The following is a 44869-nucleotide window of genomic DNA, read 5'->3' as shown; positions in this document are numbered from 1 at the left end:
CGGTGGCCGGTCGGAACCGGTCGGGTGCCCTCAGCGTCCAACAATTCGAGACAGAACTGTTCGATTCGGGGGGACGTGCGATGAGTGAGCTCGCCGCCGCAACCGCGAGTATCGCGGCCTACGGCGCCACCGCGGCCGAGATGGCCGCCGGATTGACCGGCGCCGCCGCGACGGCGGCCGTGGCCGGTCCGGAACTGCTCGGCCCGGTGTTCGGTCTCATCGGCGGTGACTTCCTCGCAGCATTCGCCACCGCGCACGCGGCACATCTCGGCGCGATCGCCGATACCTCCGCGACTCTCGCCGGAATCGGCGAAACGGCTCTCACCACCGCGGCCGAATACGCCGCGACGGACGCCGCCCATGCCGCCGGACTGGGCGCACTGAGCGCGGGGATCGGCTCGTGATCGACGCCGCCGCACTCGCCGCACCCATCACTGAACTGCTCGGCAGTTTGGGCAGCGGAGTGCTGCCCTCGGGCGGACCTGCCCATGCCTTGCGGCTCTCATCGGCCGCCGTCGACGCGGTGCATGTCATCGGACGCGACGCAATCGCCGAACTCGACGCATCGTGGCGGGGCAGGGCCGCGACCGTCGCGGTGGCCAAGGCGCAGGAGACCCAGGACTCCTCGGTGCAGATCTCCGATCGCGGCAATGCGATCGCAGAGGTGGTCAATGCTGCGAGCGCGGACGTCACCGCCGGCCTGGCCGAATTGCAGGGCATTCTGCAGTCGTTCATCTCGATCGCGGTTGCCGCGGCGCCCACCCTCGGCACTCCTGCCGGACTGGCGATGATCATCGCCGCAGCGGTCGAACACCTCGATCGTGCGCTTGTGGTCGTCGCGAAGGTGCGCGCCGAGCTGAGTGCGCACACCGCCCGGATGACCGAGCTGACCGCGCCCACGGTGCCAACCGCGCCGTCCTCGGCGACGAGCACACACGCGGCATCGGCGTCGCCGGTACAGGCCTCCGAGATCGTCGCGAAGGTGACCGGCGCGATGTCCAGCGGTTCGGGCGGGCAGGGCATCTCGAGCCTGTTCACCTCGCCCGCCTACAGCCGCGGCCGCTCCGTCGGGAGCCGGTCCGGCGGCTCCGGTGATGGGGTGGTCGCACCCAACGCCGGTCCCGGTGAGCACCGCCTCGCCGGGAAGGGTGTCGAGATCACCCTGCCCGACGGCAGCACCGCGATCGCGCCCAACGAGCAGGCCGCGACCGCGGTGCGGGCCGCGCTGAGCCAACAGGGCGTGCCCTACGTGTGGGGTGGAACCTCCCCGGGCGAGGGACTCGACTGCAGCGGGCTAACCAAGTACGCCTATGGCGAAGCCGGAGTCGAACTCCCCCGCCTCGCGCAGGAGCAGAATGTCGGCCACATCGAGGTCGGCGAGGAGGCCGTGATGCCCGGTGATCTCGTCGTCTGGGACGGCCACGTAGCCATGGTCATCGGGAACGGCCAGCTCGTCGAGGCGGGTGACCCGGTGAGCACCGGACCGATACGAACGGAGAATTGCGGCATGGCGTTCTACGGCTTTTACCGGCCGACCGCATGAGCGAGGAGAGCCCGCCCGACGCGAGCGCGCAAATTTCGCCTGCGGTCCCCGATGTCACCTGCGCGACCAGCACGAACCGCGCCGGCACGTTGTCCGTCCGCGCCACCGATCAGGGATTGCCTGTCGTAATTCACCTCGACCGGCGCGAACTGCGCTACGGCGCCGAAGCGCTGGCTGCGGAGATCCTGCGGCTGTCCCGCACCGCCGCCGTCAAGGCGCGGGCCAAGCGCCGTGTCGAGCTTGCCGAGGCCGGCATTTCCGACGAGATCCTCGACCGGCTCGGCCTGCCCACCCGCGCGGACGCGGTCCTCGCGACCAACGGCGACACAGAAGACCCGGAACTTGCCCCGGTGAGCTGGATGCGGCACATATGAGCGGCAACGAGATGGACGCACTGGTCGCTCGCGCGACCGCGCGCCTGGAAGACCTCGAGAGCGCGATGCACGGCATCGGGCAGGTTCGCGGGACCGCGACGTCCATCGACGGCCTCGTGACGGCGGAGGTTGATGGTAGCGGTGCCCTGATCGACCTTCGCATCGCGGAGGCGATCACGTCGCACCCCGTTGGCGAGATCGGCCCGCTGATCACGCGGACCTGCGCGGAAGCCGCTGCGGCCGCCGCGATCGCGCGCGCCCGGGTCGTTGAAACGTTGAACGTTCAATTCGGCGGGCAGGTCGGATGAGCGTGACGGCACAGAGTCGTTAGGCTCAGCGCCATGGCTTCTGGAGACATCGTCCCAATCGAGCTGGGTCTGACCGATGGCGACCTGGTCACCCTATGGGCACCAGCGTGGCGGGAAGGCGACGACGAGTGGGAGGCGTTCCTCGGCCACGGTGACGATCTCTACGGATTCGACTCGATCGCCGAGCTGGCCGCGTTCGTACGCACCAACTCCGATAACGACCTCGTCGACCACCCCGCATGGCGCACCGTCACCGCGCTGGCCGCTACCGAATTCGAGCCGGCCGAGAGCCACGCGTTCGACCTGATCGCCGTCCCCGAGCTCGCCGCGAGCAACCCGGACGACGATGTGCTCGACGAGCTCGATCAGACGCTCACGATGGTGCGCACCATCGGTGAGGTCTGCGAACTCGACGACGTCACCAAGTTCTTCAACGCCAACCCCGCGCTGAGCGCGGTGGGGTCCGGTTACCGCTTCTTCGAGGACCGCGAGGGCCTCGAGATCTGGGAGCGCATCGGCTCCGCCATCGCGAAGCACTGGGATGACGTGCTCGACGCGATCGACGACGTGATCGCCGTGCCCGACGTCGATGCCGCCGCTGTCGCTGTCGCGGAGTCCGAATTGGTTGCTGCCGCAGAGAACGTCGTCGAGGCCGACGACGTTTCCGACGACGAGGATGCGGAGTTCGAGACCGTGGATCTCGCCGCAGCGGCCGGTGCGGAATCGGACGAAGACGACGACGACGACGACGACGAAGACGAGGACGGCTTCTGGTCCGAGGTCGGCATCGACCCGGTGAAGATCATCACCAGCGACGGGATCTGGTTCACGCTGCGCTGCTACCTCGACGACGAACCGGTGTTCCTCGGCAGCAAGGACGCGATCACCGTCTTCTCCTCCGAGCGCGCTCTCGCCCGGTACCTCGCCGACGATCACGAGCACGACCTCGCCCGGATCAGCACCTTCGCCGACGTGCAGTCGCTCGCGGTCGACGGGTCGCTGGAGATCGAGGTCACCGACGAGAACGTCTACGTCCTCCCGGGTCTCGCCGACGACCTCGCCGACGGCCCCGAGTCCGTCGATCTTTCACAGCTCGATCTCGCGGTCGAATTGTTTACCGACGCAGCCGATTACACGGGCGACGAGGAGACCGGAGCCGCACTCGCCCCGTCGACTCCGCTCGGCTGGTACGTGTCCTACCTGCTCAACCCGGACCCGAACCGGATGGCACCCAGCCCGCCGTTCGCCGCGGAGGGACAGTCCTGGCGCGAACTCGAGCGCGAGTTCGAGGGCCGGTTGCGCAAGGCCTGACCGGGCCGCGCTTGTCTTCCAAAGGCCAAGCGCCGCAATCAGGTTCGCCTGATCAGCCGATGAGCACGGCGTAACCGGGCTTGATCACCTCGTCGATGATCCGCAGGCGATCGGGGAACGGGATGAACGCCGACTTCATCGCGTTGATGGTGAACCGTTCCAGGTCGCTCCAGCCGAATCCGAACGTCTCGACGAGCCGCAGCATCTCCTGGCTCATCGTCGTGTCGCTCATCAGCCGGTTGTCGGTGTTGACCGTCACGCGGAATCGCAACCGCGCCAGCTGCCCGAACGGGTGGTCCTCCATGCTCTTGACCGCGCCGGTCTGCACGTTCGAACTCGGACACAGCTCGAGCGGAATCCGCTTGTCCCGCACGTAGGCGGCGAGCAGTCCGAGTCGGGCGTCACCGTCGGACTCGATGATGTCGTCGGTGATGCGCACGCCGTGCCCGAGCCTGTCCGCGCCGCAAAAGGCGATCGCCTCGTGAATCGACGGCAACCCGAACGCCTCGCCCGCGTGAATGGTGAAGTGCGCGTTGCTCGCTCGCATGTACTCGAACGCATCGAGGTGGCGGCTCGGCGGGAAACCAGCTTCCGCACCGGCGATGTCGAAGCCCACCACACCCTTGTCCCGGAATCGCACCGCGAGTTCGGCGATCTCACGTGAGCGCGCCGCGTGCCGCATTGCGGTGAGCAGGCAGCCGATCCGGATCTTGCGCCCGAACGTCCCGGCCGCGGACACGCCCTGTTCGAAACCCTCGAGCACGTGCTCGACCACCTCGTCGAGCGTGAGCCCACGCTCGAGGTGCTGTTCGGGAGCGAAGCGGACTTCGGCGTACACCACGCCATCGGCAGCGAGGTCCTCGGCGCACTCACGCGCCACCCGCTGCAGTCCCTCCGGGGTCTGCATGACTGCCACCGTGTGGTCGAAGGTCTCCAAATAGCGCACCAGCGACCCGCTATCGGCGGCGTCCCGGAACCAGACCGCCAGGTCGTCCGCGGTGTCCGAAGGGAGTTCGTCGTAGCCGCAGTTCCGGGCCAATTCGAGTACGGTCGCGGGCCGCAATCCGCCGTCGAGATGGTCGTGCAACAACGCTTTGGGGGCCTGCCGGATGGAGGCCAGATCCAGTGGAGCGGGGCCGATCGACATCTGCGGAGCCGTCATGTGCCGACATTAGCCCCGATCACGGCCCGAGGCGGGGCGTGCGAAAACACGTCACACCCCGTTCACTCACCTCAGCAGATGCGGTCGAGGATGAGCGGTCGCAGCACGACAGCGTCGGTGTCCTCTACCTGCCAGGCCGATGCGAGTTCGGCACCCGCGCGCGCGAGTCGGGCCTCGTCGTCGCTGTGCAGCGTGAGCAGCGGATCACCGGCCCGCACCCGGTCCCCGGGTTTGGCGTGCATCTCGATACCGGCGCCGGCCGAGACCGGTTCGCCCGGTCGGCTTCGGCCCGCTCCGAGATGCCACGAACCCCGCCCGACCATTCCGGCGTCGAGCCTGGTCAGGACTCCACTCGCCGGCGCACGCACGATATCGCTGTGGCGCGCGGTGGGCAGCGTCGCATCCGGATCCCCACCCTGAGCGACGATCATCGCGCGCCAGCGGTCCATCGCGGTCCCGTCGGCGAGCCGGTCCGCCGGATCGATTCCGTCGATGCCCGCGGCGAGCAGCATTTCCCGCGCGAGTGCGAGCGTCAGCTCCACCACGTCGGCGGGGCCACCACCCGCGAGCACCTCGACCGATTCCGCGACCTCGAGCGCGTTTCCGGCGGTCCGCCCGAGCGGGGTCTCCATATCGGTGACGAGGGCAACGGTGCGCAGGCCCGCGTCGAGTCCGATCTGCACCATCCGGGCGGCGAGTTCGTCGGCGTCCGCACGCTCGGTCATGAAAGCACCGCTGCCCACCTTCACGTCCAGCACGAGCGCACCGGTGCCCTCGGCGATCTTCTTGCTCATGATCGAGCTAGCGATCAGGGGGATCGACTCGACTGTTCCGGTGATGTCGCGCAACGCGTAGAGCCTCTTGTCGGCAGGCGCGAGATCGGCTCCCGCCGCACAGATGACCGCGCCGATCGCCGGGTCGGTGAGGATCGTGCGCATCCGTTCGGTGGACAGGTCCGCCTGCCAGCCGGGGATCGCCTCCAATTTGTCGAGCGTGCCGCCGGTGTAGCCGAGCCCACGGCCGGCGAGCTGCGGCACTGCCGCGCCGCACGCGGCGACCAGCGGCGCGACCGGAAGGGTGATCTTGTCCCCAACCCCGCCGGTGGAGTGCTTGTCGACCGTGGGCAGCGGCAGATCGGTGAAGTCCATGCGACTGCCGGAGTCCATCATCGCCGTGGTCCACCGGGCGGTCTCGGTGCGGTTCATGCCCCGCCACATGATCGCCATCGCAAGCGCGGACATCTGCTCGTCGGCAACCGTGCCCCGGGTGAACCCGTCGATCACCCAGTCGATCTGCGCATCGGTGAGCGCATTCCCGTCGCGCTTGGCCCGGATGATCGAAACGGCGTCATGGTCATGCACGAGACGCGAACCTACCCGCCGATCGGGCATCCGGCGCCCCGGCTTGCCGCGCGCTCGTTGTGCGGAGTGAACGGAAGCGTTCACTCCGTCTAACGCAACAAATCTTCCGTTCGCGGGCGGTTCGGAGCGCGCACTCGTTGCGGGGTGAATGGAAGCATTCGTCCCGTCCAACGCAACGAATCTTCCATTCACGAGTCACCAAACTTCGCGGGCGGACGGTATCTACAGTCCCGAAAACTCGGCGGCAGTCGTATGCGCGCAGGAAAATGGAACACGATGTTCCGGCGAAACCGTCCCCTTCCCCACGAAGCAGCGACCCGTGGTTTCTACCGCGACACGGGTCGGGACTTCGAGGTCCGCATCATGCTCGGGCGCTCGAACGCCGGCGGCACCGACCCAGGCGAGGTGCTCGCGGCGATCGCCGCGGTCGGTGAGCACGACAACGTCCGCTGGTACACCACATGGCACGACCTCGGTCTGCGGATGCTCCGCGTCGCGGACGAGTGCGCCGCCGCCGGACACCGGGTAAGTGCGGCCTCGGCCTACCTCCGCGCGTCGTCCTACCTCACTTCCGCAGTCAACGCAGTCGACGGCCTGGATTCCGACGACGCGCTACTCCCCACGTTCCGGGAACACCGCCGGGCCTGGGAGCGGTTCATCGATTTGTCACCGCACCCCGCCGAGCGTGTGACGATCCCCTACGAGAACACGACGCTCCCCGGTTGGTTCTTCGGTCCCGCGCACGCCGAGGGAACCCGCCCAACGTTCGTCATGGTCAATGGCAGCGACGGCGACGTCGGCACGCTGTGGTCTTGGGGCGGCGCGGGTGCTGTGGCGCGCGGCTACAACGTCCTGATATTCGATGGCCCGGGACAGCAGTCGATGCTTTTCGAACGGGGTGTGCCTTTCCGGCCGGACTGGGAGAACGTGCTCACGCCCGTGCTGGACTTCGTGCTCACACTGCCGGGTGTCGACCCGGACCAAGTGGTCGTGTACGGCGTCAGCCAGGCCGGCTACTGGTTGCCGCGGGCACTCGCCTTCGAACATCGCTTCGCCGCGGCGGTGGCGGACCCGGGCGTGGTGAGCGTCATCGATTCCTGGCTGGCCAATTTCCCCGAATTCCTGCGCAAACTGTTCGAGACGGGCGAGAAGAAGAAGTTCGACCGCTTGATGCGGGTTCTCATGCGCCTGTCCAAGCAGACTGGGCACCTCTACCGATTCCGCGCCCGTCCGTACGGCATCGACGGTTATTACGACACGCTCGCCGAGGTGAAGAAATACGACCTCACCGAGGTCGCAGCATCGATCGACACTCCACTGCTGATCACGGACCCGGACGATGAGCAGTTCTGGCCCGCGCAGTCACCGCGCCTGGCCGAGTTGGTCGGCGCCAATGCCACCCTCGTCCGGTTCACCACCGAGGAGGGTGCGAATTGGCATTGCCAGCCGATGGCTCGGGCGCTGACCGACCAGCGGATGTTCGATTGGCTCGACGATCGGCTTGCTGAGCGCAGCCGGTAGCGCCGAATCTCCTACTCACACACCGCAACCGGCGTGTGTGAGCCAAACCCAACGAAATGTGAGCTGCGTTACGTCGGGAGCTCGCCAGCCGCAATATCGTCCGGCCCGAAAGCATCGGGCAGCAACGCATTCAACTCGACGGGCCCGCCACGATGGTCGACGAGCAACTCTCGCCCGCCGTGCTCGAGCAAAAGCTGCCGGCACCGCCCGCACGGCATAAGAATCTCGCCCCGGCTGTTGCTACAGGTGAACGCGATTAGGCGCCCGCCGCCCGAGGAATGGAGGTTACCGATGAGTACACATTCTGCGCAGAGCCCTAGTCCGTATGAGACATTTTCCACATTGCATCCGACGATGATCCGGCCATCGGACACGAGCGCCGCGGCCCCGACGGGAAACCTGGAGTACGGCGCGTACGCCCGCCGCATCACATCGGATGCGTTGGCACGCAATGCCTTCCAGTCGACATCTGGCAATGGAGCCGCCTTTCCGGCACCGCGTAGCGGGCTTTCGACCCGCCATTGCCGCGCCCTTTCATATTTGGACAGGCAAACCTAATAAACGCTCCGAGCGCAGAACGTACGGCCGACCGCGCTAGTTCCCGGGTTTCGCAGGGGATTAAAGTTCACCACAGCCGGTTCAGGTTCGCGTCGAGCCGGAGCGCGCGGTTCTCGCCCGCCCCAGTGCTGATACCCACACTCGACGTCACATGGCCTTGCCGCGCACATCGACGACGTTGGAGGCACTGCATTCGATGACTAGCACGACGGAAGCGGCTCCGGCGCAGGAGTCCAAGCGGACCTTGTACCGGGGCGACCCGGGCATGTGGTCCTGGGTTTTGCACCGCATCACAGGCGTGGCGGTGTTCTTCTTCCTGTTCGTTCACGTTCTCGACACCGCTCTGGTCCGGGTCAATCCGGACACCTATGACAGCGTCATCGAGACCTACAAGAACCCGCTCGTCGGCCTGATGGAGCTCGGCCTCGTTGCCGCGGTGCTCTACCACGCGCTGAACGGTGTGCGCGTGATGCTGGTCGACTTCTGGTCGAAGGGGCCCAAGTACCAGCGCGTCATGCTCTGGGTGATCCTCGCCGTCTGGTTCGTCGTGATGGTGCCCGGCGCGGCGCGCATCTTCTACAACATGTTTGCGGGGCACTGATGGCTGAAGCAAAGGTTCTCGCGCGGTCCTACGACCGCCCCGCCAGCCTGGACAACCCGCGTTCGCCGCGCCGCAAGGCGAAGGGCAACTTCGAGCTCTACGCGTGGCTGTTCATGCGGTTCTCCGGCCTCGCCCTGATGGTGCTGGTCTTCGGCCACCTCTTCATCATGCTGATGCTCGACGAGGGTGTGCACCGGATCAACTTCGCGTTCGTCGCCGGTCGCTGGTCCTCGCCGTTCTGGCAGTTCTGGGATCTGACGATGCTCTGGCTCGCGCAGCTGCACGGCGGTAACGGACTGCGCACGATCATTGCGGACTACTCGCGCAAGGACTCGACGCGGTTCTGGCTGAACACGCTGCTGGTGCTGTCGATGATTCTCATCATGGGCCTCGGCACCTACGTGATCTTCACCTTCGATCCCAACATCCCGGCCAACTAGGGGAGCACAGCTCAAATGCAGCAACATCGGTATGACGTCGTCATCGTCGGCGCCGGCGGCGCGGGCATGCGGGCGGCGATCGAAGCCGGCCCACGCGCCCGGACGGCGGTGCTGACCAAGCTCTACCCGACCCGCAGCCACACCGGCGCGGCCCAGGGCGGCATGTGCGCCGCGCTGGCGAACGTCGAGGAAGACAACTGGGAGTGGCACACCTTCGACACCGTCAAGGGCGGCGACTACCTCGCCGACCAGGACGCCGTCGAAATCATGGCCAAGGAGGCCATCGACGCGGTCCTCGACCTCGAGAAGATGGGTCTGCCGTTCAACCGGACCCCCGAGGGCAAGATCGACCAGCGTCGTTTCGGTGGCCACACCCGTGACCACGGCAAGGCGCCCGTCCGCCGTGCGTGTTACGCCGCGGACCGCACCGGCCACATGATCCTGCAGACGCTGTACCAAAACTGCGTCAAGCACGACGTGGAGTTCTACAACGAGTTCTACGCGCTCGACATCGTGATGACCGAGACCGAACGCGGCCTGACCGCGACCGGCGTCATCGCCTACGAGCTCGCGACCGGCGAACTGCACATCTTCGAGGCCAAGAGCATCGTCTTCGCGACCGGTGGTTCCGGACGCATGTACAAGACAACCTCGAACGCGCACACCCTGACCGGCGACGGCATGGGCATCATCTTCCGCAAGGGCCTGCCGCTCGAGGACATGGAATTCCACCAGTTCCATCCGACAGGTCTTGCCGGTCTGGGCATCCTCATCTCCGAGGCGGTCCGCGGCGAGGGCGGCATCCTGCGCAACGCCGATGGCGAGCGCTTCATGGAGCGCTACGCCCCCACTATCAAGGACCTCGCGCCGCGTGACATCGTCGCCCGCTCCATGGTGCTCGAGGTGCTCGAAGGCCGCGGCGCCGGTCCGAACAAGGACTACGTCTACATCGACGTCACGCACCTCGGTGAGGACGTCCTCGAGGAGAAGCTCCCAGACATCACCGAGTTCGCCCGCACCTACCTCGGTGTGGACCCGGTGACCGAGCTCGTCCCGGTGTTCCCGACCTGCCACTACGTGATGGGCGGCATCCCGACCCGGATCAACGGCGAGGTGCTGCGCAACAACGACGAGATCGTGCACGGCCTGTACGCCGCCGGCGAGTGCGCCTGCGTGTCGGTGCACGGCGCGAACCGCCTCGGCACCAACTCGCTGCTGGACATCAACGTCTTCGGCCGTCGTGCGGGCATCGCCGCCGCCGAGTACGCGCTCCGCCACGACCACGTCGAGGTGCCCGAGGAGTCGACCTCGACCGTCGAGGGCTGGCTGGACAAGATCCTCGACGGCAACGGCCACGAGCGCGTCGCGGACATCCGCACCGAACTGCAGCGTTCGATGGACAACAACGCTTCGGTGTTCCGCACCGAGGACACGCTCAAGCAGGCGCTCGCCGACATTCAGGCGCTCAAGGAGCGTTACGACCGAATCACGGTGCAGGACAAGGGCAAGCGCTACAACAGCGACCTGCTCGAGGCCGTAGAGCTTGCGTTCCTGCTCGAGCTCGCCGAGGTCACCGTGGTCGGCGCGCTCAACCGCAAGGAATCGCGTGGCGGCCACGCGCGCGAGGACTACCCGGACCGCGACGACGTCAACTACATGCGACACACCATGGCGTACAAGGAGAGTGACGCGCTGATCGCGGACATTCGCCTCGACTACAAGCCGGTGGTGCAGACCCGCTACGAGCCGATGGAGCGCAAGTACTGATGACGACCTCTATCGAAAAGCCGCAGAGCACGGGTACCACGCCGCCACCGGTGCCCGAGGGCTCGGTCATGATCACGATGAAGATCGCGCGGTTCAACCCGGAGGACGAACTCGGCGCGCACTGGGACAGCTTCCAGGTCCCCTGCCTGCCGACCGACCGGCTGCTGAACCTGCTGATCTACGTGAAGTCCTACCTCGACGGCACGCTCACTTTCCGTCGTTCCTGCGCGCACGGCGTGTGCGGGTCCGACGCGATGCGGATCAACGGCGTCAACCGGCTCGCGTGCAAGGTGCTGATGCGCGACATGCTGTCCAAGGACGGCAAGTCGCTCACCATCACGGTTGAGCCGATCCGTGGCCTCCCGGTCGAAAAGGACCTGGTCGTCAACATGGAGCCGTTCTTCGACGCGTTCCGTGCGGTGAAGCCTTACCTGATCACCACGGGTAACACGCCGACCCGCGAGCGGATCCAGTCGCAGGCCGACCGCGCCCGTTTCGACGACACCACCAAGTGCATCCTGTGCGCCTGCTGCACCACCTCGTGCCCGGTGTACTGGAACGACGGCAGCTACTTCGGTCCTGCCGCCATCGTCAACGCGCACCGCTTCATCTTCGACAGCCGTGACGAGGCCGCCTCCGAGCGTCTCGACATCCTCAACGACGTCGAGGGTGTGTGGCGCTGCCGCACCACCTTCAACTGCACCGATGCCTGCCCGCGTGGCATCGAGGTGACCAAGGCGATCCAAGAGGTCAAGCGCGCGCTGTTGTTCGCGCGCTAGGGTTTTCACGCCTGAGCTCTGATCGGGGCGCAGTCGGCTGTCGAGCCGGCTGCGCCCCGTTTCTCGTTTGCGCGGAACCGATCGCATTCGCGATGAGTCCTATTTATGGGGGACATCGCGAGGCGATCGGGGGGAACGATGAGCGAGCAGGTTCGGGTCGAGCCGGACGCGCTGCGCGCTGTCGCGCCCCGGTTCGCGGAGCTATCCGACGCTGTCGAATCCGCCCGGCAGACACTGGCTTCCGCGCTCTCCGCCGAGGGGGAATGCTGGGGCGCGGATGAGTCCGGCGAATCGTTCGCGAAGGGTTATGCGGACGATGTCTCGCCAACAGTGGACGCCATCGCCTCACTGGTGACCGTGCTGGACTCGATCCGTCAGCGCCTGGTCACGACCGCCGACAACTACGACGCAACCGACTCCCGTACCGCCGTCAATCTCGACGGAATCGGCTGATGGGCATAGAGATTCCCGGATGGCTCCGGTCCGTCTCCTCGATCGCCGTCGACTCCGACTGGCCGGACGGCGACGAGACTGCGATGCGACGGCTCGCCGACAGCTGGACGACCACGGCCGCCACGCTCAACCAGCTCGACACCGAGGGCACCGAGGCCATGGCGAAGGCGCTCGCCGCGATCGACGGCGACACGCACGACGCCATGGATGCGTTATGGGACATGATCGGTGGCGACGGCGCACTCGGCGATCTCGTCGAGTTCTGCGAGCATCTCGCCGACACACTCGACGAGGGCGCCACCGACATCGAGCACGCCAAGCTCATGATCATTGCCGCGCTTGTCATCCTGGCCGCGGAACTCGCTGCGGCAGCGGCGACCCTCGTGGTGACGCTTGGCGCAAGCTCGGGCGCGGCGGTCGCGGCTCAGGCGGCCACCCAGGTCACAGTGCGGATGATCATTCGCCAGCTCGTGCAGAAACTGCTGTCGCAGCTCACCGTCGCGGCTGCGAAGCAGTTGGCGTTCGCTGCAGCGAAGCACGCACTGATCGGCGCGGCCACGCAGGGTGGGCTCGACGCCGCCATCCAGGGTGGACAATGGCTGACCGGCAGGCGCAACGACATCAACGTCGGTTCGATCGGAAGATCGGCGTTGTCCGGCGCGGTCGACGAGGTCGTTTCCAGCGGAGTGAGCAGCGGGCTCGGCGGCGCGCTGCCCGATGCCGCCACTCCCCTGGGCAAACTCGCGACCACTACCGGGGTCGAGGCAGCGGCCGGTGCTGCCGGGTCCGTTGCCTCCACTGCGGCGTCCGGAGACGAGGTCACCTGGGAGACCGTGACATCCGGGGCGATCGGTGGCGGCATCAGTGGGATGAAGGACGGCGGTACGCACGCTGCGCCGCATATCGACACGGATTCGACAGCCGCGTCGACCACGCCGTCAGCTCCGGACGTGCCGCCCGAGCACGCGAATAATGCTGCACCCGATCCCGATTCGGCTCGGGCATCGACGCAACCAGGATCGGAGCCGCCTGGCTCGGTGGCGTCCGAGCCGGCCGGCAGTGAACCGCACTCGCAACCGGGAACCCAGGACACGGCATCGGCGGCATCACCCGAGCCCGTAACGGCCGCACCGCATTCGGAACCGGTGCACACCAATCCCACCGAGGTGGTGACACAGCCTGGCACGCAGGTCACGTCCAGTGCGGATCCCGCTTCGACACACGCGAGTTCGGTATCCACCGCGCCCTCCCCCGTCGCTGCGACCACGCCAACCACTCCGGAGGCAGGGACAATCGGACCGGCGACATCGGCACCAGCCGCATCGCCCGCCGCCACCACACCGGCAGCGCCTTCGCCGAGCGCCCCAATCAGCCTGAGCGCCACACAGTCTCCTGCTGCACCGAGCGCGGTTGTGAATAGTCCCGCGACAAGCGCGCCCACCGCTGCGCCGAGCGTCGGTTCCGCCGCACAGTCGATTGCCACACCACACGGGCCGGCATCCCCGCACACATCGGCGGCACCCCACACTTCGGTGGCACCACAGCCGCCCGCGACTCCGACCGCCCGGCCCGAGATCGTCCGGGCACCGGAGGCCCCGGCGGATCAGCGCCCTACACCGGCCCGCGCGCCCGAGACACCGGTTATTCGCAACCTGCACACCGCACCGGACGCCGCGGTTGTCTCGGTTGCGGACACGCTTCGGCACACGAACGGGAACGGCGCGCCACCGGATGGACCGGCAGGGCCGGGCGTCCTGCCGGATGATTCGGCGCCAGAAGCACAGTTCGTCACACTCGAGGACGGCACCGAGCACGAAATCTCGTTTTCACGAGAACAGTTGGAAGCCGAGCCGTCTCGGTTCGAAGCGGCCGACGCCTGGCTCGCCGAGCGCGGCCTCACGCGGGACGACGTTCAGCCGCTGCCCGTCCAGGAGCCCTTTGCTCCCGAGAAACCTGCCTTTGCGATGCGCTTCACACTCGACAGCCACGACGACTTGGACGCTCCGGACGGCCACCTGTCAACGATGTCCGGTCACGGCCCAAGTTTCGATCCCGAATACGGCTATCCGTTCACCGATACCGGATTCACCGCGAGCGAGCGGCACGCAGTTCCCGAATACTTCCTCAGTGAAGCGGCTGCGATGAACAAGGGTCCCGAGATGTACCAGATCAACCCCGATGGAACCGAAAGAATGATCGCAGTCCTTTCCAACGGGATGAGATGGACCAAGGTGACAAGTTGACTGAGCGACTCCCGCGGATGAGCGGAATCTATGACACTTGCCAACTCACCGACTTCGAGGAAGTTGAGACCGAAATGCCGCTACCCGGACAGGACTCGCAATGACCACCGACGGAACGAGCATCGAGGGCGACGCACCGGACGCGAGGCGGCCGCGCATCAGCGGACTGTACGCAACGTGGCGCGGCACTGAGTACTACGCGCGGTTCGTGCGCGACAACCTGTACATCTACACGCGCGAGACGCCATTGCCGGCTGGATTCAAGACTTCGGTTTTGAGCTTCTTCGCGGGCCAACTCAGGGTGCCCGGCAACGAGATCGACAAGCTGATTCGGCTGGAATCCATCTGCAAGTACCGCGCCGAATCGTTCGAGATCACGAACATCGTCGGCGACATCGCGTACCTCAACTACCGAGGGGAGAGCCTCGTCCGCGTCGCACTCTGGCCCAATATGGAGCAGACCGACAAGTACGAGGTCCAGGGCGAAGCGCCCCTGGCGGAACTCACCGACCTCGAAGAAGTCAAGACCGAACTCCCGCTCCCCGACCAGGACTCGCGTTGACGACGGAAGACCGCCGGATCGACCACGGCGAATCGCCTAGGTCGAGACCGATCGCCCCCTTCCCGGCCGGGAATGACTCGACCTGAAATGTTCACCAACTGCCGCTAGGCTCCGCTCGCCCAGACACCGATTACGAGGAGAACGAGACCGACGTGGCCCTCCGAGAACAGGACCAACGATGACCGCCCCACCCGGGAAACCCGTTTGGCAGCAGGTGCTTTGCATCGCCGAGGGCGACCAACTTCGCGCCAACGCCGTCTCGCCCTACTACGGCGGGCTGCCCGATGTAGTGCAGGGTTTCGTGACGATGGCCAAGCACACCGCGCACCTGCGCGGGTCGGAAGCGTTGCTTCGGGTGCTGCGCATGGATTACCCGGGATCGCCTTTCGGTCCGAGCGATCCGGTCTACGCGGTGCGCTTCACCACCGATTCGGTCGCGAGCGTGTTCTCCACGGACAAGCCGATGGCGCGCAGCATGGGCCGGGATGGCGGCGCCGACCTCGGCTACGGGCCGCCCTACACCGGCAACGGCTTCACCGGCACGGCCGAGTTCACCATTCCCGAGTTCTGGATGGTCGACGGTGTGCTCGATCCCCTCGCCGAACTCTGGTACGTCCCGCCCACCGATGGTGAACGACTCGCTGCGGTCCTGACCGCGAGCAAGGAATGGGTGGGGGTGGCCGGCTTTGACCATTGAGCGCCCCCGCGCGTCCGGGTTCTACGCCACCTTCGAAGGCCGCCAGTTCCACGCCACAACGTCCGGGCTCAGTGTCGTCCTCCGCGCGTACGGGGGCGAGAGCCTCCCGCCGGGATTCGGGCCGTCCGCCATTCCCACGGTCGCGGGCACGCGCGTCGTTTCGCGTAGCGCGCTCGACGAGCTGGTCTACGTCAAGTCGATGTGCACCTGGCAGAACGAGCCGTTCAGCATCGTCCATGTCGACCGCAACCTGCTGTACGTCTTCTACATCGGCGAGAAGGGCGACTGGGCATGCAACCAGCCCGGGATGTTCCGCACGGGAAAGCTCGAGACCAGCGGATACATCGATCAATCGGCATGCACCGAGATCGTCGAGTTCGTCAACCCGATCCCGGTGAAGTAGGACCGGTGCGGAACGGAACGCCACCCCACACCGGGACGGCACAGTGACGCAGCATGCGTTCGTGGCAACCGGTGAGGTTCGGCGCGGCTTTTGGTGACGCCCGAGCGCGTGACCTACGCTCCACACGCAATGAGTGTGCGTGTATTCGGTTCGGTGATGCTGGCCGCAGCCCTGATCGGGCTGGGGTGCGCTCCCGCGGCGGCACAGCCGGAATCACCGAGTACGACGCCGCCGTTCACCACGCCGAACACCGATACCTGCCCGTTCAAGCAGGCGCCGGCCCCCGCGATCGACCTCTCCGAGGTCCCCGCGCCCGGAGACCCGATTCCGGGTCCGCTCGCCGTTCCGACCGATGTTGTCGGCGGCGACACCCTCGCGGGATGCGGTGTGCTCACCCCGGCGGGCTCGCCGCCCGTGCCGGCCGACATCTCGGCGACGTCGTGGGTGGTGTCCGATCTCGACACCGGGCAGGTTCTCGCGGCCAAGGATCCGCACGGCCGTTACCGGCCCGCGAGCACGATCAAGATCCTGCTGTCGATCGTCGCGTTGCGCGAACTCGATCTCGACAAGACCGTGGTTGGCACGACCGCCGACTCCGATGTGGAGGGCACGCGGGTCGGGATCGGACCGGGTGGCCGGTACACCAACAGTCAGCTGATGCATGCGCTGGTGATGGCGTCGGGCAATGACGCCGCACATGCGATCGCCGCCCAGCTCGGCGGCGACGCCGCGACGGTCGCGAAGATGAACGAGGTCGCCGCGTCTCTCGGCGCGCGCGACACCAGAGCCGCGACTCCCTCGGGTCTCGACGGCCCCGGCATGTCCAGCTCGGCCTACGACCTCGCGCTGCTGTACCGCGAGGCCATGCGGATCCCGACGTTCGCCGAACTCGTACACACCGAGCAGTTCGACTTCCCCGGCTTCCCGCCGGACCCGCGCATCCCCGACGACAAGGACCACCCAGGGTTCCCGATCGCGAACGACAATCAGCTGCTCTACAACTACGACGGCGCGCTCGGTGGGAAAACCGGTTTCACCGATGACGCCCGGCACACGTTCGTCGCCGGTGCCGAACGCGACGGCCGCCGCCTCGGCGTGACGCTGATGGCCGCCGAAGTGCTGCCCGTCCGGCCGTGGCAGCAGGGCGCCCGGTTGCTCGACTATGGGTTCGCGCTCCCCCGAGCTGCGTCGATCGGCACCCTGAGCGCCACCCAGACCGGCGACGGTGCAGCGAAGAAGAAGTCCGACTCCTGGCCGACGAACGGGTCGGCCGCGGCGACCCTTGCCGCACCGCCCGCGGACTCGATCGAAGACCACGCCACGACCGGCTCGTCCAGTGACGCCGACGCCGCCCGCCTTGCCGTCATTTTCGTCGGCTCGCTGCTCGTCCTGGTACTCGTGTTGATCGCGGCGGCGCTCTCACGCAAACGGCGCTGACAGAGCACGTAGGCGCTCCGCGGGCTCCGCGCCAGGGCTACTTCTTTCGGCGTAGTCCCGAGAGCCCGAGTGCGGCAAGCGCACCTGCTCCCACCAGCGCAACCCCTCCGGCCACCGAAGGTCCACCCCGGACCGCGAGCCGCGGCGAAATCACCGCGCCCGACGGTGGCGGCACCGGGGCCATGGCCAGATTCTCCTGAGCCGTCGCCGCCCACGCTGTCGCGAACAGGATGATCCGCGAGGTGAAGTAGGCGAAGACCATGATGCCGATGATCGGTCCGAAGGCGATACCGGCCGGACCGCGCAGCACGATGTTCAGATAGATCACGCCGAACTGTTTGAACACCTCGAATCCGACCGCAGCGATCAGCGCGGCCCGCGCGGCACTCCGGAAGGTCACCGGTTCGCGCGGCAGCCGGGCAATCACCCAGACCATCACCGCCCATGACGCCATGATGCCGACGACAATGCTGAGCACTCGGAAGGTGACGCCAACCCCCGGCGCATCCTCGAGATTCAGCCATTCGAGCACCTGCCGCAGCAGGCTTCCGGAACCGACCGCGGCGACGCCGAACGACACGATCAGCGCGATACCGAGTCCGATGAGCGCCCCGAGATCGGAGATCTTCGTCCTGATCCAGTTGCCTTGTTCGTGCTGCTGATCCCACTGCTCGGTCAGCGCGGCGCGCAAGTTGTTCACCCAGCCCAGCCCGGCGTAGAGCGCGACCAGCAGGCCGAGCACACCGACGGTCGCGCGCGCTGCGATCGCTTGATCGATGATGTCGTTGAGCTGGTCGCCCATGTTGCCCGGCGCGTTCTCGACGATCTTGTCCTGCGCCTCGGTGAGCAATTCCGGGTTGCCGGCGAGGACGAATCCCGCGACGGCAAAGCCGACCATCAGCAGCGGAAACAGCGCGAGAACGGTGAAGTAGGTGATGCCGGCCGCGTAATGGTCACCGCGCTGGTTCTGGTACCGCTCCCACGCCCGCAGCACATGATCGATCCATGGCCGTTGCCGCACCCGCTGCAGCGTCGCCTTGATGTCGGGAATGGCGCATCACCCTTCCGGGTTCCGCGCCCGACTTTCGGGGTGAGTCCTCGTCGCCCTTTCGGGGCTGAGTCCTCGCTACCCCTTCGGAGCCAGGAACCCCACTCGTTCGTATACCGTGTCGAGCGTGCGGGACGCGATTTCCCGGGCACGGTCGGCGCCGTGCGCGAGGATTCGATCGAGTTCCGCCTCGTCCGATAGGTACTGTTCCACCTTCTGTTGCAAGGGAAACACGAACTCGGCGAGCGCGTCGGCAACATCGGCCTTGAGATCGCCGTAGCCCTTGCCGGTGTAGTCGTTCTCGAGGGTGATGATCGGCGTGCCGGTGAGCGCGCTGAGGATGACGAGCAGGTTGCTCACACCCGCCTTCTTCTCGGGATCGAACCGGATCTCACGCTCGGTGTCGGTCACCGCCGAGCGGATCCGCTTCGCCGAGATCTTCGGGTCGTCGAGCAGGTTGATCAATCCCGCGTCCGAGGACGCGGACTTGCTCATCTTCGACGTCGGATCCTGCAGGTCGTAGATCTTGGCGGTGTCCTTGATGATGTACGGCTCGGGCACCACGAACGTCTTCTTGTAGCGGGAGTTGAAGCGCTGCGCGAGGTCACGGGTGAGTTCGAGGTGCTGGCGCTGGTCCTCACCCACCGGCACCAGGTGCGGGCGGTAAAGCAGGATGTCCGCTGCCTGCAGGATCGGGTAGGTGAACAGGCCGACGCTGGCGTTCTCGTTGCCCTGCTTGGCGGACTTGTCCTTGAACTGCGTCATCCGGCTCGCCTCTCCGAACCCGGTGATGCAATTCAGCACCCAGGCCAGCTGAGCATGCTCGGGCACCTGGCTCTGCACGAACAGCGTCGAACGCTTCGGGTCGATACCGAGCGCGAGCAGCTGTGCCGCGGCGATCCGGGTGCGCTTGCGCAGCTCCTTCGGGTCCTGCGGCACGGTGATCGCGTGCAGGTCCGGAATGAAGTAGAACGCCTCGTAGTCGTCCTGCAGGTCCACCCAGTACCGCACTGCGCCGAGAAGATTGCCCAGGTGGAACGAGTCCGCCGTGGGCTGAATTCCGGAAAGGACGCGCTGCTTGGCAGGTGCAGGGGTGGACATGGCTACCGATCTTTCCACGCCGCCGCCGACGTCCGGATCAGCGGTACTGGACGGTCACCGGCGCGTGATCCGACCAGCGCTGGTCGTAGGCAGCCGCCCGCTCGACTCCCGCCTGCTTCGCGCGCTCGGCCAGTGCGGGGGTGGCCACCTGCAGATCGATGCGCCAGCCCGCGTCGTTGTCGAACGCACGGCCGCGATAGGACCACCACGAGTACGGCCCGGCGACCCCAGGGTGCAGCCGGCGCACCACGTCGACCATCAGGCCACCTTCACCGACCAGTGCGTCGAGCCAGGCCCGTTCCTCGGGCAGGAAGCCAGACTTCTTGAGGTTCGCCTTCCACGCTGCGATGTCGGCCTCGGTGTGCCCGATGTTCCAGTCGCCACACACGAGCAGATCGCGTCCCTCGGCGGCCAATGCTTCGATGCGCGCGGAAAGGTGAGCAGCGAACGCGTCCATGAACCGGTACTTGTCGTCCTGCTTGGGCGTGCCGGCTTCACCGGTCGGAACGTAGACACTCGCGACGGTCACCGCGTCGAAGTCTGCCTCGATGTAGCGGCACGACGAGGAGAACTCGTCGCCGCCGAAGCCGACGCGCACCGCATCGGGCCGCTGCCGGGACAGGATTCCGACGCCGCTACGTCCCTTGGCCTCCGGTTCGACGCACACCAGGTGCCAACCGGCGTCGACCGCCGGGGCGAGGGCCGCGGTGGTCTCCGCGACGCTGGCCCGAGTCTCTTGCAGCGCAACGACATCAGCGGTGGTGGACTGCAGCCAGGGCAGCATTCCCTTGCGGGCGGCGGCACGGATTCCGTTCACGTTCACGGTGGAAACGATCAAAGGCACGGTCGCAAACCCTATCGGGCGGCACCGACGCTCGGTCGCTCCGCAGGCTCCGCTCCTACTTCCCGGCGCGAGCCACGCGTCGCAATGGCGAGGACCACTAGTCCCGCGACCGCGAGCAGCGCGCCGACCGCTGCCGGTGCGGTGTAGCCGAGACCGGCGGCGATGACCAGACCGCCCAGCCACGCGCCGCCGGCGTTGGCGATATTGAGCGCGGCGTGGTTCAGCGAAGCGGCAAGCGTCTGCGCATCCGCGGCGACGTCCATCAGCCGCGTCTGCAATCCGGGTACGAGCGCGGTGCCGGTAACCGCGATGGCGAAGAGGACCACAATCGCGGCGATCGGGTTGTGTGCCGCAACGACGAAGACGCCGAGTACGACGATGAGCGCCGCGAGCACGGCGTACAGGCCGGGGATCAGCGCGCGGTCGGCGATCCATCCGCCGAGCAGGTTGCCGACCACCATGCCGACGCCGTAGATCATCAGGACCAGCGGCACCACACTCGCCGACAGCCCGGAGACGTCGGTGAGCGTCGTAGCCACGTAGGTGTAGACCGCGAACATGCCGCCGAAGCCGACCGTGCCGATGGCGAGGGTGAACCACACCTGGCTGCGGCGCAGTGCCCCGAGCTCGGTGGCGGGGTTGGTCACACGGAAGCCGTGCAATTGCGGCACGAAGCGCCACAGAGCGGCCACCGTGACGACGCCGATCACCGTGACAATCCCGAACGCGGCACGCCAGCCGAAGTGCTGACCGGCCCACGCGGCAGTGGGAACGCCGATCACGTTGGCGACGCTGAGGCCGAGCATCACGAGCGCGATCGACTTGGCTCGTTTGCCTGCCGGAGCAAGTGACGCTGCGGCGAGCCCGGCCACACCGAAGTAGGCGCCGTGCGGCAGACCGGCGATGAACCGCGACGCGACGAGCGCACCGTAGCTGGGCGCGAACACCGTCGCGGCATTGCCGATCGTGAACGCGACCATCAACGCCACGAGCAGCACCTTGCGCGGGACGCGGGCCGTCAGTGCGGCGATGAGCGGAGCACCGACGACGACACCGAGCGCGTAGGCGGAGATGACGTAGCCGGCGGTCGGCTCGGAAATGCTCAGATCACCGGCGATATCGGGCAGCAGGCCCATCGCGACGAACTCGGTCGTACCGATACCGAAACCACCGAGCGCCAGGGCGACCATCGCGCGTTTGTGCCAGCCGGACCCGGCGGACTGCGCGTGCTGCTGCTCCTGCGTCGACTCCTGCTGCACGGTTTCGGTCACGCCTTGGGCTAACAACATGTCCCCGCGCGTGCTTCCCTGATCGGTTCGTGAACTCTGTCACCGCACCGGCGCACCGAAGACAAAAGCGAGTGCGCACCGCCGCAATGACGGTGCGCACTCGCTTTTGGTTCGAACTTTTTAGGCGAGCGCCTTCGCGAGGTTCTCGTCGAGCGCGCCGAGGAACTCCTCGGTGGTCAGGTAGCCCTGGTCTCCGCCGACGAGCAGCGCGAGGTCCTTGGTCATCTGGCCGCCCTCGACGGTCTTGATGACGACATCCTCGAGTGCCTGCGAGAAGCCGATCAGCTCGGGGTTGTTGTCCAGCTTGCCGCGGTGCTCGAGTCCACGCGTCCACGCGAAGATCGACGCGATCGGGTTCGTCGAGGTCGGCTTGCCCTGCTGGTGCTGCCGGTAGTGCCGGGTCACCGTGCCGTGCGCAGCCTCGGCCTCACAGGTCTTGCCGTCCGGGGTCAGCAGCACCGAGGTCATCAGGCCCAGCGAGCCGAAGCCCTGCGCCACGGTGTCGGACTGCACGTCGCCGTCGTAGTTCTTGCACGCCCAGACGTAGCCGCCCTCCCACTTCATGGAGGAAGCGACCATGTCGTCGATGAGCCGGTGCTCGTAGGTCAGGCCCGCGGCGTCGAACTCGGCCTTGAACTCGGTCTCGTAGATTTCCTGGAAGGTGTCCTTGAACATGCCGTCGTAGGCCTTCAGGATGGTGTTCTTCGTCGACATGTACACCGGGTAGTTCTGCTGCAGGCCGTAGTTGAGCGAGGCCCGTGCGAAGTCGATGATCGACGACTTGAAGTTGTACATGCCCATCAGCACGCCGCCGTCTTCCGGCATCTTCACGACCTCGTGAACGATCGGCTCGCCGCCGTCTTCCGGGGTGAAGGTGAGCGTGACGGTGCCGGCCTCGTAGACCTTCATGTCCGTGGCGCGGTACTGGTCACCGAAGGCGTGACGGCCGATGATGATCGGCTTCGTCCAACCCGGAACCAGACGCGGCACGTTGGAGATGATGATCGGGGCGCGGAAGATGGTGCCGCCGAGAATGTTGCGGATGGTCCCGTTCGGGGACCGGTACATCTTCTTCAGGCCGAACTCTTCGACGCGCGCCTCGTCCGGCGTGATCGTCGCGCACTTGACCCCGACGCCGTGGCGCTTGATGGCCTCAGCGGCGTCGATCGTGACCTGGTCGTCGGTGGCGTCGCGGTGCTCGATGCCCAGGTCGTAGTACTCGAGGTTTACGTCGAGGTACGGGTGGATCAGCTTGTCCTTGATGAACTGCCAGATGATCCGAGTCATCTCGTCGCCATCGAGCTCAACGACCGTGCCTTCGACCTTGATCTTGGTCATGGGTGCTTCGCGTCCTCCTGGATTCGTTGCAGAGGAAGGTTCCCTCGCATCCGGCCGCGCGGGACCCCCTTGTAAGAGGTCGCAGCCGTCAACAGACAACGTAGTACTACAGCTTTTCGCGCGGTGTAGCAGGCGTCACCCGAAGACATTGGAGCGACCCGCTCGGGCGCATTGCAGCATCCCTGCTCACTAATCGCAATTAGGGAACTCGAGCCTACTTCGGTATCGCTCGAGGTGCAGTGTTACCAATCCTCGGCCCCGCCTCGATGGTTATTACGTTGGGAACGACAGATGGTTAGACTGCGCGGAGGTCATGAGCATCAGCGCCAAGCCCCGGCTCGCTGGTCGGCAACCCTCCATCCGCGGTGGGGTGCTCCGGGTGATGACCTGGTTGTTCGGTGGGTAAGAGCACTTCCCATCAGATAGCAAGCGCGGTCCGTGTCGGGACGGACCAAACCCCGACGGAGGTAGTCCAATGAGTTGTTGTCGCCGCTGATCGAGCCCAGCCTTCCTTTCACCTCACTCTCACAGCAGCGGAGATTGTCATGCCCGAAAACGCCGACCTGAACCTGCCCGAAGACCTCATCGCTCCGGCCGCAAGCTGGTCGTTCGAGACCAAGCAGATTCACGTGGGTCAAATCCCAGACGGCGCCACCAATGCTCGTGCGTTGCCGATCTACCAGACGACGTCCTACACCTTCAACAGCACCGATCACGCCGCGGCGCTGTTCGGACTCGCCGAGCCCGGCAACATCTACACGCGCATCATGAACCCCACCCAGGACGCCGTTGAGCAGCGCGTCGCCGCACTCGAAGGGGGCGTGGCTGCCCTGCTGCTGTCCTCGGGACAGGCCGCGGAGACCTTCGCGATCCTCAACATCGCCAACGCCGGTGACCACCTCGTTTCCAGCCCGCGCCTGTATGGCGGTACGTACAACCTGTTCCACTACACGCTGCCCAAGCTCGGTATCGAGGTGTCGTTCGTCGAGGACCCGGACGATCTCGAGAGCTGGAAGGCCGCGGTCCGGCCGAACACGAAGTTGTTCTTCGCGGAGACCATTTCCAATCCGAAGAACGACATCCTCGATATCCCCGGTGTCAGCGCGGTCGCGCACGCGGCCGGTGTGCCGCTCATCGTGGACAACACGGTGGCGACGCCGTACCTGATCCAGCCATTCGCCCATGGCGCCGACATCGTCGTGCACTCGGCCACGAAGTATCTCGGTGGCCACGGCTCCGCGATCGCCGGTGTGCTGGTGGACGGCGGCACGTTCGACTGGACGGTGACCGACGCGGAGGGCAACTCCCGCTTCCCCGGTTTCACCACGCCGGACCCGAGCTACCACGGTGTTGTGTTCGCGGACCTCGGCGCGCCGGCCTACGCGTTGAAGGCGCGGGTGCAGCTGCTCCGCGACCTTGGATCGGCGATCTCGCCGTTCAACGCGTTCCTGATCAGCCAGGGCCTCGAGACCCTGAGCCTGCGCATCGAACGGCACGTCAGCAATGCCAAGGCGGTCGCGGAGTACCTGGAGGCGCACCCGGCGGTCACGTCGGTCGCGTACGCCGGGCTTCCGTCCTCGCAGTGGTACGAGCTCGGGAGAACCATCGCCCCGCGCGGAGCAGGTGCGATCGTCGCGTTCGAGCTGGCAGGTGGTATCGATGCGGGCAAACGTTTCGTGGACGCCCTCAGCCTCCACAGCCATGTCGCTAACATCGGTGACGTGCGCTCGCTTGTCATCCACCCCGCGTCCACAACCCACTCGCAGTTGACACCCGACGAACAGCTAGCCTCCGGAGTCACGCCGGGGCTCGTCCGCCTGGCTGTTGGAATCGAGGGAATCGATGACATCATCGCCGACCTCGAGGCTGGATTCGCCGCGGCGACTTCCTGAGAGTGACAAACATGCTTAATTCCATCCTCCCGGCGGGGGCGGCACTGCCCGCCCCAGACGGAACCCTCGGCCACATTTCGATCGGCGACCTTGCCGTCGAGACCGGAGAGGTGATTCCAAACGTCACGCTGGCGGTGCAGCGCTGGGGTGAGTTGTCGCCGAACGGCGACAACGTCGTCCTGGTCGAACACGCGTTGACGGGTGATTCGCATGTGATCGGCGCAGCCGGTCCGGATCACCCGTCGCCGGGTTGGTGGGAAGGCATGGTCGGTCCAGGACTGCCAATCGACACCGACGAGTGGTGTGTCCTGGCCGCGAATGTGCTCGGTGGATGCCGCGGCACCACCGGTCCGGGTTCGCCGGCTCCCGACGGCAAGCCGTGGGGGTCGCGGTTCCCGCATATCTCCATTCGTGACCAGGTCGCAGCCGAGGTCGCCCTGATGGATGTGCTCGGAATCGAGCGGCTCGCCTCCCTCGTCGGCGGCTCGATGGGCGGCATGCGGGTGCTCGAGTGGATCATCACCGAGCCCGAGCGCGTCGGCTCGGCGCTGATCCTCGCGGTCGGCCCGCGAGCCACTGCGGATCAGATCGGCACTCAGACCACCCAGATCGCGGCCATCAAGGCCGATCCGGACTGGCAGGGCGGGGATTACCACGGCAGCGGTCGTGCACCCGAAACCGGTTTGGGCATTGCCCGCCGCTTCGCGCACCTGACCTACCGCACCGAGTTCGAACTCGACCACCGCTTCGAAAACTCGGCGCAGGACGGCGAAGACCCGAAGGTGGGTGGTCGCTACGCGGTGCAGAGTTACCTGGACCACCAGGCGAAGAAGCTGATCTCCCGATTCGACCCGCATACCTACGTACTGCTCACCGAGGCGCTGAATCGTCACGACGTGGGCCGCGGCCGCGGCGGCGTTCCCGCCGCGCTCGCATCGACGCCTGTGCCGACCATCGTCGCCGGCATCGATTCCGATCGCTTGTACCCGTTGTCCACGGTGCAGGAAATCGCCGACTGCCTGCCGAACTGCAAGAAGTTCGAGGTCATTACCTCGAACGACGGGCACGACGGGTTCCTCACCGAGGAGAAGCCGGTTGCGAAATTGATCGAGCAGACGATGGAGCTTGCCCGCCTTGGGATCAGCGGGCGCTGAGCTTTCGTTAAAGCAGTCCGCTAGCCGCTGCCGAGCGGGTCGATAGAGGCCGCGAGCACCACGATGACCGCGCCGACAGTGAGTAGCGCCGCGGTGTCGAAGGAACGGCTGCGTACCGCGAGCAGTCCGACCTGGTCATCGGTCAGGACGAGCCGGCACGCCCCGGCAAGCAGGGTGGCAACGCCGAACACGGTTGCGCCGCGCCGCCAGCGATCCCACATCACCAGCACCGCCGCGACCGCGATGACGACCAGTACGGCCACCATCGGCAGGTTCGCCCGCAGCCGTGCGGTCAACTCGCGGTTCCGGCCAGGTCGCGCTCGGCGCGCTCGACGACGTTCGTGAGCAGGAAGGCCCGGGTGAGGGGGCCGATGCCGCCCGGGTTGGGCGAAACGAATCCGGCGACGTCGTAGACATCGGCGGCCACGTCGCCACGCAGCTGTCCGTCCGCGTCACGGCTGACACCGACATCGAGGACGGCCGCGCCAGGGCGAACCATGTCCGCGGTGATCAGACCGGCGACGCCGGCCGCGGCAACGACGATGTCGGCACGACGGATCTCGGCGGCGAGGTCACGCGTGCCGGTGTGGCACAGCGTGACGGTCGCGTTCTCGCTGCGCCGGGTGAGCAGCAGCCCGAGCGGGCGGCCCACGGTGACGCCGCGGCCGACGATCACGACGTGAGCGCCGTTGATCGGGATCTCGTAGCGACGCAGCAGGTGCACGATGCCGCGCGGGGTGCAGGGCAGCGGTGCCGCCTCGTTGAGCACCAGCCGGCCGAGATTGACCGGGTGCAGACCGTCGGCGTCCTTGTCCGGATCGATGCGCTCGAGTGCGGCGTTCTCGTCGAGGTGGCGCGGCAGCGGAAGCTGCACGATGTAGCCGGTGCAGTCCGGGTTGGCGTTGAGCTCGTCGATCGTGTCGTTGAGCTGCTCGGTCGTGGCGTTCGCGGGCAGGTCGCGGCGGATCGAGGTGATGCCGACCTTGGCGCAGTCGTTGTGCTTGCCCCGCACGTAGGCCGCCGAACCGGGGTCGTCGCCGACGAGCACTGTGCCGAGACCGGGGGTGATGCCGGCTTCGCGCAGTTTCGCTACCCGCGCGGCGAGGTCGACGAAAATCTCGTCGCGCGTCGCCTTTCCGTCAAGGATGGTCGCGGTTGCGGTGGATGCAGAGCTGCCGGGTTCGGTCACGGTGCCGATTGTTCCAGACGTCCCCGAGCACCCGGACGAAGACGCCTGGTCAGTCGACCTCGAGTCCGTGTGCAGTGGCGTAGGCACCGGCCTGGGCCGGTTCGATCCGCGCGTGCGTCAGCATCGCGTCCACCCACAGTTGCGGGTCGACATGCGCGCCACGCAGATCGGCGAACTCGAGCCGGATACCCGCTGTGCGCGCGCCGTGCATGTCCACCGACTGCAGCTCCGCGCCACGCAGATCGGCCTGCACCAGGCTGGTCTCACGGAACCGGCAATCGGATAGTTCCGCGCCACGCAGGTTCGCCCCGCGCAGTGTTGCCATGGTGAAATCCACGCCCTCGAACTCGATCGGCCGCATCCGGCAATCCCGGAACTCCGAGCCGCGCATCGAGCAATTGCGAAACATGCTGTGCCACAACGTTGTTCCGACGAATATACAGCGCCGGAAGGTGGAATCGAGATGCCGCGAGCCGCTCAAATCGGCACCGGTGAAATCGCAGTCGACGAACACCACTCGGTGGGTGCGCAGCCCGGACAGGTCGGCCTCCCGGAAGCAGGCGCGGTCGAACAGGCGATCACTCCACCGCTGCCCGGCGAACCGTGCATCCGAGTAGTCGTCCTCGACACTCCTGTCCTGCGAAACGGACATGTCGCAATTATGCGTCGCTTCGGCGAGGCCCGCAGAAATCGTTCCGGAGCCGAGACGTCCGGTGCAGCGGCGAACGGTTGGGCGTGAGGTGACAAGCTGTTCGGGTGTTTCGCCTGATGTTCTTCGAGCCCCGGATACCCCCGAACACCGGGAACGCGATCCGGCTCGCCGCCGCCACCGGGTGTGAGCTTCACCTGGTGGAGCCGCTCGGCTTCGACTTGAGCGAGCCGAAGCTGCGCCGCGCCGGCCTCGACTATCACGACCTCGCCTCGGTGACCGTGCATCCGAGCCTCGAGGCGGCCTGGGCAGCGCTGCAGCCGGAGCGGGTGTTCGCGTTCACCGCGCATGGCACAACGTCGTATGCCGAGGTCTCGTACCGCGCGGGAGACGTGCTGCTGTTCGGTCCCGAGCCGACCGGGCTGTCCGACGAGGTGCTCGCCGACACGCACATCACCGAGCAGCTGCGGATTCCGATGCTCGACGGGCGGCGGTCGCTGAACCTGTCGAATGCCGCCGCGGTGGCGGTGTACGAGGCGTGGCGCCAAGTCGGGTTCGACGGCGGGCGGTAGGCCGAACAGCGCGGTGTGAATGGAAGAAATGTTGCGTTAGGCGGGACGAATGCTTCCATTCACCCCGCAGAGGTGCGCGATTCGACCCTCGCGAACGGAAGATTCGTTGCGTTGAACGGAGTGAACGCTTCCGTTCACTCCGCAAAATAGGTGCGCGAGAGGAACGGTCACAGGAGCAGTGCGCGCGCAGTAGCTACCTGAAGTCCCGCGACTTTCCGATGATCCGGAGGTCCATCCGCTGCAGTCGGTCGGCGACGACGGTGACCGCACCCTCGGCATTCTGAACCTTGCCGCGAATCAGCAGGGCGGGCGCGGATTGCGCCAGTTTCCGGTAGCGCGACCACAGCCCCACCGAGCAGACGACATTGATCATGCCGGTCTCGTCCTCGAGGTTGATGAAGGTGACCCCTGCCGCGGTTGCGGGACGTTGCCGGTGGGTGACCGCTCCCCCGACCAGGACGCGCTGCCCGTCCGGGAGAGCGAGCAGGCCCGCGGCAGGAACCACACCGAGTGCATCGAGTTGGGGGCGCAGGAATTCCGTCGGATAGACGCCCGGGGATATCCCGGTCGCCCAGACGTCGGCGGCGGCGAGTTCGACATCGCTCATTCCCGGCAGTGCGGGTGCGGTGGTGAGCGCACCGAGCCCGGGCAGTCGGTCCGGTCGCTCCCCCGCCGCGGCACCGGCCGCCCACAGCGCCTCGCGCCGACTGATTCCCAGACCGCCGAGGGCACCGGCGGTTGCCAACGACTCCGCCTGTGCCACAGACAATTCCACGCGACCGGTGAGATCGAGGAACGAGGTGTACGGCCCGCTTTCGGCGCGCGCCGCGACGATCCGCTCGGCGAGATCGCTGCCGATGTGGCGTACCGCGGCGAGACCGAGTTGCACCTCTGTTCCCTGCTCGCGCAGCGTGGCGTCAGCGAGACTGGCATTGACATCCGGACCGTGCACCACCACGCCGTGCCTGCGCGCATCGGCCACCAGCGACTGCGGCGAATAGAAGCCCATCGGCTGGGCACGCAGCAACCCGGCACAGAAGGCCGCCGGATGATGCAGCTTGAACCACGAGGAGTAGAACACCAAGGCGGCGAAGCTCTGCGAGTGGCTTTCCGGGAATCCGAAATTCGCGAAGGCATAAAGCTTTTCGTAAATTCGATCGGCAATATCCTCGGGAATGCCGTGCAACTCCCGCATACCTTCATACAGTCGCCCCTTGAGCCGCTCCATCCGTTCGGGCGAGCGCTTGGAACCCATGGCACGCCGCAACTGATCGGCCTCGGCGGCAGAGAAACCGGCAACGTCGATGGCCATCTGCATCAGCTGTTCCTGGAACAGCGGCACCCCGAGCGTGCGCTTGAGCGAGTTCTCCAGCGACGGATGGTCGAAGGTCACCGGCTCGAGACCATTGCGGCGGCGAATGTAGGGATGAACGGAACCGCCCTGAATAGGGCCCGGCCGGATCAGCGCGACCTCGACCACCAGGTCGTAGAAGTTGCGCGGCTTCAGCCGGGGCAGCGTCGCCATCTGCGCCCGCGACTCGACCTGGAACACACCGACCGAATCCGCCCGCTGCAGCATTTCGTAGACGGCCCGCTCGGTGAGGTCGAGCTGGGCGAGGTCGACCTCGATGCCCTTGTGCTCGTCGACCATGTCGATCATGTAATGCAGCGCCGAGAGCATACCGAGGCCGAGCATGTCGAACTTCACCAAACCCACTGCCGCACAGTCATCTTTGTCCCATTGCAGAACGGTGCGATCCGCCATCCGGGCCCACTCCACCGGGCACACATCGGCGATCGGCCGGTCGCAGATCACCATGCCGCCGGAGTGGATGCCCAGATGGCGCGGGAACCCCTCGATCTGTTCGGCCAGCGCCAGCACCTCGGCAGGGATGTCGGTGCCGGACTCCTGCCCGACCCCGGACCATCGGCTCACCTGCTTACTCCAGGCATCCTGCTGGCCCTGCGAAAAGCCAAGTGCCCGAGCCACATCGCGAACTGCGGACTTGCCGCGATAGGTAATGACATTGGCAACCTGCGCGGCATACTCCCGGCCGTACTTGCGGTAGACGTGCTGGATCGCCTCTTCGCGCCGGTCCGATTCGATGTCCACATCGATATCCGGCGGGCCGTCGCGTTCCGGGGAGAGGAAGCGCTCGAACAACAACTCGTTTCGCACCGGGTCGACATTGGTGATGCCGATGGCGTAGCAGACAGCGGAATTCGCGGCGGATCCCCTGCCCTGGCAGAGGATGTCGTTGTCCTTGCAGAAGCTGACGATGTCGTGCACCACCAGGAAGTAGCCCGGAAAGCCCAGTTCTGCAATGATTTTCAGCTCGTGCTCGAGCTGTCGATACGCCTCCGGCTGCTCGTCGGGGGTACCGTAGCGGCGCCGGGCTCCCCGCTCGGTGAGTTCGCGCAGCCAACTGTTCTCGGTGTGCCCTGCGGGGACGTCGAAGGGCGGCAGCTGGGGCGCGATCAGGCGCAGATCGAACGCGCACTCACGACCCAGTTCCGCGGCGCCGGGCACCGCGTTCGGGTGTGCGGCGAACATCCGCGCCATCTCCGCACCCGATCGCAGATGCGCACCACCGACCGGCGCGAGCCAGCCCGCGGCCTCGTCCAGGCTCTGCCTCGCACGAACGGCAGCCATCGCCATGGCGAGGCGCCCTCGGTCCGGTCCCGCGAAGTGCGCACCCGTGGTGGCGACCACCGGTAGCCCCACGCGGCCGGCAAGCTCCGCGAGCAGCCGATTGCGTTCATCGTCGGTCGGCACGCCGTGGTGGGTGAGCTCCACGCTCACCCGGTCTCGCCCGAATCGCTCGACGAGTTCCCGCAGCGCCCACTCCGCGGCCTCCGGCCCGTCGGATTCGAGCGCCGAGCGGACGTGCCCCTTCCGGCACCCGGTGAGGATCTGCCAGTGCCCGTCGGCCGCCTCGGTGAGCACATCCAGGTCGTAGCGGGTTTTCCCCTTCTCACCGCCCGCGAGGTGAGCTGCGGCGATCTGCCTGGACAGCCGCCGGTAGCCCTCCTGCCCGCGCGCCAGCACGAGGAGATGAATCCCATCCGGGTCTGCCGCGCCGGCCCGGGCCGCCTGCGCCGTGAGCGCCAACTCTGCGCCGAATACCGTGCGCACGCCGAGCTCCTTGGCGGCCTCGGCAAACCGCACCACTCCGTAGAAGCCGTCGTGGTCGGTGAGCGCAATCGCTTCGAGCCCGAGCCTGGCCGCCTCCTCTACCAACTCCTCGGGGTGGCTGGCGCCGTCGAGGAAGCTGTACGCCGAATGCGCATGCAACTCCGCATAGGGCACGGTCGGCCCAGTGGGCGTGAGGTCCACGCCGCGATAATCGCCACGCTTGCGCGACCACGCCGGGCTGTCGCCGCCGTCGCCCGGATACATCGCCTCCGGCGGCGTGCGTCCCGGCCGCCCGGACAGCACTCGTTCGAGTTCTGCCCATGTCGGCGGTCCGTTGCTCCAGCCCATCGAACACCTCCCAATCGAACATACATTCGATTTACGACGGGCTCAACGCTGCCCGAATTGACCGAAAGCGGCCCGGTCCCGGCTGTAACTTGCATCACTCCCGATTTGCAATCCTAGCTAATGGTAATCATCATTACCCCAGCTCACGTGATGCGGATCACGCAGGACCTGAAACAGGTTCCTGCGCGAACTTCGAATCGGGGCTGCAACTAATCCTTGATGGATCCGTTGCACTCCCATAGGTTTTCGAAGCACCCACACTCCACTGGTCGAAAGCAGTGCTACCGCAACGCTTTTGGCGCGTGCTCAGCCATGCCCGGAAAAAGTAAGGACGAACACTCCACTATGAAAACCCGCAAGCTCGCCGCTGTTTCGGCGATCACCATCGCCGCCCTCGGACTCGCAGCGGGCACGGCATACGCCGATCCCGCTCCGGCACCTGCCGCCCAGGAGTCGCTGAACGTTCAGATCGCCCCGTCGATCAACTACAAGGCCTACAACAACGGCACTGCCGCGGTCATCTCAACCGATGCCGGCACCCTCGCCGTGGCGGACGGGCAGTTCCAGGTCAAGGCTGCGGACGGCCGCGTCGTTGCCGGTGTGCCGCTCGAGCTTCGCCTCGACGACGTCTCGCTGCCGATCAACGCCAAGATCGAGGGCAACACCGCCACCCTGACGCCCGACGTGCTGAAGGCGCAGTACAAGCCGGTCGCGCTGCCGTTCCAGGAGTCCGCACCGTGGAAGACTCCGTACGACCGTGAGGTCTCCGCCTGGACCCGGTTCACCCAGACCATCAGCACCGGTGCGGCCATCGGCGTCATCGTCGGTGCGGTCGGCGCGGCCGCCATCGGCTGCGTCGCGGGCGGCGCGCTCGGCGCGACCGGCGGCTTCGCGTTCCTCGTTGCCGGCGCTGTCCCGGGTGCTGCGATCGGCTGCCTCGCGGGAGCGGCCACGTTCGCCCCGATCGGCACCCTGATCGGCTCGATCGCCATCGCGGGCCCGGTCGCTATCGGCGCTGCGATCCAGTACTTCACCACGATCAACGAGCCGTTCAAGGCTCCCGCTCCGGCCCCGAAGTAGGGCCAGTCCGTTCGTCCGAATTGCCCACCTCCGATTGGAGGTGGGCATTTCGGCGTCTGCACCACCTGTTTCAGTGGTCTCCGACACCTTGGTCCCGACCTTACTTTGGAGTAGGTTCGGGCCAGGACTCGATGGGGAGGCTCGATGACCGAATACATCGTCACCGGAGGCACCGGATTTCTCGGCCGGAATGTTGTCCCACGGCTACTCGAACGCGACGAGACCGCGATCGTGCACGTGCTCGTGCGGCGGGCGTCGGTAGCGAAACTCTCCGAACTCGCCCGGGGCTGGCACGGCGGTGACCGAGTGCGCCCACTGATCGGCGATCTTTCCGAGCCCGGGCTCGGCCTCGAGCCGGCCGGCGAGCTGCCACCTGCCGCCCACATCGTCCACTTGGGTGCGGTCTACGACCTCACCGCAGGTCCCGAGCAGTCCGAGACCAACGTCGAGGGCACCCGCGCCGTTGTCGAGCTCGCCAAGCGCACCGGCGCGCTGCTGCACCACATCTCGTCGATCGCCGTCGCCGGGGACTATGCCGGCCAGTTCGAGGAGACCGATTTCGATCTGGGACAAGGGTTTCCGACGGATTATCACCGCACCAAGTTCGAGGCCGAGCGAGTGGTGCGCGACGCATCGGGCATCGAGCGCCGCATCTACCGACCCGCGGTCGTCGTGGGCGATTCGGTCACCGGTGAGATCAACAAGATCGACGGCCCGTACTACTTCTTCCCGCTGATCGCTGCCCTGGCCAAGCTGCCGAGCATGCTTCCCGTCGTGATCCCCGATGTGGGGCACACCAATATCGTTCCGGTGGACTATGTCGCCGCAGCGCTGGTCGAACTGATGCATCGAGCCGGCCGCGACGGTGACACCTTCCACCTGGTCAACCCACGGCCACAACCGATTTCGGAGGTCTACGGCGGACTGGCCGCCGCCGCGGGCGCGCCGCAGCTTTTCGCCGGACTGCCTGCGGGCTTCCTGCAGCCACTGCTCGATGCGCCCGCGAACCCACAAATCGCGGTTGGCCGCTCGATGCTGCTGCGCCGTCTCGGTCTGCCGCCCGCGCTCGCCGACTCCGCCGCAATGCGCGCGAACTTCGATTCACGCCGGACCGAGCGCGCCCTCAACCACACCGGCATTGCCGTGCCCTCGTTCGGGTCGTATGCGAAGAACCTGTGGCGGTACTGGGCTCGCGAACTCGATCCCAATCGCGCCCGGCACGACCATCCGGCGGGCAGGCTTGTCGATCGCAATGTCGTGATCACTGGCGCATCGTCCGGCATCGGCCGCGCGGCGGCAATTGCGGTGGCGCGCAAAGGCGCCCGCGTGATGCTGATCGCGCGGCGGGGCGAAGAACTCGAAGAACTCGTCGACGAGATCCGGCGCGATGGCGGCCGGGCCTACGCCTACCCGTGCGATATCACCGAATCCGAGTCCGTCGAGCAGGTCGTCAAGGAGATCATCGACGAGCACGGCCATGTCGACATGCTCGTGAACAACGCGGGCCGTTCGATTCGTCGGTCGATCTACCGCTCGACGGACCGGCTGCACGACTTCGAACGCACCATGGCAGTCAACTACTTCGGGGCGGTGCGGCTGACCCTGGCGCTGCTGCCCCATATGCGGGAGCGCCGCTTCGGGCACATCGTCAACGTCAGCTCGGCAGGCGTCCAGATGAGTACACCGCGATTCGGTGCATATCTTGCGAGCAAGGCCGCACTGGAGAAGTTCGGTGAAGTCACCGCCGCCGAAACCCTCACGGATGGAATCACATTCACCACTGTCCGCCTTCCCCTGGTGAACACCGACATGGTCCGCCTGACCGGCGAACGGAACGTCGTCCCGATCGCGTCCCCCGAATGGGCGGCGGCCACGATTGTCCGGGCACTGGTCGAACGGCCGAGCCGGATCGACGTTCCCCTCGGCACCGCCACGGAGTACTTCGCCCTGATCGCGCCGCGGCTCAAGGACGTCATCCTGCATCAGTACTACCTCGCATTCCCCGACACTCCCGCCTCGAGGGGCGAGCGGGACGCCGATGCGCCCTCGACGACGCGGCTGAGGCTTCCCCGCGTGCCCCTACCGCCGACACCGCGTCGCGTGGCGGTTGGCGCGCTGCGCCGGGCCGGGCGATGGGTGCCGGGCACGCATTGGTGACCCGGCGGGCCGAGTAGACGGGTGTTGTGTCGCTACACGTCTGCGGCGACGCGGAAACCGATGTTGCCCGCCGAACTGTCCGCGGTGTTCGAGGTTCGCGCGGCGACGCGGTAGCGGTTGCAGTAGGACACGTGACACAGGTAGGAACCGCCTCGCATGGCGGGACCGCCGCCGAGGCTGCCGCGGAACGCATCCGCCGTCCATTCCCATACGTTCCCGGATACGTTGTGGAGCCCGAACCCGTTGGGCTCGAACGCATCTGCGGGCGCAGTTCCGAGGTAGCCGTCGGCGAGCGTGTTCGATGTCGGGAAGTCACCCTGCCAGATGTTGCACATGTGCCGGCCGCCCGGTTCGAGCTCATCGCCCCACGGGAAACGCGCCTGATCCAGCCCGCCGCGTGCCGCGTACTCCCACTCGGGTTCGGTGGGCAGCCGGACACCTGCCCAGCCGCAGTACGCCGTCGCGTCGTGCCACGAAACGTGCACGACCGGATGGTTGTGGCGGTCCTCGATACCGCTCCCCGGCCCCTCCGGCGTTCGCCAGGTCGCACCGTGCACGGGCAGCCACCACGGTGTTCCCGCGACGACCTGATCGATGGTCTCGTTCACCTCCGGCGCGACGAGCATCTCGAACACGAACGACCAGCCGAACCGCTCCGCCTCGGTGACATACCCGGTGGCATCGACGAACTCGGCGAACCGCTTGTTGGTCACGGTCACCGCATCGATGCGGAACGCCGCCACGTCGACCTCGCGGACCGGCCCCTCCCCGTCACCGGGGTTCACATCCGAATCTTCGCTGCCCATCCGGAATCGGCCACCGGGCAGGCTCAGCAGGGTGCTCGGCGCCGATGGGCGCAGGCCGGGGATGCCGAGCGATTCGGTTGGGTGAGTTACGGGTCGCACTGACGACTCGCCGCGACCCGGCGAGCAGCACGACGACATGTCGCCACGGTACCCAAATCCGGCACCCACGCTCGCCCGCCGCCGCACGCTAGGTAGCCGCGACCTCGTAGGAGTGCGCTACTCGGGCGAAGCGGCCCGCTTTCGCTCGTCGGCGGCTCGTCCCTCCTCCACGGCCAGATCCCAACGTCCGTCGGCCTTGGCCCGGTCGATCTCGACCTGCCCCGCGGGCTCGATGAGACCCTGTTCGGTGAGCTTCTCGACGCGGCGCACGTTGCTCACAGACCACGGGCTGCGGCGGCGGCGCGGGGTGAAGCCCTGCAGGTAGAAGTCGTCGTCGAGCCGGCGTGCCTGGCCGTCGATCCAGCCGAAGCACAGCCCCTCGTTGACCGCCTCCTCGTAGCTGACCGAGATCTGCGTCGACCCCTTCTTGGCCAGCTTCACCCAGATGCCATCCACCTCGGAGTGGTTCTCGACCAGCCACTCTCGAAACAGGGCCCTGGTCTCGAAGTGCAGGACGGGCCGCTCCGGGTTGGTCATCGCGCCATCACAAATGGGAGGACCGCGTTTTCGAAATCGCGGTAGCGGTCGCGGTGAATGCTGTGCCCACAGGCGAATTTCAGCGTCGTGCAGTCCGGAATCGCAGCGACGGCCGCATCGAGCTTGTCCGGATCGACCATGCTGCCCGACCCGCCGGCCAGGATCAGTGTGCGCGCCGTGATATCCGGAAGCCGTTGCCACCATTGCGGATTCGGTGTGTGGAACTGTGTTAGCGCAGCGGCGGTCATCGCCCGGTCGAAGGCGAACACCGCACGCGGGCTGCGCACGACGCTGGTGGCCGCATGCCATAGCTCCGGCAACGTCGGGAGCCGCGCAGGGAATTCCGCCTTCGGATCGGTGAGTCGGCGTGGCAGCGGCGACTCCTCGATGACGAGGCGGCGCACCAGTTCGGGGCGAACCTGAGCAATCACCGAAACCGCGTAACCACCGAGCGAGTGCCCCACGAAATCGGCCTGGGACAGTTTCAGGAGATCACACAGCCGCAGTACGTCGAAGGCGAACTCGTCGAACAAGTAGGTCGGGGTGTGGGCGCTGCGTCCGTGGCCGCGCAGGTCCACGATGATCACCCGGCGGCCCCGGACAGTCAGCGCGTGGGCGAAGCGATCCCACGTGTGCCCGTCCCCGCCCATGCCGTGCACGAGGATCACCGGCGCCAGGTCTACGCCACCGACGGGTACGCCCGAGTCCCGGTAGGCGATCTGCACGCCGTCCAGCGTGACCCGTATCGCGGTCGTTTCCACGACCACCGACCCTAGCCGCTATACCGCGCACGATCCGGGTGAAGCGGTGGAGCAAGTCCGCGGACCGCATCGTCATTCGTAGACTCCCTCCACGCTCCAGTCCTGGTCATGGCACACCAGCAGCAGTGCCTTGGGCTCGTCGAGCAGCACCTGTGCCCGCGCCACCCGGTGCGCGGTGGCCGGGTCCCACCAGCGCTCGTCCACAGGCCACGGCCCTGCCCAGCCGTGCAATTGCCACACCCGCGCCCCCAACGCAGCCGCGCCGGGTCGGCGCTGAACCCACCGCGGTCGGTGACCAGCACCGGCTGCCCTGCCGCATCTTCGAGCAGCACCGACGGCCTGGCGTCGAGCACCGCAGCGGGAGCCGGCTCTGGCAACCGCCCCGGCCACGGCAGGCGTGGGTCAGCATCGGGTGTCAGCTCATCGCCCAACGGGACCAGCGTGATTCGCTCGGCCGGGCCGCGCCCGCCGGACAGCACCCCGGACTGGACGGCGTTACCGCCGAGCAGGCCCTGCACTCGGATCAACGCGCGCCTGGCTCGTTCATCCTCGGCACCGACCCCGCCCCACAACCCCAATTGCAGGGCACCGGCAGCCACCACCTCGACCGGCTCGAGCCGCAGCAGCACGATCCCGGCGGTGGGCTTGGCCTCGTTGCGGCCGGTGAGCCAGCCGTCGAGCTGCCAACGCACCCGGTCCGCGGTGCCGTCCGGGGTGAGCGGTTCGGCGCAGCGCCAGGTACGCGACAGGTGTTCGCCGTTCGCGGTGGAGGCCTGAACCAGCAACCGAGTGCAGGCCACACCGGCGGCGGCAAGACGGCCGTGCAACTGCTCGGCGAGAGCGCGCCCGGCGAAAGCCGCGGCATCCACTCGTTCGATCGGCGGGTCGCAGGAATGAAACACCTCGAGGTCGGGCGGCAGCGCTCGCGCCGACGGCGGCCGCTCCGGCTCGCCCCGCGCACCGCGATGTGCCAGCACGGCGTCGGTGCCGAAACGCGAGGCCACATCCGTCGGCGAGAGCGCGGCGAACGCACCGATCGTGCGTAACCCCAAGCGCCACAGCAGATCCACCAAGTCCTCGCGTTCGGGCGCGGCAAGGCTCGGCTCGGCAGCAAGTTCCGCGATCCGCAGCGGGGCGATGAACTGCGCTCCGGCGCCCGGAGGGACGAGCGCCGCATGCCGGGCAGCGATCACCGCAGTGGAGAGTTCGTCGGCGATGCCGATCTGGCACTCCACCCCCGCCGCAGCGGCCGCATCGACCAAACGTTCACCTGCCGCCGGTTCGGAGCCGAAATACCGGACGACACCGCGCGCCGAAAGCACGAGCAGGCCGGGACGCAGCACCTCCACACCGGGGGCGACCGCATCGATCGCCGCAACGATCGGTTCGAACAATCGGGCGTCGCGATCCTGGTCGGCCGCCACGACATGTAGGTCGGGGCAACGCGCCTGCGCCTCTCGCCGGCGCAGCCCGCGTCGCACACCGGCGGCACGTGCCGTTGCCGAGCATGCGATCACGCGGTTGGCCAAGGTGACCGCCACCGGGCGAGTGGGTGGCAGGTCCGCCGCGGCCGCCGCCGCGATCGCCGGCCAGTCGGGGCACCACAGCGCCAGCACCCTGGGCGGCTTCGCCGTGGCGCTGGGCTCCGCCTTCTCGCTCACCGCATCTCCCGCGCGTCGGCCACCGCCTCGGAGAGGCAAGTAATGGCAGCCTCGGGCAGCCGAGTGATCGTGGGATGTTCGGACACCCACTCCACGCTCCCGCGCGCTACCGGCCGCACATCGACCCGCGCGGTTCTGGGCTGCGCTCCCCGGTGCTGGGCCCGGACATCCAGATGCAGCGCTTGCACCCGCCCGCATCCTCGGCCCAGCCCCTCGTACCCGACCACGCGTGCCGCGAGCGCCAATTCGACACCGCTCCAATGCCCATCGGTCACCACGAGTGCCGCGCCCTTGCTCCTTGCCCTGGCCACCAGGGCACGCGAACGACCGGGCGCGACCGTGGCCCCGCCGAGACCGAGCACCACCAGATCCATCCCGTCGAGCAGCACTGCGGCCACCTCTACGGGGTCCGGCCCTGGATCCGGCACCACCGCGATGCGGTCGAGGCGGGCGCCCATCTCGACCGCGGCGAGCAATCCGAATCGCGGCATGCCGATCAGCACCGCATGCGCGCCCGCCCGGGTCGCCGCGGCGAGAAGCCCGGCAAGCAAAGAATTCGGACCTGAATACGACGACACCGTTCCTCTGGCCAACCCGCCTCTCGGCAGCAGCCGCGCGACACCGGCAGGTACGGCGAGCACCTCTCGCTCGTCGGCGTCCGCGAGCGGCAACCGTCGCGATACCGCCTCGCCACGCCCCGGGACCGCCGCGATCCTGCGGCGCAACTGTTCGAGCCGCTCCTGCCGGCTGAGCCCGGCAAGGCTCGACAGGTCCCCACTGGCGACCGCCGGCACCGACTCGAACGACTCTCCTTCGAACGAGTCTTCCGATTCGGTTGCAGCCGAATGTGTTTCGAGCGGCAAAGTCACGTGCACCCCCAGGCGACAGGCATGGCTGTGCCGCCGGGCGGCACAGCACGGACGACCACGGGGAAGACGCGGTATTCGAACATACATTCGAACACCTCCAGTAAAGACCCGCCCGCGGCCGCCGTCAAGCCGGGACCACTCATTCGCAGCGCAGGAGTCGTCTAATCTCCCGTAAGTGAGCACCCCGCGTCGTCCTGTCGTCGGCCCCGGCTACCTGGTAGCCGGTCGATACCGTCTGCGTTCCAAACTCGGCGGAGGCGGGATGGGCTCGGTCTGGCTCGCCCAAGACCGACTGCTCGATCGCGAGGTCGCGATGAAGCAGATCATCTCCACCGCCGGGCTCGATGCGGACGAGGCGCAGCGGCTCCGCAACCAGGCGATCAAGGAGGGCCAGCTCGCCGCGCGACTCTCGCACAACCACGCCATTGCCATGTACGACGTCGCCGTTGAAGGCGGCGAGCCCTGGCTGGTGATGGAGCACCTGCCGTCGCGCAGCCTTGCGCAAGCCCTCAACACAACCGACGCTCTGCCCCCGATCGAGGTAGGCCAGATCGGCGCCCAGGTTGCCGACGCGCTCGCCGACGCGCACACGGCCGGCATCATCCATCGCGATATCAAGCCGGGCAACATCCTCATCGCCAATCGCGGGCGCGCCGCCGGCATGGTCAAAATCTCCGACTTCGGGATCGCACGCACCATCGGCGACCCTGACGACGAGGATCCCGACATGATCACCGGCACGCCGGCCTATCTCGCGCCCGAGGTTGCCCGAGGTGCCGACCCGAGTGCAGCGAGCGACGTATTCTCGCTCGGTGCAACGCTTTACACCGCGGTGGAGGGTGAACCGCCGTTCGGCATCGACCCTGATCCGTCTTCGATGCTCGTCAAGGTCGCCGAGGCACGGATCAACCCGCCCCAGCGCAGCGCGATGCTCACCGACGCGCTGCTACACATGCTCGAACCCGACCCCAACCGGCGGCCGACCATGGCCCAGGCCCGCGACGAGTTGGTTGCCGCGACCATCGGTGCGAACGGAAGTGCCGCATACATTCTCGGGGCACCGGTGCGTTCCCGGGACGGATCGGTGCCGTCCTGGGCGCTGCGCTCCCGGCGCGCCCCCTCCGCCGCGGGATGGACGTCCAGCGAATCGTCGGGGCGCTCGGCAGCCGCACCCGCCCCCAGCGAACCCGGCCCCTCCGCGGCCCCCGGCAAGTCGGTGCCCTGGTCGACCGATCGACCGGCGAGCATCGATCGCAACACCGACTCCACCCCGATCACCGATGCCCCCGCTCGCCCGCAACTCGAGGACACGCAGGCCCCGCCCGTCGCACCTCAACCGGCACCCGCTCGGCCCGCGCCCCAGCAGTTCTCGAGCGCCCCGACGTCGCAGCACGGCATCGGACTGTCACTGGCCGTCTCTGTGGCGCTGCTCGTGGTCACCACGCTGGTGGTGGCGGGCATCGTCTTCCTGATCGCGTCCAGCCTCTAACGCACGATCCCGCGCTCTCAGTCGATGCGGCGCCGGTGCGCCCACCGGGTGAGCGCATTTCGGTTGGACTGCTGCGTCTTCCGCAGCACGTTCGATGCGTGTGTCTCCACGGTCTTCACCGAGATCACCAGTTCCTCTGCGATCTCGCGATAGGTGTAGCCGCGGGCCAGCAGGCGCAGCACTTCCAACTCGCGCGGCGTCAGTGAGTCCAGCTCCGGATCCAGCGGCGGCTCGGGCACGGGCGATTTCCCGGTGAACGAGTCGAGTACGAAACCCGCGAGCCGCGGGCTGAACACCGCATCGCCACCGGCCACGCGGCGCACACCGGTGGCGAGTTCGGCCCCCGAGATCGTCTTGGTGACGTAGCCCCGCGCACCGGCACGGATCACCGCGATCACATCCTCGGCGGCGTCGGACACGCTCAGCGCCAAGCACACCGGACCCGGGTCGATGCGGTTGAGCACCGCCACGCCACCGCCATCGGGCATGTGCACGTCGAGCAGAACCACATTGGGATGGATGGTGTTGATGCCTGCGACGGCTTCGTCGACGGTCCCGGCTTCCCCGACCACCTCGATATCGGTCTCGCTCGCCAGTTCCGCGCGCACGCCGGAGCGGAACACGGCATGATCGTCCACCAAAAATACCCGGTACGGCTTGTGCCCCACGGTAATTCCCGAAACCGTCACCGAGTCTGCTCCTCCACGTGCCTATCGCCGGCCCGGTCATCCACCGAGTTCTCGTCCGTATCGTGCTGCGACGCAGCCTCCTCCGCGACCTCCGGCTGGGGTTCGGCTCCCTTGGCCTCGCCGTTCCGCGTGCCACCACGCGCCATCCGGATCCGGACCTCGGTGCCCTTGCCCGGCCCGCTGATCACCTCGACCTCGCCCCCGCGCCGCTCGACCCTGCCGCGAATCGAGCGGGAAAGCCCCTGCCGGTCCGCAGGTATCGCGTCGACGTCGAAACCGACACCGCGGTCCCGGACGAACACACTGACCCGGTCGTCCTCGCATTCGGCGAACAGGTCCACCTCGGTTACCTCGGAGTGCTTGGCGGCGTTCACCAAGGCCTCCCGGCTCGCGCCAAGGAGAGCTGTGAACTGCTCGCGCGGGAAATCGTCATCCGAACCGCTCGTCGGTGCCACGTCGCCCACGATCACCGGGGTGACCTTCACGCTGTACTGATCCTCCACCTCTCCGGCAATCGTCCGCAGCGCCGCCGCCAGGCTGGACTGCGGCCGTTCCGGATCGTCGAACAGCCAGGTTCGCAGTTCGCGCTCCTGGCTGCGAGCGAGCCGGGCAACCTCCGACGAGTTGTCGGCCTGCCGCTGGATGAGGGCAAGGGTCTGCAGCACCGAGTCGTGCAGATGCGAGGCGATCTCCTCGCGTTCCTCGTTGCGAATCCTGGCCGCCCGTTCGGAATTCAGTGCGCGCATTGTGCGCAACCACAGCGGGACGGTGAGCAGCCCGACCCCGAACAGTGTGACCGCCACGGCGAGCAGCGCGGGGCGCAGCGCGGCGAAATCGACGCGGGCAAGCACCACCACGGCAAGACCGACGAAGATCAGAGTTGCGCCGGCGACGATGCGAGACCAGGTCAGCACCGTCGGGCGGGCGGGTAGGCCGAACATCGACCGCGGTGCGTCCGAATCGAATTCACGCCAGATCAGTCCGGCGCCGACCACCACCACGATGATCGGGACGATGACCTGGCCGGCGGTCCCGCTGAACACCCAGGACAGCGCGGCGGCGAGCCCGAGGCCCATGGTCGCGAGACCGTAGGCCCGGCGCCGTTCCGCCGCGGGCGGGCGGGCGGTGTCCGTCCCACTCGGCGTGAACACCCACAGCAGCCCGTAAGCGACGATCCCGGCTCCGGCGAGCGCGGCGAGCAAGACGAACGCCACGCGCACCTTGAAGGCGTCGACGCCGATGTGGTCGGCCATCCCACCCGCTACACCGCCGATAATTCGACCGCCGGAGCGCCGGACCAGTCTGGTCGGGTCGCGCTCCGGTGTCACGGCAGGCGGATATACGGGTGGCACATATTCGATAGTGGCACGCATCCCTGCTGCTGGGCATCGGGGTTTGCCCTGAACCTGCCCCAGATGGCACGGGTGGTTCCGGTCTGCGAGTCTCGCAAAGATCAGGGATCACCCCGATGTGGAAACCACCCCGGACCGGCCACGATGGCTTCATGGCCACGACGACATTCGGCGATCAGCTCGCCGACCTCTGGCGCACCCGCCCCGTCCGACTGCCCGACCGCGGGCCGATCGCCGGCGTCGCAGCCGGAATCGGATACCGGTACGGCGTGGACCCGGTCCTGGTGCGCATTGCTTTCGTCGTTTCGACGATCTTCGGTGGCGCCGGACTGGTGTTGTACCTCGCCGGCTGGCTGCTCCTCAACGACGCGCGGCAGGAGTACTCGCGTGCCGAGGCACTCATGACCGGCCGGCGGGGCAGGCACTCGGGCTCCGGCAAGACGGTCGTGCTGATCATCGCGTTGTGCATCGCGGTCGGCACGATGGGTCCGGTCGGCATCAGCCTCGGTGGCTCCGGGCTGATCAGCACCGCGCTCATGCTTACCGGGTTGTGGCTGCTGTATCAGCGCCGCCCGCTGCCGCCCCCGCTGCCCACCGGTTCGACCGAGTCGCAGTCCCGCCACTTCGGCCGCCCCGGATTCGGAAGAGGTTGTGGCCCAGGGAGTTACGGCCCGGCATGGCAGGGGGCGCAGACCGAGTACGGCCCGTACACCTATCTGCCGCACCACTACGAGCCGAGCCGCACGACGCAGTCGGCTACGAAGACCGACGCTGTCGAGACGCCCGAGCCGGCACCGACCGATGAGCCGCCGCAGCGGGCCACCGTGTCCGAGGACGTGGCGCCAACTGCGGAGCCCACAGCCGAGCCGCAGCGATCCGAGTCGAGCCAACCTCCGCCGGCAGCTGCGTCCCCGTTCGCCCCGTTCGGCGAGACGACCACGGCAGAGCCGCCGTCGTGGGATCCCCTCGGCGTCGCGCCGTTCGCCTGGGACCTGCCCGAACCGGCACCGTCCCGGCAGCCGGAGACGATCGTTCCGACGCGCCCCCGCTCCCGGTTCACCTCGGTCGTGATCGGGCTGGCGATTCTCGCCGCCGCGGGTTGCGGTGCAGCCGCCGCGGCGGGCGCGGACTGGTTCACCCCCGCCCGGGTCGGGGCGATTGCGCTGGCCGTGGTCGGCATCGGACTGCTGATCGGCGCATTCCTGCGCCGCGGCTACGGCCTGCTCATCGTCACCGCACCGCTGCTCGGCTTCGTCGTGCTGGCCTCGATCGTCGGACCGATCGAATTC

At 67.2% G+C, this 44869-nt stretch carries 41 protein-coding genes, 1 pseudogene and 1 riboswitch; of the genes and pseudogenes, 23 read left to right on the top strand and 19 right to left on the bottom strand.

What is annotated here, in order from left to right:
- From A8G08_RS14255 to A8G08_RS14235, 5 genes are all read left to right on the top strand, one after another.
- A partial coding sequence (locus A8G08_RS14255) for a type VII secretion target (RefSeq protein WP_245672829.1) occupies positions 1–404 on the top strand: 404 nt, incomplete at its 5' end.
- Positions 401–1543, top strand: coding sequence for a C40 family peptidase (locus A8G08_RS14250; RefSeq protein ID WP_068275070.1), 1143 nt, complete (start codon positions 401–403; stop codon positions 1541–1543). The genes A8G08_RS14255 and A8G08_RS14250, both read left to right, overlap by 4 nt.
- Positions 1540–1917, top strand: coding sequence for a hypothetical protein (locus A8G08_RS14245; protein WP_068275067.1), 378 nt, complete (start codon positions 1540–1542; stop codon positions 1915–1917). Before A8G08_RS14250 ends, A8G08_RS14245 begins: the two co-directional genes overlap by 4 nt.
- The gene (locus tag A8G08_RS14240; RefSeq protein WP_068275065.1) at positions 1914–2225 is read left to right on the top strand and encodes a YbaB/EbfC family nucleoid-associated protein; all 312 of its coding nucleotides are present in this window, start codon (positions 1914–1916) and stop codon (positions 2223–2225) included. The genes A8G08_RS14245 and A8G08_RS14240 overlap by 4 nt, the downstream gene beginning before the upstream one ends.
- Before the next feature lie 33 nt (positions 2226–2258).
- Positions 2259–3536, top strand: coding sequence for a primosomal protein (locus tag A8G08_RS14235; protein WP_068275062.1), 1278 nt, complete (start codon positions 2259–2261; stop codon positions 3534–3536).
- A 52-nt stretch (positions 3537–3588) separates the two neighbouring features.
- Here A8G08_RS14235 and A8G08_RS14230 read toward each other — a convergent pair whose 3' ends face one another.
- Positions 3589–4698, bottom strand: coding sequence for an adenosine deaminase (locus A8G08_RS14230; protein WP_068275059.1), 1110 nt, complete (start codon positions 4696–4698; stop codon positions 3589–3591).
- A 71-nt stretch (positions 4699–4769) separates the two neighbouring features.
- The gene (locus A8G08_RS14225; protein ID WP_245672828.1) at positions 4770–6059 is read right to left on the bottom strand and encodes a thymidine phosphorylase; all 1290 of its coding nucleotides are present in this window, start codon (positions 6057–6059) and stop codon (positions 4770–4772) included.
- Positions 6060–6335: 276 nt separating this feature from the next.
- Between A8G08_RS14225 and A8G08_RS14220 the strand changes: the two genes are divergently transcribed.
- The gene (locus A8G08_RS14220) at positions 6336–7580 is read left to right on the top strand and encodes an alpha/beta hydrolase family protein (RefSeq protein ID WP_068275053.1); all 1245 of its coding nucleotides are present in this window, start codon (positions 6336–6338) and stop codon (positions 7578–7580) included.
- Between the two features lie 68 nt (positions 7581–7648).
- On the opposite strand, the gene A8G08_RS14215 is transcribed toward A8G08_RS14220, so the two are convergent.
- Positions 7649–8056, bottom strand: coding sequence for a cytidine deaminase (locus A8G08_RS14215; RefSeq protein ID WP_068275050.1), 408 nt, complete (start codon positions 8054–8056; stop codon positions 7649–7651).
- A 347-nt stretch (positions 8057–8403) separates the two neighbouring features.
- On the opposite strand from A8G08_RS14215, the gene sdhC reads away from it, so the two are divergent.
- The 10 genes from sdhC to A8G08_RS14165 all read left to right on the top strand — a co-directional run bounded on the left by sdhC (position 8404) and on the right by A8G08_RS14165 (position 17520).
- On the top strand, positions 8404–8739 hold the full coding sequence (gene sdhC / locus A8G08_RS14210) for a succinate dehydrogenase, cytochrome b556 subunit (RefSeq protein WP_068275092.1): 336 nt from the start codon (positions 8404–8406) through the stop codon (positions 8737–8739).
- On the top strand, positions 8739–9179 hold the full coding sequence (locus tag A8G08_RS14205) for a succinate dehydrogenase hydrophobic membrane anchor subunit (RefSeq protein ID WP_068275047.1): 441 nt from the start codon (positions 8739–8741) through the stop codon (positions 9177–9179). The genes sdhC and A8G08_RS14205 overlap by 1 nt, the downstream gene beginning before the upstream one ends.
- A gap of 15 nt (positions 9180–9194) precedes the next feature.
- Positions 9195–10946, top strand: a complete 1752-nt coding sequence (gene sdhA / locus A8G08_RS14200) for a succinate dehydrogenase flavoprotein subunit (RefSeq protein ID WP_068275044.1) — start codon at positions 9195–9197, stop codon at positions 10944–10946.
- Positions 10946–11725: a succinate dehydrogenase iron-sulfur subunit gene (locus A8G08_RS14195; RefSeq protein WP_068275041.1), complete on the top strand. Its 780-nt coding sequence runs from the start codon at positions 10946–10948 to the stop codon at positions 11723–11725. The genes sdhA and A8G08_RS14195 overlap by 1 nt, the downstream gene beginning before the upstream one ends.
- Before the next feature lie 138 nt (positions 11726–11863).
- Positions 11864–12178: a WXG100 family type VII secretion target gene (locus tag A8G08_RS14190; protein ID WP_068275038.1), complete on the top strand. Its 315-nt coding sequence runs from the start codon at positions 11864–11866 to the stop codon at positions 12176–12178.
- Positions 12178–14421 (top strand): WXG100-like domain-containing protein, encoded by a 2244-nt coding sequence (locus A8G08_RS14185; protein WP_068275035.1) that lies wholly within the window; start codon positions 12178–12180, stop codon positions 14419–14421. The genes A8G08_RS14190 and A8G08_RS14185 overlap by 1 nt, the downstream gene beginning before the upstream one ends.
- A 100-nt stretch (positions 14422–14521) precedes the next feature.
- The gene (locus A8G08_RS14180; protein ID WP_068275032.1) at positions 14522–14983 is read left to right on the top strand and encodes a hypothetical protein; all 462 of its coding nucleotides are present in this window, start codon (positions 14522–14524) and stop codon (positions 14981–14983) included.
- 178 nt (positions 14984–15161) lie between these two features.
- Positions 15162–15680, top strand: coding sequence for a hypothetical protein (locus A8G08_RS14175; RefSeq protein ID WP_068275029.1), 519 nt, complete (start codon positions 15162–15164; stop codon positions 15678–15680).
- Positions 15670–16083: a hypothetical protein gene (locus tag A8G08_RS14170; RefSeq protein ID WP_068275026.1), complete on the top strand. Its 414-nt coding sequence runs from the start codon at positions 15670–15672 to the stop codon at positions 16081–16083. Before A8G08_RS14175 ends, A8G08_RS14170 begins: the two co-directional genes overlap by 11 nt.
- Before the next feature lie 129 nt (positions 16084–16212).
- Positions 16213–17520, top strand: a complete 1308-nt coding sequence (locus A8G08_RS14165; RefSeq protein ID WP_068275023.1) for a D-alanyl-D-alanine carboxypeptidase family protein — start codon at positions 16213–16215, stop codon at positions 17518–17520.
- 37 nt (positions 17521–17557) lie between these two features.
- On the opposite strand, the gene yhjD is transcribed toward A8G08_RS14165, so the two are convergent.
- The 5 genes from yhjD to A8G08_RS14140 form a co-directional block, all read right to left on the bottom strand.
- The gene (gene yhjD, locus A8G08_RS14160) at positions 17558–18541 is read right to left on the bottom strand and encodes an inner membrane protein YhjD (protein ID WP_245672827.1); all 984 of its coding nucleotides are present in this window, start codon (positions 18539–18541) and stop codon (positions 17558–17560) included.
- 105 nt (positions 18542–18646) lie between these two features.
- Positions 18647–19669 carry a tryptophan--tRNA ligase gene (gene trpS, locus A8G08_RS14155; protein WP_068275017.1) on the bottom strand — a complete coding sequence of 341 codons (1023 nt, stop codon included), beginning with the start codon at positions 19667–19669 and terminating at the stop codon, positions 18647–18649.
- A 37-nt stretch (positions 19670–19706) separates the two neighbouring features.
- Complete coding sequence (locus A8G08_RS14150) at positions 19707–20513, bottom strand: exodeoxyribonuclease III (protein ID WP_068275014.1); 807 nt, start codon at positions 20511–20513, stop codon at positions 19707–19709.
- Between the two features lie 11 nt (positions 20514–20524).
- Complete coding sequence (locus tag A8G08_RS14145) at positions 20525–21703, bottom strand: MFS transporter (protein WP_245672832.1); 1179 nt, start codon at positions 21701–21703, stop codon at positions 20525–20527.
- Positions 21704–21922: 219 nt separating this feature from the next.
- Positions 21923–23140 (bottom strand): NADP-dependent isocitrate dehydrogenase, encoded by a 1218-nt coding sequence (locus tag A8G08_RS14140; protein ID WP_068275011.1) that lies wholly within the window; start codon positions 23138–23140, stop codon positions 21923–21925.
- Between the two features lie 309 nt (positions 23141–23449).
- Positions 23450–23578: riboswitch (SAM riboswitch) on the top strand.
- A 107-nt stretch (positions 23579–23685) separates the two neighbouring features.
- Between A8G08_RS14140 and A8G08_RS14135 the strand changes: the two genes are divergently transcribed.
- On the top strand, positions 23686–25032 hold the full coding sequence (locus A8G08_RS14135; RefSeq protein ID WP_068275008.1) for a bifunctional o-acetylhomoserine/o-acetylserine sulfhydrylase: 1347 nt from the start codon (positions 23686–23688) through the stop codon (positions 25030–25032).
- Positions 25033–25043: 11 nt separating this feature from the next.
- Positions 25044–26186: a homoserine O-acetyltransferase MetX gene (metX, locus tag A8G08_RS14130; RefSeq protein WP_068275086.1), complete on the top strand. Its 1143-nt coding sequence runs from the start codon at positions 25044–25046 to the stop codon at positions 26184–26186.
- 20 nt (positions 26187–26206) lie between these two features.
- On the opposite strand, the gene A8G08_RS14125 is transcribed toward metX, so the two are convergent.
- From A8G08_RS14125 to A8G08_RS14115, 3 genes are read right to left on the bottom strand one after another with little or no spacing between them, the layout of a single operon-like run.
- Positions 26207–26452, bottom strand: a complete 246-nt coding sequence (locus A8G08_RS14125; protein ID WP_068275083.1) for a DUF3017 domain-containing protein — start codon at positions 26450–26452, stop codon at positions 26207–26209.
- Positions 26453–26478: 26 nt separating this feature from the next.
- Positions 26479–27375 carry a bifunctional methylenetetrahydrofolate dehydrogenase/methenyltetrahydrofolate cyclohydrolase gene (locus A8G08_RS14120; RefSeq protein WP_068275005.1) on the bottom strand — a complete coding sequence of 299 codons (897 nt, stop codon included), beginning with the start codon at positions 27373–27375 and terminating at the stop codon, positions 26479–26481.
- 49 nt (positions 27376–27424) lie between these two features.
- On the bottom strand, positions 27425–28027 hold the full coding sequence (locus A8G08_RS14115) for a pentapeptide repeat-containing protein (protein ID WP_068275002.1): 603 nt from the start codon (positions 28025–28027) through the stop codon (positions 27425–27427).
- A 104-nt stretch (positions 28028–28131) separates the two neighbouring features.
- Here A8G08_RS14115 and A8G08_RS14110 point away from each other — a divergent pair, with 104 nt between their 5' ends.
- A complete protein-coding gene (locus tag A8G08_RS14110; protein WP_084436238.1) occupies positions 28132–28596 on the top strand; it encodes a tRNA (cytidine(34)-2'-O)-methyltransferase in 465 nt (154 codons plus the stop codon).
- A gap of 193 nt (positions 28597–28789) precedes the next feature.
- Here the strand turns inward: A8G08_RS14110 and A8G08_RS14105 are convergent, their stop codons facing one another.
- The gene (locus A8G08_RS14105) at positions 28790–32080 is read right to left on the bottom strand and encodes an error-prone DNA polymerase (protein ID WP_068274995.1); all 3291 of its coding nucleotides are present in this window, start codon (positions 32078–32080) and stop codon (positions 28790–28792) included.
- A 345-nt stretch (positions 32081–32425) separates the two neighbouring features.
- On the opposite strand from A8G08_RS14105, the gene A8G08_RS14100 reads away from it, so the two are divergent.
- Both A8G08_RS14100 and A8G08_RS14095 read left to right on the top strand, forming a co-directional pair.
- Positions 32426–33160: a DUF8020 domain-containing protein gene (locus A8G08_RS14100; RefSeq protein ID WP_068274992.1), complete on the top strand. Its 735-nt coding sequence runs from the start codon at positions 32426–32428 to the stop codon at positions 33158–33160.
- Positions 33161–33304: 144 nt separating this feature from the next.
- The gene (locus A8G08_RS14095; protein WP_068274988.1) at positions 33305–35317 is read left to right on the top strand and encodes an SDR family oxidoreductase; all 2013 of its coding nucleotides are present in this window, start codon (positions 33305–33307) and stop codon (positions 35315–35317) included.
- 32 nt (positions 35318–35349) lie between these two features.
- Here A8G08_RS14095 and A8G08_RS14090 read toward each other — a convergent pair whose 3' ends face one another.
- From A8G08_RS14090 to A8G08_RS14070, 5 genes and pseudogenes are all read right to left on the bottom strand, one after another.
- Positions 35350–36261, bottom strand: coding sequence for a formylglycine-generating enzyme family protein (locus tag A8G08_RS14090; RefSeq protein ID WP_068274985.1), 912 nt, complete (start codon positions 36259–36261; stop codon positions 35350–35352).
- A 78-nt stretch (positions 36262–36339) separates the two neighbouring features.
- Complete coding sequence (locus tag A8G08_RS14085; protein WP_068274982.1) at positions 36340–36759, bottom strand: YdeI/OmpD-associated family protein; 420 nt, start codon at positions 36757–36759, stop codon at positions 36340–36342.
- Positions 36756–37520, bottom strand: a complete 765-nt coding sequence (locus A8G08_RS14080; protein ID WP_068275080.1) for an alpha/beta fold hydrolase — start codon at positions 37518–37520, stop codon at positions 36756–36758. Before A8G08_RS14080 ends, A8G08_RS14085 begins: the two co-directional genes overlap by 4 nt.
- A 72-nt stretch (positions 37521–37592) precedes the next feature.
- A pseudogene (locus tag A8G08_RS14075) lies at positions 37593–39181 on the bottom strand (DNA polymerase Y family protein).
- Positions 39178–39975 (bottom strand): hypothetical protein, encoded by a 798-nt coding sequence (locus A8G08_RS14070; RefSeq protein WP_068275077.1) that lies wholly within the window; start codon positions 39973–39975, stop codon positions 39178–39180. The pseudogene A8G08_RS14075 and the gene A8G08_RS14070 overlap by 4 nt, the downstream one beginning before the upstream one ends.
- 250 nt (positions 39976–40225) lie before the next feature.
- Between A8G08_RS14070 and A8G08_RS14065 the strand changes: the two genes are divergently transcribed.
- A complete protein-coding gene (locus tag A8G08_RS14065; RefSeq protein ID WP_084436236.1) occupies positions 40226–41539 on the top strand; it encodes a serine/threonine-protein kinase in 1314 nt (437 codons plus the stop codon).
- A gap of 17 nt (positions 41540–41556) precedes the next feature.
- Here A8G08_RS14065 and A8G08_RS14060 read toward each other — a convergent pair whose 3' ends face one another.
- Together A8G08_RS14060 and A8G08_RS14055 are read right to left on the bottom strand one after the other, a co-directional pair.
- On the bottom strand, positions 41557–42228 hold the full coding sequence (locus tag A8G08_RS14060; protein WP_281182149.1) for a response regulator: 672 nt from the start codon (positions 42226–42228) through the stop codon (positions 41557–41559).
- Positions 42225–43601, bottom strand: a complete 1377-nt coding sequence (locus A8G08_RS14055) for an ATP-binding protein (protein WP_084436234.1) — start codon at positions 43599–43601, stop codon at positions 42225–42227. Before A8G08_RS14055 ends, A8G08_RS14060 begins: the two co-directional genes overlap by 4 nt.
- 131 nt (positions 43602–43732) lie before the next feature.
- On the opposite strand from A8G08_RS14055, the gene A8G08_RS14050 reads away from it, so the two are divergent.
- A partial coding sequence (locus A8G08_RS14050) for a PspC domain-containing protein (protein ID WP_068274975.1) occupies positions 43733–44869 on the top strand: 1137 nt, incomplete at its 3' end.

Origin of the sequence: Aldersonia kunmingensis (assembly GCF_001646865.1) — a bacterium.
GTDB lineage: Bacteria > Actinomycetota > Actinomycetes > Mycobacteriales > Mycobacteriaceae > Aldersonia > Aldersonia kunmingensis.
Note: the sequence above shows the minus strand (reverse complement) of the source record. Positions and strands in the feature narration are given on the sequence as shown.

Excerpts from the sequence above, each read along its gene's own strand:
- A8G08_RS14245 (WP_068275067.1), top strand. The coding sequence starts at position 1,540 with ATGAGCGAGGAGAGCCCGCCCGACGCGAGCGCGCAAATTTCGCCTGCG.
- A8G08_RS14240 (WP_068275065.1), top strand. The coding sequence starts at position 1,914 with ATGAGCGGCAACGAGATGGACGCACTGGTCGCTCGCGCGACCGCGCGC.
- A8G08_RS14235 (WP_068275062.1), top strand. The coding sequence starts at position 2,259 with ATGGCTTCTGGAGACATCGTCCCAATCGAGCTGGGTCTGACCGATGGC.
- A8G08_RS14230 (WP_068275059.1), bottom strand. The coding sequence starts at position 4,698 with ATGACGGCTCCGCAGATGTCGATCGGCCCCGCTCCACTGGATCTGGCC.
- A8G08_RS14220 (WP_068275053.1), top strand. The coding sequence starts at position 6,336 with ATGTTCCGGCGAAACCGTCCCCTTCCCCACGAAGCAGCGACCCGTGGT.
- sdhC (WP_068275092.1), top strand. The coding sequence starts at position 8,404 with ATGTGGTCCTGGGTTTTGCACCGCATCACAGGCGTGGCGGTGTTCTTC.
- A8G08_RS14205 (WP_068275047.1), top strand. The coding sequence starts at position 8,739 with ATGGCTGAAGCAAAGGTTCTCGCGCGGTCCTACGACCGCCCCGCCAGC.
- sdhA (WP_068275044.1), top strand. The coding sequence starts at position 9,195 with ATGCAGCAACATCGGTATGACGTCGTCATCGTCGGCGCCGGCGGCGCG.
- A8G08_RS14195 (WP_068275041.1), top strand. The coding sequence starts at position 10,946 with ATGACGACCTCTATCGAAAAGCCGCAGAGCACGGGTACCACGCCGCCA.
- A8G08_RS14190 (WP_068275038.1), top strand. The coding sequence starts at position 11,864 with ATGAGCGAGCAGGTTCGGGTCGAGCCGGACGCGCTGCGCGCTGTCGCG.
- A8G08_RS14185 (WP_068275035.1), top strand. The coding sequence starts at position 12,178 with ATGGGCATAGAGATTCCCGGATGGCTCCGGTCCGTCTCCTCGATCGCC.
- A8G08_RS14180 (WP_068275032.1), top strand. The coding sequence starts at position 14,522 with ATGACCACCGACGGAACGAGCATCGAGGGCGACGCACCGGACGCGAGG.
- A8G08_RS14175 (WP_068275029.1), top strand. The coding sequence starts at position 15,162 with ATGACCGCCCCACCCGGGAAACCCGTTTGGCAGCAGGTGCTTTGCATC.
- A8G08_RS14165 (WP_068275023.1), top strand. The coding sequence starts at position 16,213 with ATGAGTGTGCGTGTATTCGGTTCGGTGATGCTGGCCGCAGCCCTGATC.
- trpS (WP_068275017.1), bottom strand. The coding sequence starts at position 19,669 with ATGTCCACCCCTGCACCTGCCAAGCAGCGCGTCCTTTCCGGAATTCAG.
- A8G08_RS14145 (WP_245672832.1), bottom strand. The coding sequence starts at position 21,703 with ATGGTCGCCCTGGCGCTCGGTGGTTTCGGTATCGGTACGACCGAGTTC.
- A8G08_RS14140 (WP_068275011.1), bottom strand. The coding sequence starts at position 23,140 with ATGACCAAGATCAAGGTCGAAGGCACGGTCGTTGAGCTCGATGGCGAC.
- A8G08_RS14135 (WP_068275008.1), top strand. The coding sequence starts at position 23,686 with ATGCCCGAAAACGCCGACCTGAACCTGCCCGAAGACCTCATCGCTCCG.
- metX (WP_068275086.1), top strand. The coding sequence starts at position 25,044 with ATGCTTAATTCCATCCTCCCGGCGGGGGCGGCACTGCCCGCCCCAGAC.
- A8G08_RS14125 (WP_068275083.1), bottom strand. The coding sequence starts at position 26,452 with ATGGTGGCCGTACTGGTCGTCATCGCGGTCGCGGCGGTGCTGGTGATG.
- A8G08_RS14115 (WP_068275002.1), bottom strand. The coding sequence starts at position 28,027 with ATGTCCGTTTCGCAGGACAGGAGTGTCGAGGACGACTACTCGGATGCA.
- A8G08_RS14105 (WP_068274995.1), bottom strand. The coding sequence starts at position 32,080 with ATGGGCTGGAGCAACGGACCGCCGACATGGGCAGAACTCGAACGAGTG.
- A8G08_RS14100 (WP_068274992.1), top strand. The coding sequence starts at position 32,426 with ATGAAAACCCGCAAGCTCGCCGCTGTTTCGGCGATCACCATCGCCGCC.
- A8G08_RS14095 (WP_068274988.1), top strand. The coding sequence starts at position 33,305 with ATGACCGAATACATCGTCACCGGAGGCACCGGATTTCTCGGCCGGAAT.
- A8G08_RS14090 (WP_068274985.1), bottom strand. The coding sequence starts at position 36,261 with ATGTCGTCGTGCTGCTCGCCGGGTCGCGGCGAGTCGTCAGTGCGACCC.
- A8G08_RS14085 (WP_068274982.1), bottom strand. The coding sequence starts at position 36,759 with ATGACCAACCCGGAGCGGCCCGTCCTGCACTTCGAGACCAGGGCCCTG.
- A8G08_RS14055 (WP_084436234.1), bottom strand. The coding sequence starts at position 43,601 with ATGCGTGCCACTATCGAATATGTGCCACCCGTATATCCGCCTGCCGTG.